Raw genomic sequence first — 57,671 nt, 5'->3', positions numbered from 1 at the left:
CGATGAGTCAACACGGGGCGTAGTGCCGATCGTGGTCTCGCACTAGACTGCCGACCGGGGTGCAGTCGGGGGATCGCCCCCTCCGGGGGCATTCGCGTGGTAGTTGTCACGCTGGGGGGCTCGAGTGGCAAAGATTCTGATTACCGAGGACGACCCACTTGTCGGCTCGTTCATCGAAAAGGGTCTCAGAGCTGGTGGCTACTCCACCACGCTCGTCGGCACTGGCGAGCAGGCTCAGTCACTCGGCCTCAGTGGTGCGTTCGACCTGCTGATCCTCGACATCCACTTGCCCGACCGGGAAGGGTACCAAGTTCTGCAGGAGCTCCGGGCCAGAGGGAGCAGACTGCCGGTGCTTGTCGTCACTGGGCGAAGTGAGCGTGATGTGGTGGCGTGCCTCGACGCGGGTGCGGACGACTACATGACGAAACCGTTCCGATTCGATGAGTTGCTCGCCCGGGTTCGGGCCCGGCTCCGGCACGCCGGAAGCGAGCAGCCGCATGTCCTGGGCGCCGGCGGGCTGCGTCTCGACCTGCAGACGCATCGCGTGACGTCGCACGAGAAGACCGTCGAGCTGACCGCCCGCGAATTCTGTCTGCTCGAGACCTTCCTACGCCACGCCGACCAGGTGCTCACCCGCCAGCAATTGCTGTCTCAGGTCTGGGGCTATGCGTTCGATCCGGGAACCAACGTCGTCAATGTCTACATCAACACGCTTCGCAAGAAGCTCGGCACCGAGGTCATCGAGACGGTGAGGGGTGTCGGCTACCGGCTGCGCCGCTGACGCCATGGTGTCAGCCGCCGGCGGCCCGGATGAGAACGTCGATAAGGATCTCTTCACCGGACTCTTACAGCTCCCTTATGCGCCAGGTCTTGACTGACCGCATTGGTACAACCAATTCGAGGCAGCAGTCAGGCTCGGCTGCCTCCGCCCGGGGGGAGCATCTCGTGGCGACATCCGAAGGTCGTTTGCACGATGTGCGCCGGCGGCGCCGGCACCTGATCATCGCGGTCCTGGCTACCGCTCTGGTGCTCGCCGGGATGCTGCCCGTCTTGCCGGCGCTGGCCGCCGCCAGCGCCCCCACCGGCACGACGCTCCTGGTCGACGACACGAACGACCAGGTCGACGCCAACGTCGGCGACCGTGTGTGCAGGGCATCCGGAGGGGGCTGTACGCTGCGCGCGGCGGTCCAGGAGGCCAACGCGATCGCCGGTCCTGACACCATCCACATCCTTCCCGGCACGTACGCGATCGGGATCGCTCCGATCAACGAGAACGGCGCCAACGTCGGGGACTTCGAGATCCTCGATCCGGTGACGATCGAGAAGGCGCCCGACTACCTCGGCACCGTCGTCATCGACGGCGGCACGCCCCTTCCGAGTGCACCCGTCATCGCCCGTGGGCTCGACCGTCTGTTCGAGATCCACCCCGGTGCCGGCGACGTCACCATCAGGAACGTCACCCTCCAGAACGGGTTCACCCCGGAGGAGGGCGGCGCCATCCAGAACTGGTCGATGGGCAAGCTGACGCTCGACGGGGTGACGGTCAAGGACAGTTATGCGGAGAAGGCCGGCGGCGGTCTCAACTACGCGGACCTGCACGACTATCCATGGACGACCGAGCCGCCGAACCTCGAGCTGCTCCCGTACGGCCGCGTGGAGATCCTGCGCTCGACGTTCACGGGCAACGGTTCGGCCGGCGGGAGCGGCGCGGCGATCAACAACGTCTCCGGAGGCACGATCACGATCTCCCAGGAGAGCCTCGTCACGCTCAACCCCGGGGCGATCAAGCCGGATCCGCTCGACCCGGAGCGGTTCGTCCTCGTCGACCCGTCGGACTACCCGATCGCTGCGAGTGCCGTCGCGAACCAGGCGCGCTGGGAGAAGGCCGGCACGCTCAAGATCTCCGACTCGACCATTTCGCTGAACGCGACGGAGGGCAACGGCGCCGGGATCCTCAACGAGGGCGACAGCATCGTCGAGATCACGAATTCGACGCTCACCCAGAACCGCGCGGCGGCCGGTGGCGGCCTCTATACCGAGGGCGGCAAGGTCACCGTCTCGGGCAGCACGGTCTCCAAGAACCAGGCCGCCAACGGCGGCGGCCTCTACAGCGGCGGCCAGGTCTCGCAACACGGCCTGCGCGGCTCGTTCACGGTCAAGGACTCGCAGGTCTTCGAGAACATCGCCGAGAACGGCGGCGGCATTCTCAACGGCGGCGACGCCCAGCTCTCCGTGACCGACACGACGTTCAGGAAGAACCACTCGTCCGACCACGGCGCCGCGATCGCGAGCGAGGGGCGGTCGAACATGACGCTCACCCGCGTGACCGTGACCGAGAACGCGTCGAACGGCGAGGGCGGCGGCGTCTGGACCCACAGCGAGCGCCAGCACACGATCATCGACTCGACCTTCACGAAGAACAAGGCGGGCGTGCCCGTCGTCGAGGACGACGGCACTCTGGGCGACAACATCGCGGGCGGCGGCGCCCTGCACACGGACGGTGGCCCGCTCACCGTCCGGGACTCGACCTTCGACGGCAACGTGGCGACCGACGAGGGAGGCGCCCTCAGCCTCCACAACGCGGCCGACGTCGAGATCGTGGACAGCACCATCAGCAACAACCGCGCGCTCGACGGCGGCGGCCTGGAGAACAGCGCCACCGAGGTCACGTTCCAGCGAGTGACGGTCTCGGGAAACCGGGCACAGGGCGCGGGCGGCGGCATCTTCAACACCTCGAGCGGGGAGTTCCATCTCCTCGACTCGACGATCAGGGGAAACAGCGGACAGATGGGCGGCGGTCTCGCGAACGCCCCGGACCAGGCCATCATCGTCCGTGGCTCCCTGTTCCTGAACAACACCGCGCACATGGGTACAACCGGCGAGGACGGTGAGCTCCCGGAGGAGGCCGGCCAGGGCGGCGGCATCATGAGCTTCGCCGACGGCGACTCGCTCTACGAGAACACGACCATCTCCGGGAACAAGGCCGCGAGCGCCGGCGGCGGCGTCTTCCACGACGCCGACGGCGAGCTCAGGCTCACGCAGGTGACGATCTGGCGCAACTCGGCGCCGTCCGGCGGCGGCATCGGCGTCCGTGAATCAGACTTCGTACCGCCCGTCCCGCCGGCCGCGAACTCGGCGGTGATCCTCAAGAACTCCATCGTCGGCGGCAGCCTCAACGGCGGTAGCTGCGACTGGTACGTGAGGTCGGAGGGTGGGAACCTCGAGACCGGAGCGACGAACACCTGCTTCCTGGCCGTGACCCACGAGACCGCGGAGAGCCCGATCGAGCTCGGCGTCCGCGACCGGCGCGGTGACCCGCGGCTGCTGGCCATCGCCGACAACGGCGGGCCGACGCTGACGCACGCCCTTCAGCACGGAAGCCTGGCGATCGACTCGAGCGCCCCGCCGTGCTCGACCGTCGACCAGCGTGGGATCGAGCGACCGCAGAACGGACGCTGCGACGCGGGCGCCTTCGAGTTCGAAGGAGAGCCGCCACCCTCGGACGTCGAGCCACCGGAGACCGTCTTCGACTACCCCGAGGACGGGCCGTTCCAGGACGGGATCGAGACGATGGCGTTCCGGTTCCGGGGAACCGACAACGTGACCGCGCCGGAGGACCTCAACTTCGAGTGCCGCTTCCTGGAGATCGACCTGGCCGAGGAACCCGACCCGGTCGCGCCGTGGGACCCGGTCCCGCCCGAGCTTCGATGGAACGGCTGCTCCAGCCCGTGGTCGGTACCGCTTCCCGAGGAAGGCCAGTTCAGGTTCGAGGTCCGTGCCATCGACCGCGCGGACAACGTCGACCCGACACCCGTGAGCCAGCTCATCAGCGGCGTCGGGATGACCCCGCCTGACACGGTGATCGTCGAGGCGCCAGGACTGACGCCCGGCCGGACCGTTCCCCCCGCTCCGGCCACCACCCCCTCGACGAACAGCCGTTCGGCGCTCTTCAGCTTCATGGCCGTGAGCGACTTCACGCCGTCGCAGTTCGCCGAGTACGAGTGTCGCCTGGACAGCCGCGATCCGGAGATGTGGGTGGAGTGCTTCAACCCGACGATGTTCTCCGACCTGACGACCGGCCTCCACACCTTCGAGGTGCGGGCGCTCGCGGGCGAGGCCGCGGGGCCGGATCCGACGCCCGCGCGCTACACCTGGCGCGTCGGGCCGGATCCCGACGATCCGGGCGCGACGCCGATCAGCTGCGACGAGGCCAACATCACCCTGACCCCGAACGCGGACGGCTGGGCCGACCAGGTCACCCCGCTCGAGAACTACTGGTCGATGACGGAGCTCGAGGTCCGCTCGGGGGCGACCGACCCGGGGAACGGCCAGCCCGTGGTCCCCGAGAACGCGCGCGCCTTCTTCCGCTTCCCACTGCAGTCGGACGCGCCCGACTGTGAGCTGGTCTCCGCCACGCTGCGTCTCTACTCCGGCTCCAACACCGAGGGCCGGACGCTGGCGGCCGTGCCGCTCGCAGAGACGTGGAAGGAGAGCACGCTCACCTGGACCAACCAGCCCGACCCGGTCGCCGGCGCCGCGATCGCCCAGACCTCAGCTGGAGAGGGCTACCGCGAGTTCGACGTCAAGGCGCACGTCGAGGCCATCTTCGCGGGCACGCTCCCCAGCCAGGGCTGGGTGATCCGCGACGGGAACGAGAGCGATCTCGAAGGCGGCGACCAGTCGTTCCTCTCCCGGGAGACGCCGCAGGATCCGCCGGAGGTCACGCTGCCCGAGCTCGAGCTGCGCTTCGAGGCGGCCGACACGCCGCCTCCGCCGGATCGTGAGGAGCCGGGGGCTCCGGAGGTCGTGACCTGCGGGCAGATCATCACCGAGAGCACGAAGCTGGCGGCGGACGTCACCGGCTGCCTCGGGCAGGGCATCGCCATCGGGGCACCGAACATCGTCCTCGACCTGAACGGGCACACGGTGTCGAGTGGCCTCGTGCTCGAGCCGGGCGAAGAGGACAACCTGACGCCGGGCATCCGCAGCGGCTACCCGAACGTCGAGATCCGCAACGGCACCGTCACGAACTTCGGCTACGGCGTCCTGCTCGGCCCTGGCTCAGTCCACAGTGAAGTCCATGGGATGACGCTGGTCCGCAACGCCCTCACCGGCGTCCAGCTCTTCGACGCCGACAACGGGCGGCTGGGGAGTACGGTCCATGACAACGTCTTCGACTCCAACGGCGAGACCGGTCTCCAGCTCATGAGCGGTACCGAGGGCGCCCTGATCGAGAACAACCACTTCGTCTCCAACGGCATGTCGATCCACGTGTTCGACAGTCATCGGAACGTCATCCGCGGCAACACGATCAGCGGCATCATCCTGGACCCGGCCCTGGACTCCGACGCCGGCATCGTGCTGGAGAACGGCTCGCGGCAGAACGTCCTCGAGAACAACGACGTCAGCGACACCGGCGACGCCGGCATCAAGATCCACCAGGGCTCGCACGGGAACATCGTGCGCGGCGGCGTCCTCGTCCGGAACGGCGACGCCGGTGTGATCGTGCAGGACGCGGACCGGATCGAGATCGACGGCGTCCTCGCACATCAGCAGTCCGACGGCGGCGTCGTGCTGTCGAACTCGAGCAACAGCGTGGTCAAGAACAGCGAGCTCGGCTACAACCCGTCGGGCGTCGATGCCGCTCGCACGAACTACCTGGTGGTGGAGAACAACGACGTCTCGCACTCGCTCCAGGCGGGGATCGCGCTCGGTGACGGCGTCGGCATGGTGATCCGCGGCAACATCGCGAACAACAACGGCGGGCCCGGCATCTCCGTGGACGGCGCCGCGTTCGACGCCAGCGGCGTCGCCGTCGGCGGCGCGCTGATCGAGGGCAACACCGCGCACGAGAACGCCGCGAGCGGCATCTCGGTCGCGGTCGGCAAGCACACGATCCGCAACAACACCGCGAACCTGAACGCCAACTACGGCATCGAGGCCGGCGAGGACACCGCCTCCGGCGAGCCGCCCGACCCGAACCGGAACATCGACGGCGGCGGCAACAAGGCCGCCGGCAACCACTCGGACGGCGTCACGCCGGGCCTCCCCGACGCCGTGCAATGTGTCGGCGTCGTCTGCGAGACCGGTGACCTGGGCGAGATCACCCCGCCCGACCTCCAGGCGCCCCAGACGATCCTCACGTCGACGCCTCCCGCACTGACCGGGAACGAGACGGCGCGCTTCGAGTTCACCGCCGACGACGGCGCCGACGGCGACCCGCTGACCGCACTGACCTTCGAGTGCCGCCTCGACGCGCCGCCGGACCCGTCGGTGCCTCCGGAGGAGCCCGACCTCGAGCCGCCCGACCCGAACGAGCCGCCCGAGCTGCCCGAGCCGCCAGAAGGTGAGCGCTGGGGAGAGTGCTCGAGCCCGCAGACGTACCTGAGCCTCGAGCCGGCCATGGACCACCACTTCGAGGTGCGCGCGATCGACCAGGCCGGCAACTTCGATCCCACTCCCGCCGAGTTCACGTGGCGGATCGAGGCGGGCGTCGAGGAGGACGGCACCGAGGAGTGCGGCCCCGGCGAGACCCTCGGCGTGGACTGCACCGTCGCGGGTGCCACGCCGGACACCCGCATCACCGCCGCGCCCGGTGAGCTGATCACCGACGCCGCCGGAACGCGCTACGACACGACGAACAGAGCGGCGAGCTTCACGTTCACCGGCAACGACAACCGGACCGCGGGCTACAACCTGACGTACGAGTGCCGGACGTACTACGACCAGTTCAACGACCACCTCACACCCGCGGACATTCCCGCGACGGCCGAGTGGGGCTCGTGCGAGTCACCGAAGCAGTACTCGAACCTGGCCCACGGAGGCCACATCTTCCAGGTGCGGGCCGTCGACCTCGTCGGCAACAAGGACCTGAGCCCGGCCTCGCACACGTGGTGGATCCACCCGCCGCCCCCGGACACGACGCCACCTGACACGCAGTTCCGGTCCGGGCCGGATCCGACGACCGTGCAGACGAGCGCGACGTTCACCTTCACGGGCAGCGACAACCAGACGCCGGCCGAGGAGCTGGAGTTCCAGTGCCGGCTCGACGGCGCCATGGACGCCGGCCAGCCTGCCTGGACGACGTGCACCTCGCCGCACACCGTCAACGGGCTCACCCCGGCCGAGCACGTGCTGCAGGTCCGAGCCGTCGACCTGGCCGGGAACGTCGACGACGTGAACGGGAACGTGGACGACCCGAGCGCGCCCGACGTCAACGACCCGGGTGACGGGGTTCCGGCGGCCTACGTCTGGAGCGTGGGCGACGCCCCGGTGCCGAAGACTGTCTTCTGCGGCCAGAAGATCACGCACAGCATCAAGGTCAACAACAACCTCGGCGACTGCCTGGGCCACGGCCTCATCGTCGGCGCCGACGGCATCACCATCGACCTGAACGGCAGGACGATCGACGGCAAGTCTCTCGGCGCGGCGATCCTCAACAACGGCTATGACTCGGTGACGATCAAGAACGGCCGGCTGACCGACTTCGACTACGGCGTCATGCTCAACAACGGCGCCAGGCTGAACATCGTCGAGGGCGTCACGGCGGACGTGAACCAGGAGGCGGCCATCGGCCTCGGCCACGGGACGTTCCCTGAGGATCCGACCCTGGCGCCGAGCGAGCCGGTGCCCGGCTTCCAGTCGGGTGTCGACGGCAACATCCTCCGGTCGAACACACTGGTGTCCAACACGCGCGGCGTCTGGCTGCTGAACGGGGCGAAGGACAACGTCGTTCGCGGCAACCTCATCGGCTCGACGAGCGGCGAGGCGGTCTGGATCGAGCGCGCCGGGTCCAACCTGATCGAGGGCAACGACATCCAGGTCGCCAGCAAGGCCGGCATCCTCCTCGAGGGCGCGACCGACAACACGATCAAGGAGAACTCGATCGTCGAGGCCGGCACCGGCGTCATCGTGCGCGCCACCACGAGCGGCGCGACCGGCATCGAGTCGACCGGCAATCTCGTCCAGGGCAACCTCGTCACCGAGAGCAGCGGCCCCGCACTCGAGATCGACACGTCGAGCTCGAACCAGTTGATCGACAACGTCGGCCAGCTGACCGACTCGTACGCGATCGAGCTGTACCGCGCCAACGACAACCTCGTCCGCGGCAACGACGTCAGCGGCAACAAGGGCGGCATCTCGCTCAAGGAGTCGACCGGCAACCTGATCAAGGACAACGACGCCAGCGACTCGGACTCGACGGGCATCACGCTCGAGTCGCACTCGTACTCGAACACGCTGCTCAACAACGTCTCCAGCGGCAACAACGCCGGCGGGATCTACATCGGCGACGAGGCGCCGTCCGGCCAGGGCACCCTCGTCCAGGGCAACACGGCCAACTCCAACAAGGGCACGGGGATCCAGGCGACGAAGCCGAGCCACATCTTCAAGGACAACGTCGCCATGGACAACGACAGCTGGGGCATCTGGGTCGGCGACCCGTCCAACGGCAAGGCGAACATCGACGGCGGCGGCAACGTCGCGCAGAGCAACGACGGTCCGCTCGGCGTCGACCTCAAGCCGCAGCAGTGCTACAACATCACCTGCCTCGGCGGGCCCGGCGGCGGCGACCAGATCGCTCCGAACACCAGCATCCTGGAGACGCCGCTCGACCCGAGCACGGAGAGCGTCGCCGTCTTCCGCTTCACAGGGGCCGACAACGCGAGCCCGGTCACGTTCGAGTGCCGGTTCGAGAGCACGCTCGAGTCCGCCTGGCAGCCGTGCTCCAGTCCCAAGACGTACGACAACCTCGTCAACGACACGTACACGTTCGAGGTTCGAGCGGTCGACTTCTCCGGCAACGTCGATCCGACCCCGGCGAGCTACACATGGGCGGTCCAGCTCGGAACCTTCACGGTCTCGATCGACTCGACGCCGGACAAGGTCACCGTCGACACGACCGCGACGTTCGAGTTCTCCGCCAACCGGCAGAGCGGCGTCACGTTCCAGTGCCTGCGCGTGCCCGCGGGCACGGACCTCAGCGACCTCTGGGACACGGCGCCCCGGTGCTCGTCACCGACGACGTACACCGACCTCGAGCCCGGCCAGTACGAGTTCTGGGTCCGCGCCACCGACGCGGCGAGCACCTACAACACGAAGATGTACGCCTGGACGGTCGGGCCGTCGCCGGTCGCCTCACGCCTCACGTGCGGCGAGATCCTGACCCAGAGCACCCGGCTGCTCAACGACCTCGTCGACTGCGGCGGCCACGGCCTCATCGTCGGCGCGCCCGGCATCACCATCGACCTCGACGGCCACGTCGTCGACGGCCTGGGGCTCGATGCCGGCATCCTCAACAACGGCCACGACGACGTCACGATCACGAACGGTCTCGTCACCCAGTTCCTCAACGGCGTGCAGCTCAACCCCGGGACCGCTCGCAACGTGGTGCACGCTCTTCGGGTCGAGGGGAACGAGGAGGCCGGGATAGCGCTCTCCGACGCCGACCAGGGCGCCGACGGAAACACGATCCGCGACAACTCGATCGTCGCGAACGAGATCGGCATCGCGCTCTACACGGGCACGCGGCACGCCGTGATCCGTGGCAACACGCTCGCCGCCAACCGGGGCGAGGGCGCGATCCTCCTCGAGTTCGCGAGCGAGAACCTGATCGAGGGCAACCAGATCGGTCAGAGCGCCGCAAGCGGTGTGTCCATGCTCGGCGGCGGCAGCAACACCGTCACCGAGAACGTCCTCAAGGACAATGGCGGCATCGGGATCATGGCCGGCGACGATCTGCTGGCCTCCGACGACAACCGCGTCCAGCGGAACACGATCCGGGGCGGCCAGGGCGGCGTCATGGTCGCGGGCGACGGCAACACGGTCCTCAACAACGACGTGATCGGCACGACGGGTCCGGGCGTCATGGTGGAGCTCGCCACCAACACACTCGTCAAGGGGAACGACCTCAGCGGGAGCGCGGGCGGCATCGTCGTCGGCGAGGCCACGGGAACCATCGTCGAGGCCAACAACGCCAGCGGCACCCTCGGCTCCGGCATCGAGATCGGCGAGCTGTCCCTCGACTCCGTCGTCCGGGACAACACCACGAGCGGGAACGGCGGCGACGGGATCGAGATCACGGAGTCGTCCGTCATCGACCGCGGGACGCTGGTCGAGAGCAACACCGCGGACGCGAACGGCGGCGACGGCATCCTCGTCGAGGGCGCCGGGCACACGATCAGGACCAACGTCGCGCAGCTCAACGGCGGCTGGGGCATCTACTCCGTCGGCGCGGCCGACGGCGGTGGCAACCTCGCCGCCGGCAACGCGGAGCCCGACCAGTGCTTCGGCGTCGTCTGCGAGCTCGGCGTCGTGCCAGGCGCGCCGGACACCTGGATCGTCTCGGGTCCCGCGGACTGGGACACCAGCACGCCCGGAATCCAGAGCGCGAGCCGCAACGCGAGCTTCACCTACATGGGCGCCGACGAGTCCAGCCCGATCACCGAGCTCGTGTTCGAGTGCCGCATGGACTCGACCAATGCGCTCGCCTGGGAGGACTGCGAGTATCCGGCCGAGTACCTCAACCTGAGCCCCGGCGAGCACACCCTCGACATCCGCGCCGTCGACATGATGGGCCAGGGCCTGGCGGACCCGACTCCTGCGAGCTTCACCTGGACGTACGTGCCGCTGCCGACCGGCGTCGCGCCCGAGGTGGCGGTGGACGTCGGGCCGGAGGACACCGAGCCGGCGGTGGCCGGCGTTCAGACGTGGCTGCTCGACGCGGTCTTCACCTTCCACGCGAACGAGCCGGACGTCACGTTCCAGTGCAAGGTCGACACCAACGCGTACGAGCCATGCGGCTTCGAGAGCGCCACTCTCATGAGCCAGGGCGCCTTCGAGTGGGCGCTCGCCGAGAACGAGGTCGGCCCGCACACCTTCTCCGTGCGCGCGATCGACTTCGAGGGGAACGTCGGAGCACCGACCACCTTCACCTGGGAGCTCCTGGGCGTCAACGTCGTCTTCACCGACGGACCCGGCTTCACGCCGGCGACCGGCGGCCCGGAGGGCACGCCGGCGACGGGCGGTCCGACGGCGAGCACCTCGGCGGAGATCACCTTCGAGGCCAACGTCGCCGATGCCCAGTTCTGGTGCCGCTTCGACAGCGTCGATCCGGGCGACTACTTCCCGTGCGATTCGCCGTTCCGGGCCGGCCCAGCGTTCGCCGCTGACACGACCTTCCCGGAGCCGCTCCTTCCGGGCGACCACATCCTCGAGGTCTACGCCGAGTCCGAGACGATGGCATCCGCGGCCGAGCTCGAGCCCGCGGTCTACGAGTGGGAGGTCGTCGACGCTGTCGACACCTTGCCGCCGCAGACGAGCATCGAGCGCGCTCCCGGTGCCGCCGATCTCAGTTCGACGATCTTCGAGTTCAGTGGCACGGACGACCTGACGCCGGAGTTCCTGCTCACGTTCGAGTGCCAGGTCACGAACGGCACGGCTGCGCCGAACGACAACGAGTGGGTGCAGTGCACCAGCCCGTTCAACCTGCTCGACGTCTACTCGTACACCGATCCCGAGCTGCTGCTCACGGAGCACACGTTCTACGTGCGTGCGGTGGACATGTTCGAGCCCGAGTTCCCCGATCCGACGCAGCCCGAATTCGAGGGCAACCCCGATCCGACGCCGGCCTCCTACACCTGGACTCCGGTCGCCGACACCCGGAAACCCGTGGTCACCGTCACCGGTGGCCCGGCCGACGGCGCGACCGTGGGCCAGGAGCCCGAGCTGTACACGTTCGCCGGCAACGACAACGCGACGCCCCAGCTCCGACTCGAGTTCGAGTGCGCGGCCTACCTCACCACGGCCGGCATCGGCTCCGCCGAATGGCAGTCGTGCGAATCGCCGGCCGGCGGCGGCTACGACATCAGCGGTCTGGAGCCCGGCGCCTACACCGTCGCCGTGCGGGCGACCGACCTCGCCGGGAACGTCGGGCCGGCCGCCACGCGCACGGTGACGGTCTCGGCAGCCCCGGTCGTGACCTTCCTCAGCGGGCCGGACGGCCGCCTCGACCCCACCTCGGGCCAGCCCGACGGAGCGAGCGGCACCGAGAACGCCGTCTTCACCTTCGAGTCCGACCAGTCCGGGTCCACGTTCGAGTGCTCGGTCGACGGCTCCGACTTCCTGCCGTGCGGCGGGACGACCGTGCCGGCGAGCGGCGCGGCCTGGGTCGTCGACAACGGCGAGCACGCGTTCGTGGTCCGGGCGACCAACCCGCAGGGGATCGTGGGCGAGGAAGCGGTCTACGAGTGGCTCGTCCAGCTCGGTCCGGACGCCACCGAGCCGAACTCGCAGTTCGCCACCGGGCCGCAGAACGGCACGCTGAACACGGTCGCCACATTCACCTTCACCGGAACGGACAACCGCACGCCCACGCGTGACCTGAACTTCGAGTGCGCGCTCGACTCGACGACGTCGTGGAACTCGTGCACCTCTCCCGAGCAGTTCTCCGACCTCACCCGCGGCGCGCACACGCTGCGCCTACGCGCCATCGACGCCGCCGGTAACATCGAGTCGACGCCGGCCGTGTACACCTGGACGGTCGCGCCTCCGCCGGTCGTCACGATCCTCTCCGGCCCGGGCGTCGAGCAGGAGGAGTCGACGGACCGGACGGCGACGTTCACCTTCTCGTCCGACGTCTCGCCGGTGACGTTCCACTGCTGGCTCGACGGCGCGTTCGACCCGCACGCGCCGGGTGACCCGTCGCAGCCTGCCCCGTGCGACCCCGCCGGCCAGACCTACGCAGACCTCGGCATCGGCGAGCACCTCTTCGCGGTGCGCGCGGTCGACCAGTTCGGGAACATCGGCCAGTGGGAGGACTCGGAGTTCCGGGTCACCCCGTCCGAGGCTCGGATGCTGTCGGCCCCGGCAAGCGGAACGAGCACGACGGCGACATTCGAGTTCACCAGCGAGCCGTCCGATCCGGACGCGGTCTTCTACTGCTCGCTCGACGACCGCCCGTTCTCCCTGTGCACCGGCACGCCTGTGGAGGGCTCGCCGGGCACGTACAGCAAGACGTACACGAACCTCTGGGCCGGCGAGCACACGTTCCAGGTGCAGACGCTCTACACCGGCACCGACTGGCGGGGCCTGCCGTTCGAGCACCACCCTGTCCCGGCCGTGCACACATGGACGGTTCAGGACCTCACGGCGCCCGACACCACGATCGACTTCGGGCCGCCCGCGACCACGATGAGCACCAGTGCGTACCTCCAGGTCAGCTCGGACGACCCGTCGGCGACGATCGAGTGCACGCTGACCGGGCCGGCCGGCACCCAGCAGGCCGACTGCGAACCGGGAGTCGTGACCGAGCTCACCGACCTGGCTCCGGGCGCGTACACCTTCACGGCGGTGGCCACCGACCTGTCCGGCAACGCCGACACGAGCCCGGCCACGCACGAGTGGACGATCGGAACGCCCGACGGCCCGCCGAACACGCCCGCCGGGGAGAACGTCGAGGTCACCCTCGGCGACGTCACGGTGACGTATTTCTCGGTCGGCACAGCCGGCACGACCACCGCCGAACGACTCGGCGGCGGCCCGTCCCTGCCCGAGGGCTACGGCGGCGCGCGGTACTACGACATCTCGACGACCGCGGAATACTCCGAGCCCGTCACCATCTGCATCGACTACGACCCCGCGGACTTCGGCGGGACGAAGTCCCTCCGCCTGCTCCACTTCGACGGCAGCGAGTGGATGGACATCACCACGCTGCACAACCCGTTCTCCACGCCGGCCCGCCTGTGCAGCTCCGAAGCGGGGGGATTCTCGGTCTTCGCGATCGCCACCGCCTCGTCGGGCATGGCGCCCGAGACGTTCATCCTGTCCGGCCCTGACGGTCCGCCCGGCCCCGAGGGCCGCCCGTCCACGACGAGCGGCTCCGCGACGTTCGAGTTCTGGACCGACCAGGAGAACGCGATCACCCAGTGCTCGCTCGACGGCGACCCTTACTTCTTCTGCGAGTCTCCCCTCACCGTCGGCCCGCTCGAGGAGGGCGGCCACGAGCTCCTCGTCCAGGCGGTCAACGAGTTCGGCTGGGTGGACCTGACGCCAGCGATCTACGAGTTCGAGGTCATCGGGCCCGACGTGACGCCCCCGACGACCGTCATCACGAACGGCCCCCGCGAGGGCTCGTCGACGCCGAACTTCATCAGCTTCTTCGAGTTCGGCGGCACCGACGACATGACGCCCGCGCTCGACCTCGAATTCGAGTGCACGCTCGACGGCGAGGCCATCGGGGGTTGCGAGACGCCCCAGGAGATCGAGGTCTTCACGCCTGGTGAGCACACCCTCGTCGTCCAGGCGATCGACGCCGCCGGCAACGTCGACCCGGTGGGCGCTACGCGAACCTGGACGGTCGTCGACATGTCCGGCCCGGACACGGCGATCCTCACCGGGCCGGAAGAGGAGACGACCGAGACCAGCGCGACGTTCACGTTCGAGGGCTTCGAGCTGATCGACGGTCCGAACGGGCCGATCCCTGTCACGGAGTTCGAGTGTGCGCTCGACCAGGGGGAGTTCGCTCCCTGCACGTCACCGCACGAGATCGCCGGCCCGCTGGGCGGCGGGGTGCATGTCTTGCACGTCCGCGCCGTCGATCCCGACGGCAACCGCGACATCTCGCCCGCCTTCTACGAGTGGCTGATCCTCGGGTCCGACGACACGACGCCGCCCGACACGTTCATCACCACCTACCCGGATCCGGCCAACTCCGGCCCCGACGTCACCTTCGGCTTCGCCAGCAACGAGCCGGTCGAGACGTTCGAGTGCTCGTGGGGGAGCGGTGCGCCGCCGGCCGAGCCGACGACGTGGGAGCAGTGCGAGGCGGTGTGGCTCCTCGAGGCCCTCGGCTCCGGCCAGCACTGGCTTTGGGTGCGCGCGCTCGACAGCGCTCCGACCCCGAACGTGGATCCGACGCCGGCGGGCCGGGACCGCGGCTTCGGGCCGAACGACACGGCGCCGTTCGTGTGGACGACGACGGGCGAGCCGGACACCATCGTCGACTCCGGGCCCGCCGATCCGACCGGCTCGTCCACCGCGATCTTCGAGTTCCACTCCGACCAGCCCGGCGCCACCTTCCAGTGCTCCGTCAACGGGTCGTCGTGGGTCGGCTGCTCCTCCGGGTTCCAGGCCGGCCCGTTCCTGCCCGGCCCGGGTGGAGCGCCGATGGAGCACGAGTTCCAGGTGCGCGCGGTGAACCAGTACCGCAACGCCAACGGCGAGCAGGTCATGGACCTGTCGCCCGCGACCCACACCTGGACGGTGCAGGACGTCACGCCGCCCGAGACCCAGTTCCTGGGCGCCCAGGAGATCGGACCCGAGCAGTTCCTCGAGCCCGGCCTGCGGTTCACCTTCCGCGGCGACGACGACCAGGGCTCCTCCTACGAGCTCACGTTCGAGTGCGCGATCACGAACACGACCGCGGGTGATCCTGTGGTGTGGGAGTCGTGTGGCGAGCCGGCGGCGAACGACTCGTTCTTCCACGACATCGTGTACGCCGACCTGACGGGTGGCGCGTACACCTTCCAGGTCCGCGCCCTCGACCTCGCCGCGAACGCCGACGAGACGCCGGCTCCGCTGGCTCCGTACGAGTTCACGGTCGAGGGCGAGCCGGAGACGACGATCGGCACCGTCACTCCGGACATGGGCGTCGACCTCGAGACGACGAGCACCTCGGTCACCTTCACGTTCTCCGGAACCGGTGCCTCGTTCAGGTGCGCCCTCGACTCGACGGTCTTCGAGCCGTGCACGTCGCCGAAGGAGTACACAGACGTGCCGTACGGCGAGCACGAGTTCCGGGTCTTCGCCGTCGGCGAGTTCGGCACTCCCGACCTGTCACCCGCGGTCTTCGAGTGGGTGAGCGGCACCGACGTCGCGCCTGATGTGACGATCACGAGCGGCCCGCCGGCGACCGGCAGCACCGCGACCTCGGGCACGATCGAGTTCAGCTCGGCCGACCCGCAGGCGTCCTTCCTCTGCGTCCTCGATGGTGGACCCGAGCGCCCGTGCTCGTCGCCGTTCGAATACGCCGACCTCCTGGCCGGCGAGCAGAACCCGCACACCTTCGAGGTGACCGCGACGAGGACGGACCTCCTGCCGAGCGTCACCCTCAACACGGCCACCCACGAATGGGTGATCAACGACGAGGCCGCTCCCGAGACGGTCCTGCTCGCCACGCCCTCGAGCCCGAGCGGCAACGAGGTCGAGTTCCGGTTCACCGGCTCCGACAACGGCACGGTCCCCGCGAACCTGGAGTTCGAGTGCCGGCTGGACGGGGTCGACCCGTGGGCCGGCTGCTCCTCGCCGCACACGATTGCCGATCTCACCGGCGGAGAGCACACGTTCGAGGTGCGCGCCGTCGACGAGACGCTCCAAGCCGATCCCGAGCCGGCGAGCTACAGCTGGGACGTCATCGCGCCGCCGCTGACCACCATCACGAACGAGGCGCCGGCCGGCGTCGACGTGCCCGACGGTGACATCAGCATCAGCGCGACCGGCGAGCTGTCCTTCGCTGACCAGCCGGGCTCGACGTACGAGTGCCGCCTCGACGCGGTCGATACGGACGTCGATCTGTTCACCCCGTGCGAGTCGCCGTACTCGTACGACCTGTCGAACGGCGAGCACGTGTTCGAGGTCAGGGCGACGACGCTGCCGCTGAACGGGCAGCGCATGACCGAGAGCCCGGCCGCGAGGTACACGTGGACGGTCGACGCCGCCGACACGACGGCGCCGGACACGACCATCCAGCTCGGTCCGGCGAACCCGGCCACGAGCACCTCGGCCACGTTCCTCTTCAGCGGTACGGACAACCTGACCGCGGCCGGCAACCTGACGTTCGAGTGCTCGCTGGACGGGTCCGACTTCGCCGGCTGCCAGAGCGGCGACGCCTACACCGGCCTCACGGGCGGCCCGCACACCTTCGCGGTGCGCGCGTCCGACACGGCCGTGCCCCCGAACGTCGACGACTCGCCGGCCACCTTCGAGTGGACGATCGAGGCTCCAGGCGCCGACAACACGCCGGTGGGCACGGAGGTCGAGGTGACCGCTGACGGCGCGCGGATCACCTTCGCCGAGGTCACGGGCGCCGGCTTCACCGCGGTCTCCGCCCTCACCGCGGGGTCGGCGCCCGGCCTGCCGGCCGGCTACGACGCGGCCGGCGCGCGGTACTACGACGTCTCCACGACGGCCACCTTCGTCGGCGCCGTCACGGTGTGCCTGCCGTACGACACGCTCGTGGACGCGCACGTCCTCCACTTCGACGGCGTGTGGGTCGACGTCACCCTCGAAGAGCAGGGCGACCTGGTGTGTGGCGTCGTGAGCAGCCTGTCGCCGTTCGCCGTCGCCGAGGCCTCGGCGGAGGTCGCTCCCGACACCACGATCGTCCAGGCCCCAGCGGATCCGACCGTCCAGTCGACGGGCGATGGCGCCGACGTGCGGTTCCAGTTCTCCTCGACCATCGACACGATCGAGCGCCCGGCCCAGTTCGAGTGCCGGCTGGACGCCGAGCCGTGGAGCTCCTGTGACACGCCGTTCCAGTTCAACGCGCTGTTCGGCGAGCACACGCTCCGCGTCCGGGCATGGACCGACACGGGCGTCCGCGATGCGACGCCTGCCGTGTACACGTGGACGGTCCTCGCTCGGCCGGTCGCGACGATCCAGTCCGGGCCCGCGGACCAGAATCCGTCGACTCCGGACGTCGAGAACGAGAGCCGCTCGGCGGAGTTCGTCTTCAGCTCCGACCAGTCGTCCAGCACCTTCGAGTGCCGCCTGACCGGTGAGGCGACCGGTACGACGTGGGAGACCTGCTCGTCACCGAAGAGCTACGAGAACCTCGGGCTCGGGGAGTACACCTTCGAGGTGCAGGCGATCAAGGACGGCAACGCGAGCTTCGTGCCCGCCCAGTACGAGTGGGAGGTCGCCGACCTCAGCGCTCCGACCGTCACGATCGACAGTGGCCCGGAGGGCACGGTCGACTCGACCAGCGCGAACTTCACGTTCTCGGCCAGTGAGCCATCCACGTTCGAGTGCTCGCTCGACGGCGCGCCCTTCGGCATGTGCCAGTCCGGTGTCACATACACGGGCCTGGGCCTCGGCGAGCACACGTTCGACGTCCGCGCCGACGATCTCTCCGAGGGAGAGAACCCGAGTGAGCCGGTGCGCCGGAGCTGGACAGTGGCCGACCTCACGGCGCCGAACATCACGATCGGCGAGCAGCCGGCGGCGACGACGTCCGATACGACCGCCCAGTTCAGCTTCACCACCAGCGACAACTGGGGCGGCGCGGTCACGACCGAGTGCCGCCTCGACGGAGCGGCGTTCGCAGCCTGCGCCTCGCCGACGTCGTACTCCGGTCTGTCGGCGGCCCAGCACACGTTCGACGTGCGGGCGACCGACTCCGCGGGCAACGCCCGGACGGAGAGCTACAGCTGGACGGTGCAGGACGTCGTGGACCCGGAGGCTCAGATCACGAGCGTCACGACGGGTTCGCTGGTCATCGAGTTCACGGGGACGGACGACCACACGGCTCCAGCCGACCTGCGGTTCGAGTGCCGGGTCGACAGCGAGGCGTACAGCGTCTGCACCAGCCCGAGGACCTACTCCGACGTCGACCTGGCGGCGATGACACCTGGCGACCACACCTTCCAGGTGCGTGCCATGGACGAGGCGGGCAACGTCGGCCAGCCCGACAGCCGCACGTTCACGGTACCCGACACGAAGGCCCCGGACACGTCGATCACGGGCCGGCCGGCGGCCACGACGACCAACACCACGGCGACGTTCACCTTCACCGGTAGCGACGACGGCACGGCGCCGGCGAGCCTCACGTTCGAGTGCTCGCTCGACGACGCCGCGTTCGCCGCGTGCACCTCGGGGAAGGAATACACGGGCCTGGCGGTCGGCGGGCACACCTTCCAGGTGCGCGCGAAGGACGCCGCCGGCAACACCGACCAGTCGCCCGCGAGCTACTCGTGGGAGATCCAGGAGACCGCTCCGACGCCCGACACCACGGCGCCGGAGACGACGATCAGTGCGAACCCGCCGGCCACCACGACGGAGACGAACGCCTCGTTCTCCTTCGCGGGCACCGACAACGAGACGCCGGCGGGCGACCTGACCTTCGAATGCAAGCTCGACACTGGCACGTACGCGGCCTGCACCACGCCGAAGGCGTACACGGGACTGGCGATCGGGACGCACACCTTCTCCGTCCGCGCCAAGGACGCCGCCGGCAACGTCGACCAGACGCCCACGACCTACTCGTGGACGATCCAGAACTCCACGGTGAACTGCGGCTCGCAGCAGACCCTGACGGCCACCGCCGACGCCTGGATCGACGAAGGCAGCGCGACGAGCAACAAGGGCCCGGACGCGATCCTCAAGGTCATGTCCAAGAGCGGCGCGAACCTCCGCGCCCTCCTCCGCTTCGACCTGCCGACCATGCCGCAGGGCTGCTCGGTCGAGAGCGCGACGCTGCGCATCTACGCCAAGTCGGCCGCCGGCGGTCGCACGCTGCAGGTGTTCCAGCTCGGTGCCTCCTGGACGGAGGGCGGGGTCACCTGGGCGAACCAGCCGTCGACGACGGGCTCGGCCGCGACGACCAGCTCCGGCACCGGCTACCGCGAGTGGAACGTGGCCGGGATGGTGCAGGCCATGTACACGAGCGCGAACCACGGCTTCCTCGTTCGCGACGCGAACGAGAGCCAGGACGCGGAACAGCAGTTCCACAGCCGCGAGGAGAGCACCAACCGGCCGCAGCTCGTGCTGACGTTCGGAACCACCGCGCCGCCGAACGGCGTGCCCGACACGCAGATCACCGGCAGCCCGCTGGCGGCGACGTCGAGCAGCTCGGCGACCTTCACCTTCACGGGCACCGACGACGCGACGCCGGCAAGCGGCCTGACGTTCGAGTGCCAGCTCGACGGCGCCGGCACCTGGACGGCCTGCGCGAGCCCGCAGAGCTACTCGAACCTCGCGGCAGGCTCGCACACCTTCCGCGTCCGCGCCACTGACGGCAGCGGTGCCGTCGACCCGCAGCCGGCCGCGTACACCTGGACGATCGACCAGACAGCGCCTGAGACCGTCCTCAGCTCCGGCCCGGACTCGTCCACGACGAGCACGAGCGCCACGTTCAGGTTCCTCTCGCCCGAGAGCGGCGCGACCTTCGAGTGCTCGCTCGACTCGGCGCCGTACGCCGCGTGCAGCTCACCGAGGGACTACACGGGCCTGACGGCCGGTCAGCACACGTTCCGGGTGCGCGCGGCCGACGCGGCCGGCAACGTCGACCAGACGCCTGTCAGCTACTCGTGGACCATCCAGCCTGGCGGGACGCCTCCCGCCTGCGGCTCCGCGCAGACCATGACGTCCGTCGCCGACGCGTGGATCGATCAGAGCAGTGCGTCGTCGAACAAGGGCGGTGACTCGATCCTCAAACTCATGTCCAAGAGCGGGAATGCGAACCTGCGAGCACTCGTCCGGTTCGATCTCCCGGCGATCCCGGCGGGCTGCGTCCTCGACACGGCGAAGCTGCGTCTGTACGCGGCCTCCACCTCCGGGACCCAGCGCACCCTCCAGGTCTTCCGGCTCGGCGGATCTTGGACAGAGAACGGCGTCACTTGGGCGAACGCACCGCAGACGTCCGGCTCGGCGGCCACGACGACGTCGGGCAGCGGCTACCGCGAGTGGAACGTCGCGACGCTCGTCCAAGCGATGTACTCCAGCGGATCGAACCACGGCTTCCTGATCAAGGACGCCACCGAGGGTCAGGACGCCGAGCAGCAGTTCCACGCACGCGAGAAGGGCGACAACGTCCCCCAGCTCGTTCTCACCTTCAAGCCGGCCTCGTGAGCGACCACTCAAGACCTCATGGAGGGATGGACGGATGGCCAAGCGGACACGGATGCGGGTGGAGGTCATAGCGGTCGTGCTCCTGCTCATGTCTCTCGGCGCCTGCAGCGGCGATGACAGCCCCGATGGCGACAAGACCGGCGCGGCGGCGGAGGCTGACGACGCGGTCGCCGGCACGTTCGTCGGCGAGGTTTCGGGGACGGAGGCCTTCGTGGCCGTCGTCGCCGCACCCGTCGAGGGCGAGAAGGGCTCTGGTGCCGTGCAGATCTACCTTTCCGACGGCGGAGGCCTGAGCGAGTGGTTCTCCGGCCCGATCTCGGACGGCGGCTTCGTCGCGGAATCCGATGACGGCGACGCGGCGACGGAGGGCACGCTGACCGCCGGCTCGGTGACCGGCACCGTCCAGCTACCCGATGGCACGACGGTCGGATACGAGGCCACCCCACCATCTGGTGCGGCGGGCCTCTACGAGCTGACGATCTCGTCCGTCGGAGAGCTCAGCGGCGCGTCCGCAGCCGGACTGGGCGTGACAGGCCAGATCACGCTCGAAGAGGCAGGAACCGGAATGCTCAGGCTGGTCGACGGCAAACGCCTCGAGTTCTCCGTCACCCAGACGCCGGCAGGTGACCTGGCTCATCTCCGCGCGGGGCAGGTCCGCCTGATCGTCCTGCCGGATGGCGAGCTGCGTGGCGTGGCAAAGGGTCAGCCTTCGGATGGCGGCAGTTTTGATTTCCTCATCCAGTCCGCCTGAAGATCCGCTCCCGTCGTCCGGGACCGGGGAGACGTGCGCAGCACAAGATGCGCGCGAGTCCCACTGGTCTACTGTGACGGCTCGGGGAGGTCGCACTCCTCGACCTTGGGGTTCACACCAACATAGTTGAGCGGTCCTGCGATGACGGTTATCGCGATTGTGGTGGCCCGCGCACAGTCGGGATCCTCACTGCCAGTGAAATAGCCCCGTTGCCAGGTGGCCAGCACACCGATGATCAACCAGATTGCGATGAGCGCGCTTCCGATCCGCATGGCGGCCTCCCTGCCACGCGTTACCCGTCGGAGCACGCCGCAAACCGACGCGCATAGCTGGCTGCCGTTGCTGTCACCAACACCTGGACGCAGCAGTGATGACGGTGGCGCGTGGCATGGTTCGTGGCACGGACTGGCGGCGACCAGTGTGGTGCCAGCACTCCCGCGAGGCCTCGGACGGCCGGGGTTGCTCCCCGACGCTTCGCCACCCACTTGCTCCAGGGGGGATAACGGTTATATAGTCCTAGCTAACCGTTACGTAGGAGCGTCATGCAGCAGGAAGTCGTATTGGCGATGCTGGCCAAGGAGCCCGCATACGGGTATGCGCTGCGCGCCCGGCTGAGTGCGGCGCTGGGCCCGCTCGGGGACGCGATGAACGCCGGGCAGATCTACGTCACGCTGACCCGGCTGGAGAAGGCTGGCTTGGTGGCCTCTGAGGAGGCGACGAGCACGGAGGGGCCGGCTCGCAAGGTGTACGGGCTGACATCCGCGGGCCAGGAGCGAGTCGGTGCGTGGCTGGCGGAGGTGAGCTGGCCGAGGCCCGATCTTGCCGAATTTCATCTCAAGCTGGTCGCCGCTGCGGCAGCCGGGCTGGCTGACCCGCTCGCCATCGTGGACCAGCAGCGTCGCGAGTTGCTGCGTCGACTGCGCGATGCTCAGCGCGCCGCGATGGCCGAGCCGGATCGCTCAGACGCCGCGCTGCTGCTGGAAGGGATCGTGCTCCGGCTGCAGGCGGACCTTCGCTGGCTGGAGGCCTGCGAGCGGAACTGGACCGAGCGAAGGGGCAACTTGTGAGCGATACAGCCGACACACCCGTGCTGCGCACCCGCGGGTTGCGCAAGCAGTACGGCAAGGGCGAAGTTCTGGTGCGCGCCGTCGCTGGCGTCGATCTCGATGTCGCCTCTGGCGAGACGGTTGCGGTGATGGGGCCCAGCGGCTGCGGCAAGTCCACGCTTCTGCACGTGTTGGGTGGCCTCGATCGCCCTTCGGAGGGAGAGGTATGGCTCGACGGGCGCCGCATCGACCGGCTCGGAGAGAAGGCCCTGGCCCGGATGCGCCGCGAGGCCGTCGGGTTCGTGTTCCAGGGTTTCCACCTCATGGACGAGCTCACCGCGGTGGAGAACGTCGAGCTGTCGGCGCTGCTCGCCGGGAACTCGCCGCGCGCGGCACGACGGCGGGCCACCGAGCTGCTGGAGCGGGTCGGGCTGGCCGATCGGGCGGGTTTCCTGCCGGCCGCGCTGTCGGGTGGTCAGCGTCAGCGGGTCGCGATCGCCCGCGCGCTGTGCAACGAACCGCGCGTCGTCCTGGCCGACGAACCCACCGGCAACCTCGACAGCGCTGCCACTCTCGATGTGCTGCGGCTCTTCGAGAGCCTGCACGAAGCAGGTCATACGCTGGTCATCGTCACCCACGACGACCGGATCGCAGCAACTGCAGATCGGCTGATCTCCATGCGCGACGGTGCCTTCGTCGACGAGACCAGGCTGGCCGGCGGCACGAGCGGAAAGCTCGGCGCCCTGGCCGGACTGGAGGGCTGAGCCGATGGGCCGCGTCCTGCTCGTAGGCCGCCTCGCCGCCCGCAGCGTGCGGAGACGCGCGGTCGAATCCGCGCTCCTGTTGCTTGCCATCATGGCCGCCACAACAACGCTCACTCTCGGACTCGCCTTGCACGGCGTGACCGACAGCCCCTACCAGCGCACCAAGGAGGCGACAGCCGGTCCCGACGTCGTCGCCAGCGCCGGGCCCGACTTCGTCCCGACCTCGGACGGGACGGTGGTCGACGACGAGGGCTTCCGGCAGCCCGCCGAGGCCGCCGTCGTTCCCGCCGACATCGCCGCCCTGGAGGAGTTGGCCGAGGAGTCCGGCGTCATCGCCCACAGCGGTCCGTACCCGGCGATCGTCGCCGATCTCGAGGTGGACGCCGTCACCACCGAGGTGTGGGCGCAGGGGCACGACCCCGACGGGGCCGCCGTCGACCGGCCCGAGCTGACTGCCGGACGGTGGCTCGAAGCCGGTGGTGTCGTCGTCGAGGCCGCCTTCGCCGACGTCCTCGATGTCGGCGTCGGGGATCGGCTGGCGCTCAACGGCGACCGCTTCGAGGTCGTCGGCGTCGCCGTCACGGCGGCTGCGTTGCCGTACACCGATGTCTGCTTCGGCTGGGTGTGCACCATATTCACGGCGGAAGAGGTCATCAACCCTTCTTCGCCGCCGGTCCCGTCGACCGCCCGACGGGTCGACTTCGAATCGTTCCCGATCCCGCCCGACGACGCCGGCTTGGTCTGGCTGACCGAGGAGGACCTCCGTGGCCTCGCCTCCGAGCAGGATCTCCTGTCCTACGTCGTGAATCTGGAGCTGGCCGAGCCGGCCGCAGCTCCGGCGTTCGTCAGTGGGCATGCCGCGTCGGGCATCACGACGGAACCCGTGCTGCTGTCGTGGCAGGACCTCCGCGACGCGTATCGCGAGCTGGTGGAGGTGCGAGGAGAAGTGCTGGTCACGTTCAGCTGGCTGCTCGCCGTGCTCGGCCTGGCCAGCGTCGCCGTACTGGTCGGCGGCCGGCTCGCCGACCAGACCCGTCGGGTCGGACTGCTCAAGGCGGTCGGCGGCACACCGCGCCTGGTCGCCGTTGTCCTCCTCGCCGAATACGTCGTCCTGGCGCTTGTCGCCGCGGTGGGCGGGCTCGCTGTCGGATGGCTGACCGCGCGCTTGTTCACCGACCCCGGTGCCGGCCTCCTCGGCAGTGCCGGCGCGCCCTCGCTGACCCTGGCCACCGCTGGCGTGGTCACGGCAGTGGCGCTCGGGGTAGCAATGGTGGCGTCCCTCGTTCCCGCGCTCCGTGCCGCCTCGACCAGCACCGTCGAGGCTCTCGCCGACAAGGCTCGGCCACCCCGGCGCACGCCCTGGCTGATCGCCCTCGCGGCCCGACTGCCGGCCCCGCTGTTGCTCGGGTTGCGGACGGCCGCCCGGCGGCCGCGCCGCATGGTGCTGAGCACACTCAGTATCGTCGTCACAGTCAGCGGGATCGTCACGTTGCTGGCCGCGCGCAACGAGATCGCGCGGGAATGGGAAGGTCCTTCCCAGTTGGATCCCGACGCTGCCCAGGTCGACCGGCTGCTGCTCGTGATCGCGGTGATGTTGATCGCGCTGGCCGCCCTCAACGCGGTCTTCGTCACCTGGACGACCGCCCTCGACGCCAGGCACTCCACGGCGCTGGCGCGGGCGCTCGGCGCGACGCCGCGCGCCGTCAGCACCGCGCTCTCGGCCGCCCAGGTGCTCCCCGCGCTCGCCGGTGCCGTGCTGGCCATCCCCGGAGGTCTCGCCCTGTGGTCCGCTCTGAGCGACGAGGCAGCGAACCCGCCGCTGTGGCAGCTGCTCGCCGTCCCGCCCGCGACAGTCCTGGTGGTGGCTGTGCTCACGCTCATTCCGGCTCGCCTCGGAGGTCGCCGCCCGACAGCGGAAATCCTTCAAGCGGAACTGGCTCGATGAGCACGGCGCCCTGAGCGGTTTTCGATCGGAAATAGTCCGAGGATCAATTCACCCCGCGAGTTCTCGCTGAACTCCAGGACCGTCCGGATTCTCGTTCGGCTTCAGAAATCGCATTGTCGTGGCGCTGTTCGTCCGCTGAACGGTGACGAACAGCGCCACGACTGTGCGGGGAGTCACCACGCAGCGCGAACGACCCGGGCGCTCAAAGCTGACGCAGGACCTTGCCGACCACGACACCGGCCTGGGCCTCGGCTTCGGCAGCAGCGCCAGCGTCAGCGCTGGCGCCGGCCTCCGCTTCGGCCGCGACCCCGGCGTCCGCATCGGCGCCGGCCTCGGCATCGGCGACTTCGGCATCCGCCTGCGCGCCGGCAGCGAGTTCGGCAACGACCGCGATCTCGGCATCGGCCCCTGCCTCGAGCCTGACATCGACGTCGACATCGACCTCAGGCTCCACGCCGGTGCCGACGACGCCCTCGATGCCGGCCGCGACCGCAGCCTGGAGTTCGGCCTCGATCGCGGCCTCGAGGTCTGCCTCGATGGCGCTCTCGACCTCGGCGTCGACATCGGCTTGGACCTCGCCGTCGAGGTGAACGTCGACAGCGACGGTGCCGGCGAGGGAGACGTGCACGTCAGCCTCGATGTCCACGTCGACGTCGGCCTCGATGCGGGCCTCGATCGCCGCCTCGAGGTCTGCCTCCAGCTGCGCCTTCACGTCAGTATTCAACGAGGTGAGTGCGTCGTCGTCGACTGCAAATGCAGGCGTTGCGATGGCGAGTGCAACGACAGCCAGTGGCGCGGCCATCGCAGCCCTATGAATTGCTTGCATGAGTAAATACCTCTCTATTTCCGTCGCGACCGGTCGCCTAGCCTTCCCTGACAAGCCCATGTCCGTCAAGTCCACCCAAAGGTATTTGCCTGTTCAAAGAAGAGCGTCCATGTTGTCGTACAGGTCGCCGGACTGCGCGTCGCGATCATTGTGTCGATCTTGCCCAGCTGCGGGCCCGAGCAGCACGGCGCAGGCCGGGCGATAGGTTGGCCGACATGCCCGATCAGCTGGAGCTGGACCCGTCGGCCACCGCACTCGTCCTCGTCGACCTCATGGACCGCATCGTGGGGCAGCCGCTCGCGCCACGCAGCGGCACGGACGTCGTCGCGACGGCGCGCGAGCTGGCCGCCGGGTTCCGTGCCGCCGGTGCGGCCGTCGTCCTCATCCGGGTCGAGCGGCCCGGCGTCGCCGAGCAGCCGCCCGGCAGCGACCTGGTCGCCGGCCTGGTGTCCGACGGCGACATCGTCGTGGTCAAGCGGACGATCGGCGGCTTCTACGGCACCGAACTGCACGAACAGCTGCAGGCGCGGGGTGTGAGCACGCTCGTCTTCGGCGGCATCGCCACCAACCTCGGCGTCGAGTCCACCGCCCGGGCCGCGTCCGACCTCGGCTACGACCTCGTCTTCGTGGCCGAGGCCATGACCGCACTCACCGCACCCGAGCACGACGCCGCCGTCGGGCTGAACCTTCCTCGCTTCGGCACGGTCGTCACCGCGGACGCCGTCCGCCTGACGGCGTCGCGGTGACGCATGCCTCGGCTGCCGCTAGACGCCGATGCGGCTCCGCGTCCGGCGGCGCCAGTCGCGGGCGAGCGGGCCGAGCGTGTCCTCACGGTGCAGGTCGGCGACGGCGACCGCCGGCTGGCCGTCCGGCGGGCACTCGGCGGCCCAGGCGCCACGCGGACCGATCACCCCCGCGTGCGGACCGGACGGGTCGGCCGGCACGGCCAGGCTGATCCAGTAGCTGTTCGCCGCGGCGTACCCGCGGACCTCTGTCGCCACCGTCTCCCGGCCGGGAAGTCCGCCCGTCTCGTACGACATCAGCACGCCGTCGACGTCGAGCCGTTCGTACTCCGTGAACACCTCGGGGAAATGCGCGTCCATCCCCAGAGCGAGGCCGAACCGGTACCCGTCGACGGCGAATGTCACCGGCCTCGAACCAGGGGAGTACATGTAGCTGATCTTCGTGTTGGACAACGTGCGCTCGTCGTACCGCGCCGCGGCCCTTCCCTCGTCGGAGAGGACGTACAGGCTGTTGTGCGGACGTGCCGGAGCGGGCCGCCGGTGCACCGAGGCGATCACCGTCCAGATCCCGAGCTCGCCCGACAGCGCGGCGATCCGGTCGAGCTCCTCGTCCAGCACCGCCCAGGCGGCCCGGCTCCAGTCGGACGGCCCGACCTGGTCCGGCCCGAGCTCGGACAACACGAACTTGCTCGGGAAGCAGATCGCGCCCTCGGTGAAATGCACCAGTCGGGCCCCGGCCTCGGCCGCCTCCTTCATCAACCGGCGGACCTCCGCCGCGCTGCCGCGCAAGCCGTCGGCGTCGGTGGGATCGTCGCGCACCGTCGACTGAGCGACGGCGATCCGCAGGGTGGTGTGAGTGTGGTCCGGCATGTCATCTCCTGTCGGAGTCGGACGGAAGTGCCGGAGAGCAGCCACGTAAGACTCGCCCGTCTTGGCGGCGCGAGCACGTACCCGGCGTTTGAGGTTCCTGTGCGCTGTCATCCGGCCTCCCAAGCACTCGCGCGCGATCCCCCAGCGATCTCGCCCGAGGCAGGTGACCAGGACGAGCGGCTCGAGACAGGAAGTCCCTTTGCCTTCTGAGCAGGACCAGGCTGGGGCCGGTCGGCGAAGGTGAGGCGGGAGCCACGCCAGGTTCATAGCCTGGCGCACCGTCACCGACCGCGTCAAACCCCAGGAGACCTCAGGCCGGGGTGTCGGCGAGGTAGGCGTAGGCGCGCTCCCAGTCGGCGAAGAGGGCGGCCAGGCGCGGGTCGACAGCGGCCAGCGGGACGAGGTCGCGGCAGGTCTCTGCGTAGTAGCTGCGCTGCTTCTCCGGCCGCGGGTGGGTGTGGAGGCGCTGCACGTTGCTGTACCGGTCGGCCAGCTTGAGGCGCAGCCCGTCGGCGGGCAGATCGCGCAGGCCGATGAGATAACGCCGTCTGACGGCGGCGGGGTCCTCGCCCGGCCCCGGCGGCGGCTTGGTGACGCCGTCGACGAGCGCGGCGACTCGCGGCCCGAAGCGCTGCGCGACCTCAGCGGACGTGGTCGGAGTGTCCTCGACGACGTCGTGCAGCAGAGCGGCGGCGAGCAGCTCGGCGTCGGTGACGGCGAGCTCGGTGGCGAGGATCTCGGCCGCCTCCAGCAGGTGCCGGGTGTACGGCTCGCCGGCCGGCCGCGTCTGCCCGGCGTGCCGTTCGGCGGCGAACGCGTAGGCGGCGGCCAGCAGGTCGAGGTCCGTGGCGGGCAGCCGCCCCGTCAGTGCGGCCCGGGCGTCGTCCCAGGTCAGCCAGGTACCGAAGGTCTTCACGCGTCGCCGTCGGGCAGTGTGGCACGGTACTCGGCCCAGGTGGGCAGCGGCTCCGCCGGCGCGTCGATGCGGACCCGCACGTGTTCCAGCTCGTGCGGGATGCGGCGCCGGCGCAGCTCCGCGGCGGCCGCGTTGAGGGCCGCCTGGGCGGCGTCGGCGTCGGGGTACTGGCGCTCGTCGATGACGAAGGCCGCGGCGGTCTCGCCGTCGCCGGTCGTCACATGCCCGATCCACACCCACGCATGGTTCGTGTCGGTCACCGCGCGTCGCTCCTGGTGTCGTCCTGATCGAGTGCGGCCGCCTCGGCCTGCATGCGGCGAACGCGGTCGCGCTCCGGGTCGCTGACGGGCACGTACGGCTTGTAGACGGTGTTGTGCTCGAGGTCCGCGGCGACCGAGGCCCGTCGCGTGGTCAACTGTAGTTCGAACGGGTACGGGAGTCCGCCGACGCGCACACCGAGGATGAACGGCACCACCCGGTAGGCCGGATTGTGCGGCTTCGGGTCGGTGTACCGGTTCTCCCAGTCCAGCACCCGGCCGCCGTCGCCGACGCCGTAGCGCTCCACCACGGTGGCGGTGAGCGCGGCCAGCTCGGCGGTGCCGGCGACGGTGATCCGCGTGCCCACGGCGTCGAGGACGTCGCCGACCCGGTAGCCCTCGCGGGCCGGACGGTTCGTGCCGCCGGCCGACATCCGCCGGACCTTGTCGACCAGGCCGTTCGGGTCCTTGACGCGCGTGCTCACGGTGGTGCCCGGATAGGCGGCGGCCAGCTCGCCCAACTCGACCCGCACGTGCGGCTCGACCTGCTCGACCAGCCGCCGGACGTAGTCGTCGAGGAGGGCCCGCTGCTCCGGGGTGGGATCGGCGCCGACGGCCCGGCCGGGATCGAGCCGGACGGCCGCGGCGACGAACAGCTCCTTGCGGGACCGGCCGTCGGCCGTGGTCAGCGCCTCGCCGGGCACCGGCGCGAACAACGGGCCGCGACCGGGACGCGCGGCGAGGTACTCGTCCAGGCTCCGGCCGGCCAGCGCGCGGCCGTCGGCCAGCTCCGCGAGGATCGCCAGCGTGCCGGCGCGAAGGTCCGGGTCGCGCAGCGCGCGGGTCAGGTCCAGCGGATGCGCGACGTCGGCCAGCAGCCGCGCCACCAGGGCCGCGACGTCGGCGTGCGGACCCGCCAGGGCGGAGGTCACGGCCGCGTCGGCGTCGACCAGCCGAGGCACGGCAGTCGTCGACGCTCCGGTGTCGGGTCGTCGCAGCGCGTCAAGCTCGCCGGTGACCGACGAGAGCACGGCGGACACGTCCGCGCCGAACGCGTGGACGCCGTCCGGCATCCGCCGGGCCGCGTCGGCCAGGGCCGTCAGCACGCGCGGGTCGACGTGCCGGCGGGCCCGTTCGGCCAGGCGCCGCACCTCGGCAAGCTCGTCGCGGACGTGCTCGGCGACCTCGCCGACGGCCGCCGGCAGCTCGCGGTCGTGCAACTCCCGCAGCCCGTCGACGCCGTCCGCGATGGGTCGCTGGCTGTCGCCCTCGCCGCCCGGCATGCGCTCCAGCGTCTCACGGCGTGCTCCGGTCAGGCGTCGAGTAACTGGATGTCGAACTCGCGGATCCGGTCGGGATCCATGACGGTCTCGATCTCGACCACCCGGCCGCGGGCGACGGTGAACGGACCACCCATGCATGCCTGGTGGAGCGGAACGACGCCTGGTGAAGTGACGCGAGAACCATGATCAGCAGGGGGACGGCGAACGCCACGCATCCCGACGACCGTCCGCCGGGCGAAACCGCGAGTCGACGCTCACCCCGTCCGTCCCGAGCCGGCGAGTGTCACGTCGGCAGCCGGTGTCCGGTCTGATCTAGCGAGTCGTCCATCGCACAGACAGGACAGAGCAATGACCAGCGCCCGTAACGCATCCGTCCAAGCCAGAAGACGACCCCGCGCGGCGGCGATGCTCCTCGCCGCAGCCGCCCTCGTCCTGGTGAGCCCCCATTCGGCGCAGAGCGTCGTCGCCCAGGAGGGCCGGCCGGGGACCCCGAAACCCACCGTCGTGCTCGTGCACGGAGCCTGGGCCGACGCCTCCAGCTGGAACGGAGTGATCGAGCGGCTCCAGGACGACGGGTACACCGTCGCGGCGGTCGCCGATCCGCTCCGATCGCTCTCGGGTGACGCCGCGTACGTGCGGACGTTCCTCGAGACGATTCCAGGACCGGTCGTCCTCGTCGGCCACTCCTACGGCGGGGCGGTGATCACCAACGCGGCCACCGGGCTCCCGAACGTCGAGGCGCTGGTCTACGTCAACGCCTTCGCGCCCGACGCCGGCGAGTCCGCGACACAACTCGCGGGGCCGGACTCCGCGCTCTCGGTGCCCGACCCGACGACCATCTTCGACTTCGTTCCCGCCACCCTCCCACCCACCGCGGACACCGACCTGTACCTCAAGAGGTCGACCGTGTTCGACTCGTTCGCCACCGGGCTGAAGGCCGATGACAAGGCGCTCGTGGCGGCCACCCAGCGGCCGGCCACCGTCGGGGCGCTCAACGAGCCGTCCGGGTCGCCTGCGTGGCGGACGATCCCGTCGTGGTACCTCGTCGGCACCAAGGACACGATCATCCCGGGCGACGTCCAGCGGGCCATGGCCGAACGAGCCGGCTCCACCATCCTCGAGTACAACGAGGGGCACGTCGGCCTGATGTCGGACCCCAAGACCGTGACCAGGGTGATCGAGCGGGCCGCGATGGCGAGTGTCCGCTAGCAGGCCGGTCGTCCACGTCACCGAGAGCCCGGCCGGGCTCGTCAACCGAAGGAGACCAGTCGTGCGACCCGAACTCGCCCCGGGCGGGACGTTCCCGGACTACGAACTGCCCGACCACACCAACACCCCGCGCCGGCTCAGCGACATCCAGGGTGAGGACCCGATGATCCTCACCCTGGCCCGTGGCGGCTACTGCCCCAAGGAGCACCAGCAGCACCTCGAGCTCGCCGCGTTCTACCCGAAGATCGTCGTGGGCTACACCAAGATCGCCACGATCACGCCCGACACGCCCCGTGGAGCCCAGGAGTTCCACGACGCGGTGGGCGCGCAGTGGCCGTTCCTCTCCGACCCGGAGCGGACCGTGCAGCGCGATCTCGACATCCAGGAGTACACCGACCCCGCAGACGACCCGATGATCCCGCACACGCTGGTTCTCAAGCCGGGGCTCGTCGTGCACTCGGTCTACAACGGCTATTGGTTCTGGGGCCGCCCCTCGACCGTGGACCTGTGGCACGACCTGCGCGAGGTGACCCGCGAGATCCGGCCCGACTGGGACCTGACCACGCCGGGCCTGCGGGAACGCTGGGAGGCCGGCGACCGCGCGCCGTTCTACGGCTGGAACAAGCGGGCCTCGTAGTCGTCGGCGGCCGAGCGGAAGGAGACGACGGTGCGGTCGGCGACGTCGAAGCCGAAGGTGAGGAACGTGCCGTCGTCGAGCTGGACGCTCGTGGGGTTGGCCTGGTCCTCCCAGCCTGAGTTGTACAGCGGCACCGGCCGGTGCTGCGTCCACGGCCCGGCCGGATCCGCGATCAGCACGCCGTACGTCGGCCGGCCCGGCTGCGCGTAGTTGCCGTACGTCATCAGCACCGAGCCGTCGGCGGTGAGCAGCAGGTGTGCCGACGACGCCGGGAGGCCGGTGGGCTCGGGGTCGGTCCAGGTGCGGCCGTCGTCATAGGAGCGGACGAGGGTCGACTCGCTCTCGATGCCCAGCAGGTTGTCGTGACGGCGGATCTGCATGACCAGCTCGCCGCTGGGCAGCCGGACGATGTTCGGCTCGCCGTTGGAGAACCGCGCGTCGTCCTCGACGACGGTGAGCTCGTTCGCCGCAGGGAAGGTGCGGCCGCCGTCGGTGCTGCGGGCGACCCGGGCGCCGTACCCATACAGCGGCTGCAGGATGTCGCCGCTCGGCAGCTCGACGGCGGGGCCGTGCTGCCAGGCGCCGGGTTGTGCGCTCTCGACCCGCGTGACCTCCGGGAACGTCAGCCCGCCGTCGACCGACCGGTAGACGAACGTGCCGAGGTTGCTCTCCGGCCGGGTCGACCAGTCGGTGCGGAACACCGTCAGCAGCACGGTCCCGTCGCGCAGCACGTTGAGCTTGGGGTCGCGGTTGTCGGCGCCGGCGGTCGCCGCGACGGTGACGGGGTCCGTCCACGTCTTGCCGCCGTCCGCGGAACGCACCATGCGGACCACGCCGTTCGCGTTGGTGTGCGCGTCGGCGAAGTGGTAGGCCAGCACTATCGTGCCGTCGGCCAGCCGGACCGCGTCGGGGAAGCGCGGCTCGGCCGCACCCGCCGGCTCCTGGGACACGACCCGCGCGGGTATCGGCGCGTACGCCTGGATCCGCATCTGGGTGGAGCGGGTGACGCCGGTCCGCAGGTCGGTGACGGTGACGGTCACCGGGTGCAGCCCGATGTCTTCGCTGTCGATCGGGGCGCTGACGAGCAGCCGCCCGGTCTCGCCGTGCACGCGTCCCGCGAACGGCTCGTCGACGCCGTCGACGACGACCTCTGCTCGCACCTGCGCCGCCCGCACGTCCGGCGCGTCGATGGTCGCGACGACGGTGGACGCCGGGTGCTTCTCGGCGACGTAGGACGGCAGGACGCCGGTGACGGGTAGCCCTTCGGCCAGCGCCGGGCCGGCCGGGTCGAGGTCGCTCAGCGCGACGTCGTCCAGGTAGGCGTCGGAGCCGACTCCGGACGCGCCGCTCGAGGCCAACTCGAGGCCGGTGATCGCGCTACCGCCGGACGCCCGGACAGTGGTACGGAACGACATTCCGTTCACCGTCAGCACGGCCGCCTCGATGCTCGCGTCGATGCGGACGCGGCTCGGGTGGTCGCGCGCGGTGAGCATCGGGACGGTCGCCAGGCGCAGGTACCGCTGCCCGTCATACACCGACACCTGGGCGGTGGTGCTACCGCCGTACGGGTACACCGGGTTGATCATGAACCGGTACGTCCCGAGCGCCGGGTTGTCGCCGGCGGCGTGCACGGCGACGAACACCGCCTGCCGGGTCGTGTGCATGGCGAAGTCGAACTCGAACCGCCTGGCAGCGGCCGCTGGTGCGGGAATCTGCAGGCGGGACTGGAGTGTCGACGTGTAGTCGGCCAGGTGCACCGCGCGGTTACCAGGCGCGCCGAACGGCGCCTCGGCGACGGTGACGTCGCCCTGCGTGGTGTAGCCGGCCGGCGGCGCGCCGAGTGGCTCGGCGTCGAACGTGCGGACGTCGCCGGCGGCGGCTCGTGCGGCCGGCGCGGAGGCCGTCGTACTCACCCCCAGCCCGGCAATGAGTCCCAGTGCGGCGATGGCGGCGACGACGGCGGTGCGTGGCATGCGTCCACTCCTGTACACATCCGGCGGATCGACATGAAACGTCGTGCCACGATAGCGGTGCGGCGCTCGGGCGGCAAGAGTGCGCGGCGACTTTCGTCCCGATCACTGCGCGGCAAGAAGTACCGAGATCTCTACAAGGAGGAGGGCCCAGCCGCTCGTGGTCGGCCTCGGTGACTGCGCTCACTCGGGGTCCGGCGGCAGGACGGTGAGCGTCGCCGGACCGAGCCGCAGTACGCCGTCGTCGAGAGGTGTGCAGCGCACGCCGCCGCGGCCGCGCAGTCCGCGGAACGCGCCCGGCGCGAGCACGACGTCCATCCAGGCGCACGGATGGGCCGGGCGGTTGGCCTGGAACCGGACCGCCCCCGGGCCGGAGTCGAGCGCGAACACCGCGCCCGGGTGCGGCCGGCGCGCCGCGAGGTCGTCGACCGGGAAGCCGCGGACCACGATGTTGCGCCTCGTCAGCAGCGGGTCCAGCGGACGGTCCAGGTCCAGCGATGCGGCGAGGTCGTCCAGCGCCTCCGCGTCGATCACGGTCACGGCGGCGTTGCGATGCGCGGGCCGGCCGAAGTAGCGGTCCCCGACGAGCCCGAGGCCGGCGCGCACCGTCACCTCCGTCCGGGCGGCCGGCTCCGGATCGGGCGTCGGCCCGTCCTGCGGCCGGCCCTCGTAGGCGTGCACCGGCGAGACTAGTAGCCCCACGATGTGGACCGGCGCGATGATCGGGCTGACGCCGGTCACCCGGCCACTGCCCCGTCGATCATGACCTTCATCCACCCTCCGATCGGCCGATAGACGTCCAGCCTACGGGGGCTGTGCTGCCCTGAAGCTTGTAAGTAAGTACTTACTTCTGCCATTCTGCGGTGCATGGCACCCGTCCGCAGTACCGCGACCCAGCGGCGGGCCGACGCCGTCGCCGCCGGGATGCGGGTGATCGCCGACGACGGCCTGACGACGGCCGCGATGCAGCGCGTCGCCGACGAGATCGGGGTGTCGCAGCCGTACGTCTTCCGGCTCTTCGGCAGCAAGCAGGGACTGCTGCTGGCCTGCATCGACGAGGTGGGGTCGCGGGTACGGACGACGTTCCGCTCCGCCGCGGCGGAGCGGCCCGGCGACCCGATGACGGCGATGGGAGCGGGTTTCCGCGAGCTGCTCGCGGGCGGCGTCACCGGTGGGCTGTGGCTGCAGGCGTCCGCGATCGCGCGGCACGACGAGGTCGTGGCGGCACGCTGCCGCGAGGTGATCGCCGTCCTCCTCGCAGAGACGGCCCGCCTGACCGGCGCCGGGGCCGACGACCTCGCCCGGTTCCTGGCCGACGGCGCGCTGGTGGTGCTGCTGCAGGCCATCGGCGTGGACCTGAGCGACGGCAGCCGGGCCGCCGTCGACACCCTGATCCCCGGAAGGGCGACCCCATGAATCGGCTGCTGTTCCCCATCGTCGCGCTGCAAGGGTTGTGGGTGCGCTCGACGTTCACGCTGGCCGGCCCGGTCGACGGACCGCTCACCGGCACCACCGGCGAAGGCGCCGGCCCGCCGCTGCGGGTGGCGATCCTCGGCGAGTCGACGGCGGCCGGGTCCGGCGTCGACTCGCACGACGACGGGTTCGCCGGCGGGCTGGCGGCCGCGCTCGCCGCTCGTACCGGCCGCCCCGTCGACTGGGAGGTGGCCGCGCAGTTCGGCGCGACCGCGCGGCGGATCCGGTACCGCCTGCTGCCCCGGCTGACCGGCGACTACGACGTCGCCGTGCTGCTGGCCGGCGCGAACGACGTGCTCACCCGGCGTCCGGCGGCCGACTGGGGCGCCGACCTCGCCGTGATCGTCGACGGGCTCGGCGAGCGCGCGGAGCGGGTCGTCGTCGCCGGGATCCCGCCGTTCGGCCTGTTCCCAGGGCTGCCCCGGACGCTGCGGCGCTATCTCGGCGAGCGGGCGGCCGCCCTCGACGCGGTGGCCCGCGAGGTATGCGCGGCGCGGCCGCGGGTGACATGGACGACCGTCGGCACCGACGTGCCGCCGTCGCTGGACTTCTTTTCGGCCGACCGCTTTCACCCGTCGGCGACCGGCTACGGGCTGTGGTCGTCGGCCGTCGCCGACGCGATCTCGCCGGCATGACCACGCTGCCCTTCGTCGACGAGCACCGCCTGCTGGTGGCCGCCCCGCCGGCGGCGGTGTGGTCGGTGCTCGCGGCGCACGTGCGCGACATGACGGGGGCCGGTCCGCTCGCGTGGGTGCTCGGGACCGACCCGCGCCGGGCGTCCGGCGTGCCGCTCGAGCCGGGCGCGACGGTGCCGGGCTTCGCCGTCGCAGCGGCGGAGCCGGAGCGGCTCGTGCGGCTCACCGGCCGGCACCGGTTCTCCCGCTACGCGCTCACGTTCACTCTGGCCGCGGCGCCGGGCGGGACGATGCTGAGCGCGCGCACCGAGGCGGCCTTCCCCGGGCCGCACGGACGGGCGTATCGGCTGCTGGTCATCGGCTCGGGCGCGCACCGCCGCATCGTCGGCCGCATGCTCCGCGACGTCCGCCGCCGCGCCGTCACCCGCTGACGACGCGCGCGATCGCCTCGGCGCACTCCGTCGGCACGTGATCATTTCCAGGGTACGGCCGTTGATCGGCACCGAAACCTCCGGGTGACACGGGCGCCATACGCTCGGGGCGGAACGAGAGGAGCATCATGAAGATCGCCGTCGACGACCTGTCGGGACCGGAGATCGCCGTCTTCCTGGACGAGCACGTCCAGGAGATGCGGTCCATCACGCCGCCGGAGAGCAAGCACGCCCTCGACCTCGATGGGCTACGCCGGCCCGAGGTGACGTTCTGGGTGGTCCGCGACGACGACGGCGACATCGTCGGGTGCGGGGCGATCAAGGCGCTGGACGAGCGGCACGCCGAGGTGAAGTCGATGCGGACGGCGGCCGCGCGCAAGCGCAGCGGCATCGCGTCGCTGGTGCTCGGGCACATCGTCGACGAGGCACGCCGCATGGGGTACCGCCGGCTGAGCCTCGAGACCGGCTCGGACGAGTTCTTCCTGCCGGCCCGGCGCCTCTACGAGAAGTTCGGGTTCGAGTACTGCGAGCCGTTCGCCGACTACGTGCCCGACCCGCTCAGCGTCTTCATGACCCGCACCCTTTAGGGCCTCTGCCGCGGCGCTGCCGTCCGCCACGATCCGACCAGTACGTCCAACATTCGCGATGCGCTCGCTGAGGTGCGCGACGGTGAAATCGCGCCCCCGTCAGCTCGCCGCCAGGTACGCCGTCCGCAGCGCGCGCCTGGCCCGGTGGGCAAGGCTGGCCACCGCGCTCGGCGTCATCGACATCGGCGCGGCCAGCTCGGCCGGCGAATAGCGCTCGACCTCGACCAACCACAGGATGGTCCGCCACCGCTGCGGCAGCGTCGCCAGAGCGTCCGAGGCGCCCTTGGGTTCGGTGTCGTACGGGTCGTCGCCGGCTCGCAGCGCGGCCGGGTCGTCGTGGCCGGCCAGCGCGGCGCGGGCCCGGCAGTGCTGGAAGGCCAGCCGCTTCGTCGTCGTGAAGACGTAGCCGGCGAACTGCTCCCGCGGGCCGCCGCCGGACCGCATCGACCGGAGCACCAGGTAGAACGCCTCCTGGACGAGGTCGTCGGCGGCGTCGGCGTCACGGACGATGCGATAGGCCACCCGCCGGGCACGCGGCGCCACCTCGCGGTACAGCGTCTCGAAGGCACGGTCGTCGCCCTGTCCTGCCAACGCCAAGACATCGGAACACTCGGTCATGTCACCCCCTGCTGCGATGACCCTCCGGGTAGCGGGCGACATAACACATCGGGGTAATCCACAGCGTGTGAGGTGTGGTGTACGGGAACCCGGACGAATCGGGCGTGTGTCGCAGATCACATCGGCCGTCGCGTGCTGATCCTTACGGCGGGGGTCTCCTACTCGACGAGGGAAAGCAGCCTCCTCCGGGCCGCGCCGGCGGGTGGGACGCCGACGACGTCCCGGAGGAGGTGCCCTCGGGGGGAGAATGGGAGGTCGCGACATGGCGCCGCGACGGGGGAGGTTCCGGTTGCGCCGGCGGCGGTTCGCCGACGTCGTGACGCCGGCGTTCGCGCGTGACCTGCGGGGGACGCTGCTGCTGGTCCAGTGGACTGCGTCGGCGTTGATCGTGCTCGTGCTGGTGGGTGCGGTGCTCGTAGCCGGACTGCGGACGGGTCTGTAGCCCCGACGAGCTCAGCCGCCGGCCGGGCGGTCCGCCTCGAGCACGGCGACCAGCATGCGCATCGTGGCCAGCGCGTGCGTGAGGTCGTCGAGGTCGACCTGCGAGCCGATGTGCTCGGCCCACGGATGCTGCACGAGCGAGATTCGGCGGATGGCCCAGTAGCCGGCCTCGGTGCAGGCCAGCAGTTTGGCGCGGCGGTGCGCGGGGTTGTCGCGGTACTCCGCCAGCCCCTTTTCGACGAGCAGGTCGGCGACCCGGCGCACGCCCTGCCGCGACATCCCCATGAGCCGGCCGATGTCGGCGTGCGTGCGCGGCTGGTCGAGGACGCCGCCCAGCACCTGCCACCACGCGGCGGTGATGCCGCCGGCCGCGGCCATGTCCTGCGCGGCCTCCATGAGCCGGGCGCTGAGCCGGAGCGTCGTCAGAGCGACGTCGGTCAGCGCCTGGCCGGCCGGAGTCGCCGGTGGCGGCTCCGGCCAGTCCTCCCGGGGCGGGACGACGGTGTCGGGGGCGGGCTCCGCTGCGGTCATGCGGATCAGTGTGCCTGCATGAGCACCGGGAAGGCGCTCGCGTCGGCGCGGTGGAACACGTCCTCGTACGCCTGCAGGGTCTGCTCCGGCGCCAGCCCGAGCCGGCTCAGCGTCGCGCGGGCGAACTGCACCGGCGAGTCCGGCCCAGCGGTGATCAGGTCACCGCCGACGACGGCTCGCGCGTCGACGTAGCGGTCCTCGCCGTGGTAGCCGTCGGCGGTCATCAGGTACTCGAGCGCGGCACTGGTGTGGTCGCGGTCGTCCAGCAGGCCGGCCCGGGCCAGTCCCGCGGTCGCTCCGCAGATCGCCGCCACCGGCACCTGCGCGTCGAGGAACCGGCGTGCGGCCGCGGCCCACACCTCGCCGCCGCCGGTGTCCCACATCTCCGCGCCCGCCAGCACCAGCAGGTCACTGTGCCGCGGGTCGAGGTCGGCGAGTGCCAGGTCCGGGGCGATGCGCAGCCCGCCCATGGTGGTGATCGGCTCGGCCGACTCGGCGACGGTCACGACGTTCCACGGCGTGCCGGTGAACCGGCCGGTGCGCAGTTCGACGAGCAGGTGCCCGATCTCCGAGTCAGCGAGCGTGTCGTACAGGGCGATGTGTGCGGTAGGAGCAGCCATAGACAACATGTTGTCATATCGGGAACAGGTTGTCAACCACTGATCTGCGAGGCGTCAGTCGTAGCGGCGCACCAGCCGGACGTTGAGGAACAGCATCAGCGCGCCGAACGCCGCCACCACGCCGAACCCGCGCGCCAGCACGTCCCATTGCAGGTCCTGGAGGATGAGCGAGCGCAGCGCCTCCATCACGTACGTGACGGGGTTGAACGTCGCCGCGATCTCCATGGGCCGGGTCAGCAGGTCGCGCGGCACGAAGTTGGGCGTGAGGAACAGCAACGGGAAGAACACCAGCCCGCCCGAGTTCGTCGCCGCGGCGCTGCGCGTCTTCAATGCGATGAGCTGCATGAACCCGGCGAAGACCATGCCCCACAGCGACGTGAGCACCAGCAGCAGCACCAGGCCGGCGGTGCCGCTGGCGATCGTCACGCCGAACGGCAGCGCGATGACGATCAGCGCGGCGGTGAGCACGGCGGTCTTCGCGCCCTCGGCGATCAGCCGGCCGAGCACCAGGGCACTGCGCGAGACCGGGGCCGCACGCAGCTTGTCGAAGTAGCCGCCCTCGATGTCCTCGACGAGGTAGAGCGCGGCCGAGCCGAACGAGGCCGCCAGCAGCAGCGAGCTGGGCAGCTGGAACGCCGCGTAGGTCTGACCGTGCAGGAACGGGGTGGAGTCGGACGGGAAGATCCGGCCGGCCTGGCCGAAGTTGACCACCAGGAAGAACACCGGGATGAACAGGGTCGGCGCGAGCGCCTCGGGCGTGCGCAGCGATTCGCGGATGGCGCGCCGGCCGAGCAGCTCGGTCTGGACGAGGACGCTCATTGTTCTCCCCCTGACGCCTCGCGGCGGGCCGCAGTCATGCCCCCACCTCCTGGACCTCGCCGGCCACGCGTTCGCGGGTCCGGCCGGTGGCGTCGAGGAACACCTCGTCGAGCGTCGGGTCGGACGACAGCGCGAGGCGGGCGCGCAGCTCCGCCTTGAGCGACGCCGGTGTGCCGGAGCGGACGATCCTGCCGTCGTCGATGATCGCCAGCCGGTGGCAGAGCTGGTCGGCCTCCTCCAGGTACTGCGTGGTGAGGAACACCGTGGTGCCGCGCTGGTTGATCCGCCGCACCTCGTCCCAGACGCCCAGCCGGCTGGCGGGGTCGAGGCCGGTCGTCGGCTCGTCGAGGAACAGCACCTCCGGCTGGTGCACCAGGGCCGACGCGAGGTCGAGCCGCCGTTTCATGCCGCCGGAGTAGCCCTTGATGCGCCGGTCAGCGGCGTCGGTGAGCTCCACCAGCTCGAGCAGCTCCTCCGCTCGTCCGGCCGCCTCGGCGGGGCTGCTGCCGAACAGCCGGGCCTGCAGCTCGATCAGCTCGCGCCCGGTCTGGCGCGGGTCCAGCCCGGCCTCCTGCAGCGCCACGCCGATCCGCCGGCGGACGGCGTCAGGGTCGGCCGTGACGTCGATGCCGGCGACGCGGGCGGTGCCCGACGTGATCGACAGCAGGGTGGTGAGCATTCGCACGGTCGTCGACTTTCCGGCGCCGTTCGGCCCCAGGAATCCGAAGACCTCGCCCGCCGCGACGCTGAGATCCACGCCGCGGACCGCGTCGACCGTGCCGGTTCGCCCGCGATACTGCTTCACCAGGCCTTCGGCCTCGATCGCGAGTGCGTTCATCGTCCCTCCTCGTGGTCTGTGCCACAGGGGGCGCACGCTGCGTCCCCACCGAGACGTCGAACCGTAGCGGCGGATTCCGACAAAGTCGGGCGGCGGAATTTTCTCAGCGGACGACGACGGTGACCCGCTGCGCGTGGTTGTTGGCCATGCCCTGCCGGTTCCAGGCCTGGTTGACTGGCTGTCCGTGGCCGGCGGCGTCGCGGGCGCGGGCCCGCAGCTCGTAGCGGCCGGACTGGGCCGCCGTCCACTCGTACCGCCAGGACCGCCACGCGTACGGGGCCGGCTGCGGGCCCAGCTCGGCCGGCCGCCAGCTGGCGCCGTCGTCGGTGCTCACCTCGACGGACTCCACCGGCGCCCAGCCCGACCACGCCCGTCCGGTCAGCTCCACCACCCCGCGGTCCACGACCCGGACGCGGCTCTGGAAGTCCGGCACACCCGGCGGCTGGATGAGCGCCTTCGGCAGGATGCGGGTGACCGGCTCGCCGGGATCGTCGGCCGCCTGCTTGAGCCGGTACGCCGTCGCGTTCTGGAAGCCGTCGAACTCCGACTCCAGCACGGCGACGTCGACCAGCCACTTCACGTGCGCCATGCCGTACCACCCGGGCACGATCAGCCGCACCGGCGCACCGTGCTGCGGCGGCAGCGGCTGGCCGTTCATCTCGTAGACCAGCAGGACGTCGTCGCGCAGGGCTTCGATGAGCGGCAGGCCGCGCCGGTAGGTCTGCTCGACGCCGCGCTCGAAACCGTGGTCGGCGCCGGTGAACGCGACGTCGACGGCGCTGGTGGCCACGCCCGCCTCGGCGAGCAGGCCGGCGAGCGGGGCGCCGGTCCATTCCGCGGTGCCGACCGCCTCGTCCAGCCACGGCTGGCTGACCGGCCGCGGGCTCAGCCGGGCCCGGCCGTTGCCGGCGCACTCCAGCGTGACGCGGTGGGTGACCCGCGGCCGGGCGCGCAGGTCGTCCAGGCGCAGCGAGAGCGGCCGCTCCACCGCGCCGGAGACCGTCACCCGCCAGGTGTCCGGATCGAGCGCCGGGATGTCGTAGTGCGTCAGCAGGTAGTGCAGGCCGGCCGGCGTGACGTCGTAGCGCAACGCCTCGAGCGGCAGGCCGTGGTTGCGGGCCGCGAGCCGCAGCTCGTCGACCGAGATGTCCTCGCCTGGACCGGCGATGCGCGCCGGTTCGCTGACCCACTCCTCGACCGTGTTCATCGTCCAGTCGTACTCCCCGGCCGCGCGGCTGGCAACAGTCCCAGCAGGTCACACGCGGCGTCACACGCCGGGGTGGGAGACCTGTGGGGTCGGCTGACATCCGAGGGGGAAACCATGTCCGAATTCACGCTCGACCAACTGCGCGAGCAAGTGCGCGGCGCGGTGATCGCCGCCGGCGACGACGGCTACGACCAGGCGCGGCGCGTGTACAACGCGATGATCGACCGCCGGCCGCGCGTCGTGGTGCGGGTCGCCAACGCGGGCGACGCCGCGACCGCCGTCCGGTTCGCTCGCGCGAACGACCTGGAGATCGCCGTCCGCGGCGGCTCGCACAGCGTGCCCGGCTTCGGCACCGTCGACGACGGCGTCGTCATCGATCTGGGCGGCATGCGCGGGGTCCGGGTCGACCCGGGCGCCCGGACGGCGCGCGCGGAAGGCGGCGCGACCTGGGGCGACTTCAACGCCGCGACGTATCCGTACGGCCTGGCCACGACCGGCGGCATCATCTCGACGACGGGGGTCGGCGGGCTGACGCTGGGCGGCGGCATCGGCTACCTGGCCCGCGGCCTCGGGCTGTCCTGCGACAACCTGATCTCCGCCGACGTCGTCACCGCCGACGGCCGCATCCTGGTGGCGAGCGAGCAGGAGAACGCTGACCTGTTCTGGGCGCTGCGCGGGGGCGGCGGCAACTTCGGCGTCGTCACGTCGCTGGAGTTCCGGCTGCACCCGGTGAAGGACATCTACGGCGGGCCGATGTTCTTCTCGCTCGACGATGCCGGCGACGTGCTGCGGTTCTACCGCGAGTTCATCCAGGACGCGCCGGAGCAGTTCGGCGGCTTCCCGGCGTACCAGATCGCGCCGCCGCTGCCGTTCATCCCGGCGGACCGGCACGGCGAGCCGTTCCTGGCGTTCGTCACCTGCTGGGCCGGGCCGCTGGGGGACGGCGAGCGGGTGCTCAAGCCGCTGCACGACGTCGCGCCGGTGGTCGCCGAGCACGTGGGGCCGATGCCGTACCCGGCGCTGAACAGTGCGTTCGACGGCTTGGTGCCGCCCGGCCTGCAGCACTACTGGAAGGCGAACTTCGTCCGGGAGTTGACGGACGACGCGATCGCGGCGCATCTGGAGCACGGGCCGAAGGTGCCCGTCGTCAACTCGACGGTGCACATCTACCCGATCAACGGCGCGGTGCAGCGGGTCGCGCCGGACGCGACCGCGTTCGGCCACCGCGACGCGACGTTCGCGGCGGTGATCGCGGGGATGTGGCCGGACCCGGCCCAGAACGACGCGAACATCCAGTGGGTGCGCGACTATTACGGCGCGACGGCACCGCACTCGGAGGAGGGCGGCTACGTCAACTTCATGGCCGGCGACGACCAGGGCCGGGTCGCGGCGAACTACGGCGGCAACTATGACCGGCTGCGGGCGGTGAAGCGCGCCTACGACCCGGACAACGTGTTCCACCTGAACCAGAACATCGCGCCGTAGTTCGCTGGCGGCCCTGGAGCGTCCTCACCACGTTGATCATGGAGAAACGCCCCTTTCCCGCGCCTCTGAAGGGGGAATTCTCCATGATCAACAGGGATTCAGGGTACGAGGGCACCCGCGTTGCCCGCCGTCACAGCGCGAGGTCGGCGACGACGGCGAAGTGGTCGGAGGGGTAGAGGCCCTCGACCGGCTCGTCCAGCACGGCGGCGCTCTTCACCGCCGGCGCGGGTCCGCCGGTGGATGGGCGGAACATGACGTAGTCGATGCGGCGGTTCAGTTGCTTCACCGCGCCCAGCGGGGCGTCCGGCAGCGCGGCGCTCAGCGTGACGCCCTCGCCGACGGCGCCGCTCGCTGTCCACGCGTCCGTGAGCGTGTCGCCGTCGGTGAGCGCGGTGATCTCCGGCGTGTCCGGGCCGGCGTTGAGGTCGCCGACCAGCAGTACCGGCAGCGTGCCGCCGAGGCTGCTCAGGTCGGTGACCAGCCGGGCCAGCGCCCGCGTCTGTGCGAGGTGGTCGTCGGCGAGGTGGGCGTGGTGCTCGGCACAGGTGCAGACGACGTACAGCGGGCCGTCGGGGTGCTCGACAACGGCGATCAGCGCCACCGGCGGCTGCTCTCGGCTAGACGGCAGGCGGTGCGTCCACGAATGCCGGATCGGCCAGCGGCTGAGGATCGCCAGGCCGAGGTCGACGCCGTCGTGGCCAGGTTCCTCGATGGGATGGGGCAGGGACGGGCCGGCGAACACCGAGTGCAGGCCCAACGGTGCCGCCAGCACCACGGCCTGCGACGCCTCACGGGCGGCCCACGACTCCTGCAGGCCGACGATGTCCGGCCGGAGCGCGACCAGGGTCGCGGCGATGCCGATCTGCCGCTCCCGCCAGCGCTCGCCGAATCGCCACCAGACGTTCCAGGTCATCACGCGCATGGCGGGTTCATACCCCGCTGCTGGTCAGTCAGACAGCGCCCGCACCGACGGCGGAACGGGGATGCCGGCGCGCAGGTCCGGTGCCGGAACGGGGTCGCCGTAGCCGCGGCGCAGCGGGACGATGCCCGCCCACGTCGGCCCGTCGACGTCCTCGGGGAGGTCGTCCGGCCAGCGCTCCGACACCTTGAGCGACCACTCGGTGATGGGCAGCGCGAGGATCAGCGTCGCGGCCAGTTCGCGCTTCGTCGGCCGGCGCAGCTCGGCGGAGCGGCCGGGCAGGATGCGGTCGACCAGCACGTCGAGGGCGCGCTCCTTCTCGTCGCCGTCGAGCGCGGTGAACCGGCCGAACAGCACCGCGCTGCGGTAGTGGAACGACGACTCGAACGACGCCCGCGCCACCACGACGGCGTCCATCGCGGTGACGGTGACCGACGCGGGCGCGCCGGCGCTCAGTGCCCGCAGCCAGGACGAGCCGGTCGACCCGTGCACCAGCAGCCGGTCACCGTCGCGGGCCACGGCGGTCGGGAACGCGACCGGATGCCCGTCGACCAGCACCGCCACGTGCCCCAGCAGGACGTCGTCGAGCAGGGCGTGCAGCGCGGCGAGGTCGGTGACGGCCTTGTCGGCCATGCGGGTCAGGCGGGTCGGCGAGGAGGGCGGGTTCGTCACCATCGTGGCATTGTGCCCTGCCGCGAGCGCTCAGCTCGTCGCCGCGGGCACGGCGAACGAGATCCAGACGTCCGGCGGCAGCTCAGGCCGGCCGGGCACGGCCCGCCGTTCCTCCGTCCACCGCTGCCCGGCCAGCGCCGTCGCGACACGTCGCCAGAACCGGACCGCGCCGGTGTTGGCGTCCTGGAAGGCGACCTCCCACGTGCCCGGGTGCCGTTCGACGACCTCGCGGACGGCGGCCAGCCCGCCGCCGCGGCGGCGCAGCCCGCGGACGACGAAGAAGCTGTTCAGCACACGGGTCGGTGCGGCCAGTCCGCGGACGATCGCGAGGCCGGCGGGGTGGTCGTCGTCGGTCACGATGTAGGCCAGCCGGTCGGGGTCGGTGAACGCGGCGGTCAGACGGTCGCTGCGGAACGTGCCGTCGGGATTCGGCAGCCCGCCCTGGAACTCGGACATGTCGTGCCGGAACATCAGCCACAGCCGCTCGAGGACGGCGTGGTCGGCGGCGCCTGCGGGACGGACGACGGGCATGGACATAGTGCTCCCTCGGGATGGGGTGTGGTGAGGACGGCGGGCCGCGAACCGGGCCTAGAAACGCCGAAAGCCTCCCGGGTCGGTGGAGCCGAGCCGGAAGGCGTGCCGTACACGATCATCATAGCGGTCCCGCGTGTGCGTCGGTAGACCCGGTCGCGCGCCGAGCGGAGACCCGATGCCGTCACTCGTCTCGGGAGCACCTCGCTCGCCGCGAGACCGCATGAGGCCGGGATCAGCCGGCCATCCGGCATTCCGGCGAGTGAGGTGCCGGCCGGGCGAGTGAGGCGTAGCGCCGCGGCGGCTCTCAGGCGGCCGAGCCGAGCGCGGCGGGCGGAAGCGCGCCCCAGTCGCCGGGTGGCCAGGCGAGCGGATCGTCGGGGAGCGCCGCCAGCTCGGCCACCTGCCAGGCGCACCACGGCGACACCTCACGTCGGCCGGCCAGGACGTCGTCGCGGAACATGGACCAGGGGACCCACTCCAGCCCGCCGACCTCGGACGCGTGCGGCTCGGGCGGGTCGGCCGTCGTGGCGGCGAAGACCGGGCAGACCTCGTTCTCGACGACGCCGTTGGGCATCACGGCGCGGTAGCGGAACCGGGGCAGGACGGGGCGCAGGTCGCTCAGGCGGATGGTCAGCTCGTCGACCGCCCGCCGCGCCAGCGCCGCGACCACGTCCTCATCCGGACCCGGGTGGCCGCAGAACGAGTTCGTCCACACGTCCGGCCACGTCGGCTTGCTGGCAGCGCGCTTGGTGACCAGCAGCGAGCCGGCGGCGTCGAACACGTAGCAGGAGAACGCCAGGTGCAGCGGCGTCGCCGCGTGGTGGACCTCGCTCTTGAGCGCCGTGCCGACGGCGGCCCCGGCCGGGTCCAACAGCACGACTCGCTCGCCGACCAGTGTCTCTGCCATCGCGCCGTCCCCCTTTCGCGCAACGCCGTCGAAAGTGCGTCCGTGCAGGATGCCCCACGCGGCCGCTCCAGGGCAATCGCCATCACACGCGTCTTCACACGGGGCCGCCGGATCGTGCGCGATGGAGTGGCAGCACATCCGAGCACAGGGGGACACCTTGGGAACGCTGCAGGCATACGCGGAACGGACGGCGCCGGCCGCCGGGCGGGCCCACGGCGAGGCGGACGTACGAATCCGCAAAAGACGAGCGGCGAATCGTTCCCTGGCGCGGGTTCCGGGGCCACAATCGACCCAGCGGGGGGTACGCATGGGGACGATCCGGCTCCTGGGGCCACCGGCCATCGAGCACGAGGGCCGGCCCGCACGTGCGCCCCGCGGCCGGAAGGCATGGGTACTGCTGGCGTACGTGCTGCTCGCCGACCGCCCGCCAAGCAGGCAGCGGCTGGCCGAGCTGTTCTTCGCCGACGCCGACGACCCGCTCGGCGCTTTGCGCTGGACGCTGGCGGAACTGCGCCGCACGCTCGGCCGGTCCGACGTGCTGACCGGTGACCCGGTCTCGCGCGGCGGCCTGCCCGACGACGCCGTCGACGCGCGGGCGCTCATGGACGAGCTGGCCGACCCCGCCCCACTGCTCGAGGCCCGCGGTGAGCTGCTCGAGGGCGTCTACGTGGCGTCCTGCCCCGAGGTGGAGTCATGGCTGGCGGTCGAACGGCACCGGGTATCGGCGCTGATCGAGACCCGCCTGCGGCAGACGGCGGTGACGCTGCTGGCCGCCGGCCGGGCCGCCGACGCCGTCCCGTACGCCGCCCGGGCAGTCGAGCTGAACCCGCTCGAGGAGGGCAACCACGAGCTGCTGGTCCGCAGCCTGGCGATGGCCGGAGACCGGACGGCGGCGCTGCGGCAGGTGGCGGCCGGCCGCGACGTGCTCCGCCGCGAGCTGGGCGTCGAGGCGTCGGAGGCGCTGACGGAGGCCGCGTCGGCCGGGTCGGACTCGCCCCGGACGCCGGCACTGAGCGGCCGGGCAGCGGCCCTGAGCCAGCTCGACGCGGGCCTGGCGGCGATCGACGCGGGCGCGATCGATCCCGGCATCCAGTGCCTGCGCCGGGCGGTCGCCGAGGCGGCCCGCTGCCGGGACCCGCAGCTGCAGGCCCGGACGCTGGCGGCGCTCGGCGGGGCACTGGTGCACGCCGTCCGCGGCCGAGACGAGGAAGGTGCGCTGGTCCTGCAGGAGGCGCTGCGGTTCGCGGCGGTGGCGGGGGACCGCGCCACCGCGGTCATCGCCCACCGCGAGCTGGGCTACGTCGAGGTGCTGGCCGGCCGCCGGTCCGCCGCCGACCGGTGGCTGTCCAAGGCCCAGGCGCTCGCCGAGACCGACGCCGAGCTGGCCTCGATCCTGGGCGTGCGCGGGCAGAACGCCTCCGACGAGGGCGACTACCCAGCGGCGTTCATCCACCTCGGCGAGTCGATCGAGCGCGCCCGCGCCGCCGGCGATGACCGGCAGGAGGCGTGGTCGCTGTCGATCCTGGCCCGGGCGCACCTGCTGCGCGACGAGCGGCACCAGGCCGCGGCGGCCGCGGACCTGTCGATGCGCATCGTCCAGCAGCAACGGTGGATGGCCTTCCTGCCCTGGCCGAAGGCACTGCGTGCCGAGGTGGACCTGCGCAACGGCGAGCTCGCCGCGGCCGCCGACGCGTTCGAGCAGTCCTGGGTGCTGGGCTGCCAGGTCGGCGACCCGTGCTGGGAGGCCATGGCGGCTCGAGGGCTCGGCCTGCTGAGCGCCGGACGCGGGGACCACCGCGCGGCCGCCGAATGGCTGGGCGAGGCGACCGTCCGCTGCAACCGGGTGACCGATCGCTACCACTGGATGCAGGGCCACATCCTGGACACCGCCATCGACTCGGCGCTGGACCGTGGCGACGAGGGCCGGGCCCGGCCGCTCGTCGCCACGCTCGGCGCGCTGGCCGCGCGCGGCGACATGCGCGAGCTGGTGGTGCGCGCGCAGGTGCACCGGCACCGGCTCGGCGACGGTGGCGCGCTCGCGACCGCGCGAGTGCTCGCCGCCGACGTCGACAACCCCGCCCTGCTCGCCCTGATCGACGATCCCGACCGACCGAAGGTGGCACGATGACCGGTCGGCATTTCCTCGGCGACGCACCGGACTAGCCCGGCGCGCAGCGCCTCTACGACGACGACCTGGCCGAGGACGGCTACGTCATGAACGTCTCGCGGCTGTGGACGTACGGCCCCGACGAACACGAGAAGCTGTTCGACCTGATCACGCACGTGTGGGAGAGCAACGGGATGACGTTCCGGCAGCGCGGCATCCTGGTCGGCGCCACCGCGTCGGCGCTCGGCGACTCCGTCTGCTCACTGGTGTGGGGCACCCGGCTGGCCGGCGAGGCCGACCCGGAGACCGCGGCCGCGGTCCTCACCGGCCGCGACGACGGGCTCACCGCGAAGGAGCGGGCGATGGCGGCGTGGGCGCGCAAGGTGGTCCATGACCCGAACGGCACCGCTCAGCGCGACGTGCAGGAACTGCGCGACGCCGGCTGGGCCGACGGCGAGATCTTCGCCATCACGGTGTTCTGCGCGCTGCGGGTGGCGTTCTCGACGGTGAACGACGCGCTCGGCACCCGGCCGGACCCGCAGATCCTGGACCACGCGCCGCAGGCCGTCCTCGACGCCGTCGATTTCGGCCGCCCGATCGAGGAGGTGGCCCCGATCCCGTGATCGTCTTCGGCTCTCCGACCCGTCGGCTCGGCGTCGGTGCGGGTTGTTGCCCGTGTGCCGACGTTCCGTGCGCCGGGTCTGCCGCGTCGCCGTCCCCCCCGGCTGCCCCATTCTCTTGCCGCGAACCCGCGCCGTTTCGCCCCGATTCGCCGGATTGTGGACGGCGGAGATCATCAACGATCGGCTACATCACCAGGATTACCCGAGCATCACCACGCCTACAACCGTGTCGACGCACGGGTAATCCTCGTGATGCCCCCCGAACCGCCGTGAAATCTCACCAAGTGGACACCGATGGCGGCCAGAACAGCCAGAACCCCGCCCGACACGCCGTGACCGTCGCCCGGACCGACGCCGTCGCTCGACACCCGGGCACCGTCGCCCGACGCCCCGTCGCCACACTCCCCCGTCCCCCTGATAGCTGCCCGTTCTTCGGCCGCTTGCGTGCGGGTCAAGCGGTCATCGCCGGCGCGAAGCGCCCAACAGTCCGCTTGAGGCGCGCGTGCGCGGCCAAGAGAATGGGCAGCAGGGGGACGGCCAATGCCGCCAACTCCCAGCCAACGCGGCGAACGCCCGGCGTGTCCGATTCACGGAACGGGTCGAGGAACCTCACGTTCGCTCACGGCGACCGCAAGGGAACCTGATCACGGCAGTGACGCGCCGAGGGGACGGCCGGCGTCGAATCCGGGCAGGATCAGGAACGTCGCGCTGCCGGTGGGCGTCACGTACTCGCCCAGGTCGTCGACCTCGTCGAGGCGGAACTGGGTCTGCACGAACGTGCGCAGGTCGCGCTGGAAGCAGACGAACAGCAGGCCGGCGTCGGATCCGCCGTCGTCGAAGGCGTAGCCGCGGCGCAGCATCAGCGCGCTGCCGGTGACCGACGGGTGCGCGGCCCGCACGTGGGACCGGGCCGGGGTGACGTACTGGCCGTCCGGCGTCTTGGCCAAGAGGTCGACCTCGCCGGTCGGACCGCCGCCGGACAGCGGCGAGCCGTCGTTGCGGTGCCGGCCGACGATCGCCTCCTGACGCTCGACCGGCTCCGCGGTGAACCGGGGGACGTCGAGCCGGAGCCGGCGCACGACGCAGATGCTGCCACCGGCGAGCGGGCCGGCGGAGATCCACACGTGCTCGTCCTGCTCCGCGGCGGTCTGCGGGACGATGACGCCGTCGTGGAAGCCGAACGGGTTGCGCGCGATGGTGCCGGTGCCGGGCGCCCGGAAACCGCGCTGCGACCAGCGCGGGACGGCGTCCGGCGCGGCGCGCTCGACCAGCCAGGACGCGGCCCGGTGTACGTCGTTCGGGTCGTTCGCGTAGACGGCGATCAGCAGGTCGCCGCCGGTTCGCTCGGGCGGGACGGCGGTGTCCTTCGCGAACGCCGGCAGCGGCTGCGCGCCAGGGAGATCGGCGCCGAACGCCGCGACGACGCGCGGGCCGAGCCCGACCGTCGCCGTCAGGTCGCCCGGCCCATCCAGCAGCCCGGCCTCGGCCGCCCGCTCGCCGGTGAGGTCGAGGATCGCGGTGCCCAGCCGGGCGCACAGGGCGCGGACGGCGTCGCGGAACGGCGCCGTGGGGGACGGCGTCGCGACCAGGTCGAGGACGAGCAGCAGACCGTGCGGCTGCGGCGTGCCCGGCCGGGCGATGCCGGCCTGGTGGGTGCCCGTGGGGTCGACGGCGTCCGGCCGTCCGGCCGAGGCGGCCGGGCCGTCGTCGGACGCGGTGGCGGCTCGGCGCTCGCCGTCGTCGGCGGTCGCCCGTCCGGCGGCCAGTCCGGCGGCGCCCGCGAAGCCCGCGGCGGCACCGGCGGCGGCCAGCCCGCGCAGCAGGTCGCGGCGGCGGGTGCGGCGGGGCGGCTGCTGGTCGTCGGACAGCTGGTCCGTGGTGGGCTCGCTCATCAGCCGCTCGCCGTGGTCGCGAGGAACTGGCCGGCGAAGTCAACGCCCGGCGCGTCGGAGAAGTCGACCGCGGTCCAGTCGCCCGCGGCGCCCAGCCGCGCCTCCAGCCGCAGCAGCCGGCCCTGTTCGTCGACCCAGTACCGGACCGTCGCGTCACTGCCGTCCGGCGCGGTGGTGGCGGTCGCGGGGTCGTAGGCGCGGTCGGCGGTCGGCCCGGCCACGACGTCGACGGGCACCCCGTCGACCTCGTCGGAGCGCAGCCAGCGCGCGTCGGTCTGCTGCAGCAGCAGCGGGTTGTCCGGCCGGTCGCTGGCGGCCTGGAAGACCAGCGCGAGCATCGCGTGCAGCCGGGACTGCTCCGGCGCCAGCGTCGACGACGTCCACGCGGTGTCGTCGGGCGGGGGGAGCGGCGGGTCGTCGGTGGCGGGTCCGACCGGCGCGTGCGACGTGATCTGGGACAGCGTCCACGCCACCAGCTCAGGGTCGGCGCCGTCCTGGCTGACGTTGACGTAGCCGACGTGCCGGGTGAAGTCGGCCCAGCCGTCGACGGAGAACGTGCGGCCGTTGTCGATCACCTCGAACCTCAGCCCGCGGACGCCATCGGTGTAGTTCGTGTACCGCATCATCGACAGCCGCTGCGCCTCGTCTCCGGTCAGCGGCCGTGGCCCGTCACCGGACTCCGACGCGCTCGGCGCGGCCGCCGGATCGTCGTCGCCCGAGCATCCGGTGAGGGCGATGACGGCGATCGTGGCGAGCGCGGCAAGCGCGGCGACGCGTCCGAGCCGGCGTGCGGGCGGACCGCTCGGGCGGCGGCCGGGTGTGGTCATGGCGCCGAGTGTAAGCACCGTCGTGCCTTACTGACCTGGCAATTCGGACACTCAGACCGCGGAGTTCCGCTGAGAAACGTGATCTGTGTCACATTGCGTGCTGATCGAGATGCGAACCGCCTCTTCACGGTCAGCGCCGGTGCGTACCCCGACCCGGGAGCCAGCGGCGCCGGGATGTGCACCCGCAGTTGTACGACAGCAACGGAGGACCCCTGTGAGAGCGCTCCAGGAACGCGGCCACGGCCGACCGCCCCACTCCCGCCCGCGACGGGCCCGCGCAGCGATAGGGGGACTCGCCGCGTTGGGCCTCCTGGGGTCTGTGCTCGGGGCGGCCGGCATGTCCACGCTGCCGGCCGAGGCCGCCGTCGGTGACCCCATCACCGGCACGATCTGGCAGGACTACGACTCCGACGGTATGTACGACACGTTCGAGGAGTCGGGCCTGCTGGAGGGCATCGAGGTGTACGCCTACGACGCCGAGGGCAACGTCGCGGGTCCGGCGATCACGGACGCGAACGGCAACTACTCGCTGCCGGTGACCAGTGACGCGGGTCCGTGGCGGGTCGAGGCGAACGTGCCCGACACGCCGGAGTGGGCCGAGTGGCGCGACTCCGTCGTCGGCCGGGCGGCCGGGCGGAGCAACGGCACGACTGTGCAGTTCATCGACTCTGTGCCGGCGACGGAGGTGGACTTCTCCTTCCAGGTGCCCAGCACCTTCGTGGAGAACAATCCTCACGTGTTCCTGCCGGCCTTCCGGTTCGGAGCGAGCGACGGTGCCCAGGGCGGCAGCTTCGGCGGGGCAGCGCACGAGTACGAGGCGATGAGCCCGAACACCACCACCGCCGTTCCGACGACCATGCAGGTGCCGTTCGCGCAGGTCGGCGCGACCTACGGCACGGCCTGGCAGCGCGCCGAGGAGCCCGGCGGCATGGGGTCGGTGTTCGCCTCGGCCTACGTCCGGCGGCACTCGGGCCTCGGCCCGGGCGGCATCGATGCGATCTACAAGATCACGTCCGACGACGGCACCCCGTCGTCGCCGACGGCCAGCGCCGACGTCTTCGTGAACCTGTCCGACTACGGCATCGACGTGGGCAGCGACTCCGATGACGGCGCCGTCGCAGGCGATCCGAACGGCCTGCGTCCCTCCATGACCTTCGACAACCCGGCGTACAGCTGGCTGCGCGATGTGCAGGCGTGGGACCGGGTCGGGCGGGTCGGTCTCGGTGCGATGGAGATCTCCAACGACCAGGAGTCGCTGTTCGCGGTCAATCTGTACAACCGGTCGCTGGTGGAGATCGAGATCAGCCGGGACGGCACGCAGGTGCTCGGGGTGACCGAGCACGAGCTGGATGCGTACTTCCCGGACGCCAGTGACCTGCGCCCCCATGGCATCTCGGCGAACCCGCTGACCAACGAGATGTACCTGACGGTCACGAACACCGCCGAATCCACCGGGAACCGGGCCGACCTGCATGCCTTCGTGTACGCGTTCGACCCGGCCGACCCGACCGACCTGCGCCTGGTGCTCGACTTCCCGCTCGACTACGAGCGTGGCGTCCACGGCCCCTACAGCGCGAACTATCGCCCGTGGAGCACCAACCCGGCGGCCTGGCTGTCGCAGCGGTATCCGTTCAACGCGGCGGAGGACATCATGTACACCGCCGTGCCGATTGTCGCCGATGCGCGCTACCTGCACGGTGATCTGATCGTCGGCATCCGCGATCTGGGCGGTGATCTTTTCGGCGCGCAGACGGCCTACGCTCCGGGCGACGACCGTCTCGTCATCAGCCGCTCGCTCGGTGGTGAGCTGCTGAAGGCCGGCTCGAACGGGGACGGCACCTGGACGATCGAGCAGAACGGCGTCGTCGGCGGCGTCAAGGGAGCGGGATCTGCCGGTGCGTCGCAGCTGAGCGGCCCATCGGGGCCGGACAAGTTCTTCGTGGACCTCTGGCTGAACGGGTCGGAGCACCTCGGCGCGACGCTGGTGGTGCCCAGCCGCGAGGACGGCATCCTGGAGACCGGCATCCACGCCGCCGAGGGGGCGTTCCAGGTCGGTACCCGCCGATTCCTTCAGAACACCGGTGCGCCGGTGGAGCCGCGGGGTGCGGCGATCATCACCGGCACGAACGTCGGGCCCGGTGCGACCACGAAGGGTAATGGTCTGGGTGAGTTGACGGCGATGGCGTCGGCGGCGCCGATCGAGATCGGGAATTATGTCTGGTACGACGTGGACAACGATGGTGTGCAGGATCCGGATGAGGCGGTGGTCGCGGGTGCGACGGTGAATCTGTACGAGGTGGCCGCGGACGGCACCCGCACGCTCGTCTCGACCACCACGACCGACGCGAACGGGGAGTACTACTTCTCGTCGAACGACGCCGACTACCAGCTGCAGACGCACACCGACTACGTCGTCGGCGTGGACAACCCGGCCGACTACGAACCGGGCGGGCCGCTGGAGAACTGGTACCCGACGGTGCCCGACACCGGTGACCCGAATTCCGTCGACGCCGATCGGAACGACTCCGACGGCATCGTGGAGACCACCGAGGACGGCGACTTCCCGTATGCCGCCATCACCACCGGCGGGCCGGGCGAGAACGACCACACGATCGACTTCGGCTACTCCAACATCGACTACGAGTTCGACAAACGCATGGTGTCGGGTCCGACGGAGAACCCGGACGACGACGGCACCTGGACCATCACCTACGAGCTGGTCGCCGAGAACACCGGCATGATCCCCGGGGCGTACCTGCTCACCGACGACCTGACCGGCTACGGCGATGGCATCGTGGTGGTGGACACCCAGGTCGTCAGTGGTCCGCCGCAGGCTGAGGGGCTGCTGAACCCGGACTGGGACGGCACCGGTGACATGAACGTCGTCACCGGCGAGGTGCCGATAGCGCCGCAGTCGACGGTCGAGAACGGCACCGAGCACGTCTACACGCTGACGGTGACGGTCGCGCTGGAGACGGACCCGCAGACCGGTGAGGCGATCGCCACGCCGGACCAGCTGGCCTGCACTCCGGAGCAGGTTCCGGGTGAGGGGACGACGGGGCTGTTCAACACGGCCACGATGGACCCGACCAACCACGAGGACCTCACCGACAACGAGTGCAGCGAGCTGCCACTGGTGACCCTCGACAAGACGGTCGTCACCGAGCCGCACGTCGTCGACCGGGAGAACCAGCCCGGCGTGTGGGAGATCACCTACGGGCTCACCGTCACCAACGAGACCGACGTCCCCACCGACTACGACCTCGAAGACGCGCTGCGCTTCGGCACCGGCATCGAGATCGTCGACGGCTCGGTGACCACCACGAACACCGTCCCCGGTGACATCACCACGCGGCCGGAGTACGACGGCGTCACCGACCTGCTGATCGTCGAAGACCAGCCGATCGGCGAGCAGGAGTCGCACCAGTACACCGTCACCGTCCAGTTCACGGTGAATCTGCCGAACCCGCCGGCGCAGCCGGACCCGTCGGACTGCACGCTGGCCGGCGAGGGTGAGGACGGCACGGGCCTGTACAACGACGCGAACTCGTCGTTCAACGGGTACCCGGACGAAGACACGGAGTGCCGTGAGGTGGGGCAGCCGACGCACACCAAGTCGCTGATCTCGGCTGAGCCGATCGGGAACGGGCAGTGGCAGGTCGTGTACGGCATCGACGTGATCAACAAGGGCGTCGCCGCGACGTTCTACGACCTGGACGATGAGCTGCACTTCACCGACCAGGTCACGATCGTGTCCGCCGACGTCACCGCGTCGCCGGACGGGGTGACTCTGTTCGATCCGGCGTGGAACGGGCGGGACGAGCTGGTCATCGCCGAAGGTGTGCCGATCCTGGGCACCGACGACGAGGGGTACGCGCCGCACCACTACGAGCTGACGGTGATCGCCGACGCGCCGCTGCAGTTCGAGATCGGTGAGGGCGGCTCGGATCCGACGGCCTGCCCTGGTGAGGGGGAGGACCCGACGGCCGACACGGCGTTCAACAACACCTCGACGCTGACCGACGAGTCCGGCCTCGAGGAAGACGATCAGGCCTGTGCGGAACCGCCGTCGATCGACATCGACAAGACGATCAGCGCCGGTCCGACGTCGAACGGCGACGACACCTGGACCATCACCTACGACCTGGTGGCCACCAACACCGGCCAGGGTGACGGCGTCTACACCATCACCGACCAGCTGCGCTACGGCGAGGGCATCGTGGTCGAGGACGCTCAGGTGATCACCACACCGGAGGGTGTGACGGCGCTGGACACCTGGACCGGCCAGGGCCCGGCGGACGATCCGGCGAACGTCATCGCCGAGGACGTGCCGCTCGCCGCGGGCGGGGTGCACATCTACCAGGTGCAGGTGGTGTTCTCCCTCGACGAGGACACCCTCACCGAGGAGTCGATGGCCTGCCCGGAGCCGGACTCCGGCGAGAACGGCGGGCTGGCCAACAGCACCGGCATCGAGCACAACGACCTCACCGACGACGACGAGGCGTGCCTGAGCCTGGGTGAGCCGGACCTGGACAAGGAACTCGTGTCCGCCGAGCCGGTCGGTGACGGGCAGTGGCAGGTCGTCTACCAGTTGACGGTGAACAACCTGCTGCCCGGCGAGACCACCTACGACCTCGAGGACGAGCTGCTGTTCGGCGACACCGTCGAGGTCGACTACGCCGAGGTCACCGACTACCCCGACGGGGTCGAGGTGAACGAGGACTGGGACGGTCTCGAGGACACCCTCATCGCCGAGGATGTGCCGCTCGCGGGGATGGACGACGAGGCGTACGCGCCGCACGTCTACACCATCACCGTGGTGGCCGACGTGCCGCCGAGCTTCGAGGTGGACGATGACGGCAACACGCAGGCCGCCTGCCAGGACGAGCCAGGTTCGAACTTCGAGAACGGCGGGCTGAACAACGCCGCGACCCTCACCACCGAGGGCGGCGACGAGCTCACCGACACCGACTGCGCGGACCTGCCGTCGATCCACCTGGACAAGACGATCGCGTCCGGGCCCACCTCGACCGGTGAGAACGCCTACACCATCACCTACGAGCTGGAGGTCACCAACGACGGTGCCGCCGCCGGGGACTACGTCCTGTCCGACCAGCTCAACTACGGTGCCGGCATCGAGATCGTCGACGTCACCGCGGCCAACACCGAGCCGGGGGACGTCCCGGTGCTGGACACCTTCACCGGCCAGGGCGCCGAGCCCGACGCGGCGGAGAACGCCATCACCGGCGACGTCACCATCGACGTCGACACCACCCACACCTACCAGGTGACGGTGGCGGTCACCGTCGACCCGGCCACCGCGACCGCCGAGTCCGTCCAGTGCCCGGCAAACCCGGACCAGGGCGACACCGGTGGGCTGCTCAACCTCGGCCTGGTCGACCACAACGACCACGAGCTCGACGCCGACGCCTGCGCCCCGCTCGACC

The 57,671-nt window shown here is 70.8% G+C and carries 38 protein-coding genes; 18 read left to right on the top strand and 20 right to left on the bottom strand.

Annotation, left to right across the window (positions count from 1 at the left end; genetic code table 11):
* Positions 1 to 124 precede the first annotated feature (124 nt).
* From E1262_RS15350 to E1262_RS15340, 3 genes are all read left to right on the top strand, one after another.
* A complete protein-coding gene (locus E1262_RS15350) occupies positions 125 to 781 on the top strand; it encodes a response regulator transcription factor (RefSeq protein WP_132104015.1) in 657 nt (218 codons plus the stop codon).
* A 164-nt stretch (positions 782 to 945) separates the two neighbouring features.
* Positions 946 to 20,841 (top strand): right-handed parallel beta-helix repeat-containing protein, encoded by a 19,896-nt coding sequence (locus tag E1262_RS15345; protein ID WP_162605917.1) that lies wholly within the window; start codon positions 946 to 948, stop codon positions 20,839 to 20,841.
* Between the two features lie 34 nt (positions 20,842 to 20,875).
* A complete protein-coding gene (locus tag E1262_RS15340; protein WP_132104013.1) occupies positions 20,876 to 21,592 on the top strand; it encodes a hypothetical protein in 717 nt (238 codons plus the stop codon).
* Positions 21,593 to 21,660: 68 nt separating this feature from the next.
* Here the strand turns inward: E1262_RS15340 and E1262_RS15335 are convergent, their stop codons facing one another.
* Positions 21,661 to 21,864 carry a hypothetical protein gene (locus tag E1262_RS15335; RefSeq protein ID WP_132104012.1) on the bottom strand — a complete coding sequence of 68 codons (204 nt, stop codon included), beginning with the start codon at positions 21,862 to 21,864 and terminating at the stop codon, positions 21,661 to 21,663.
* Positions 21,865 to 22,134: 270 nt separating this feature from the next.
* Between E1262_RS15335 and E1262_RS15330 the strand changes: the two genes are divergently transcribed.
* Genes E1262_RS15330 through E1262_RS15320 form a run of 3 tightly spaced genes read left to right on the top strand, consistent with a single transcriptional unit; the run spans position 22,135 to position 25,347 of the window.
* Entirely contained in the window at positions 22,135 to 22,659 is a 525-nt protein-coding gene (locus E1262_RS15330; protein WP_132104011.1) for a PadR family transcriptional regulator, read from the top strand.
* Positions 22,656 to 23,402, top strand: coding sequence for an ABC transporter ATP-binding protein (locus E1262_RS15325; protein WP_203453900.1), 747 nt, complete (start codon positions 22,656 to 22,658; stop codon positions 23,400 to 23,402). Before E1262_RS15330 ends, E1262_RS15325 begins: the two co-directional genes overlap by 4 nt.
* Before the next feature lie 4 nt (positions 23,403 to 23,406).
* Positions 23,407 to 25,347 carry an ABC transporter permease gene (locus E1262_RS15320; RefSeq protein ID WP_132104009.1) on the top strand — a complete coding sequence of 647 codons (1,941 nt, stop codon included), beginning with the start codon at positions 23,407 to 23,409 and terminating at the stop codon, positions 25,345 to 25,347.
* A gap of 202 nt (positions 25,348 to 25,549) precedes the next feature.
* Here E1262_RS15320 and E1262_RS15315 read toward each other — a convergent pair whose 3' ends face one another.
* Entirely contained in the window at positions 25,550 to 26,149 is a 600-nt protein-coding gene (locus E1262_RS15315; RefSeq protein ID WP_132104008.1) for a hypothetical protein, read from the bottom strand.
* A 239-nt stretch (positions 26,150 to 26,388) separates the two neighbouring features.
* Between E1262_RS15315 and E1262_RS15310 the strand changes: the two genes are divergently transcribed.
* The gene (locus E1262_RS15310) at positions 26,389 to 26,919 is read left to right on the top strand and encodes an isochorismatase family protein (protein ID WP_132104007.1); all 531 of its coding nucleotides are present in this window, start codon (positions 26,389 to 26,391) and stop codon (positions 26,917 to 26,919) included.
* Positions 26,920 to 26,937: 18 nt separating this feature from the next.
* Here the strand turns inward: E1262_RS15310 and E1262_RS15305 are convergent, their stop codons facing one another.
* From E1262_RS15305 to E1262_RS15290, 4 genes are all read right to left on the bottom strand, one after another.
* Positions 26,938 to 27,786: a carbon-nitrogen hydrolase family protein gene (locus E1262_RS15305; RefSeq protein WP_203453898.1), complete on the bottom strand. Its 849-nt coding sequence runs from the start codon at positions 27,784 to 27,786 to the stop codon at positions 26,938 to 26,940.
* 310 nt (positions 27,787 to 28,096) lie between these two features.
* The gene (locus E1262_RS15300; RefSeq protein WP_132104005.1) at positions 28,097 to 28,702 is read right to left on the bottom strand and encodes an HD domain-containing protein; all 606 of its coding nucleotides are present in this window, start codon (positions 28,700 to 28,702) and stop codon (positions 28,097 to 28,099) included.
* On the bottom strand, positions 28,699 to 28,962 hold the full coding sequence (locus E1262_RS15295) for a hypothetical protein (RefSeq protein ID WP_132104004.1): 264 nt from the start codon (positions 28,960 to 28,962) through the stop codon (positions 28,699 to 28,701). Before E1262_RS15295 ends, E1262_RS15300 begins: the two co-directional genes overlap by 4 nt.
* Positions 28,959 to 30,242: a hypothetical protein gene (locus E1262_RS15290; protein ID WP_132104003.1), complete on the bottom strand. Its 1,284-nt coding sequence runs from the start codon at positions 30,240 to 30,242 to the stop codon at positions 28,959 to 28,961. The genes E1262_RS15295 and E1262_RS15290 overlap by 4 nt, the downstream gene beginning before the upstream one ends.
* 435 nt (positions 30,243 to 30,677) lie before the next feature.
* On the opposite strand from E1262_RS15290, the gene E1262_RS15285 reads away from it, so the two are divergent.
* Both E1262_RS15285 and E1262_RS15280 read left to right on the top strand, forming a co-directional pair.
* Positions 30,678 to 31,451, top strand: coding sequence for an alpha/beta fold hydrolase (locus E1262_RS15285; RefSeq protein WP_238992945.1), 774 nt, complete (start codon positions 30,678 to 30,680; stop codon positions 31,449 to 31,451).
* A 61-nt stretch (positions 31,452 to 31,512) separates the two neighbouring features.
* Positions 31,513 to 32,088, top strand: coding sequence for a redoxin domain-containing protein (locus E1262_RS15280; RefSeq protein WP_132104001.1), 576 nt, complete (start codon positions 31,513 to 31,515; stop codon positions 32,086 to 32,088).
* Here the strand turns inward: E1262_RS15280 and E1262_RS15275 are convergent.
* Positions 32,061 to 34,061, bottom strand: coding sequence for an exo-alpha-sialidase (locus E1262_RS15275; protein ID WP_132104000.1), 2,001 nt, complete (start codon positions 34,059 to 34,061; stop codon positions 32,061 to 32,063). The two genes, E1262_RS15280 and E1262_RS15275, sit on opposite strands and share 28 nt — an antisense overlap.
* 180 nt (positions 34,062 to 34,241) lie before the next feature.
* Positions 34,242 to 34,799 carry an MOSC domain-containing protein gene (locus E1262_RS15270; RefSeq protein WP_203453897.1) on the bottom strand — a complete coding sequence of 186 codons (558 nt, stop codon included), beginning with the start codon at positions 34,797 to 34,799 and terminating at the stop codon, positions 34,242 to 34,244.
* Between the two features lie 126 nt (positions 34,800 to 34,925).
* Here E1262_RS15270 and E1262_RS15265 point away from each other — a divergent pair, with 126 nt between their 5' ends.
* From E1262_RS15265 to E1262_RS15250, 4 genes are all read left to right on the top strand, one after another.
* Complete coding sequence (locus tag E1262_RS15265) at positions 34,926 to 35,474, top strand: TetR/AcrR family transcriptional regulator (RefSeq protein ID WP_132103999.1); 549 nt, start codon at positions 34,926 to 34,928, stop codon at positions 35,472 to 35,474.
* Positions 35,471 to 36,166, top strand: coding sequence for an SGNH/GDSL hydrolase family protein (locus E1262_RS15260; protein ID WP_132103998.1), 696 nt, complete (start codon positions 35,471 to 35,473; stop codon positions 36,164 to 36,166). The genes E1262_RS15265 and E1262_RS15260 overlap by 4 nt, the downstream gene beginning before the upstream one ends.
* Positions 36,163 to 36,597: a hypothetical protein gene (locus E1262_RS15255; protein ID WP_203453896.1), complete on the top strand. Its 435-nt coding sequence runs from the start codon at positions 36,163 to 36,165 to the stop codon at positions 36,595 to 36,597. Before E1262_RS15260 ends, E1262_RS15255 begins: the two co-directional genes overlap by 4 nt.
* A gap of 128 nt (positions 36,598 to 36,725) precedes the next feature.
* Positions 36,726 to 37,184, top strand: a complete 459-nt coding sequence (locus E1262_RS15250) for a GNAT family N-acetyltransferase (RefSeq protein WP_132103997.1) — start codon at positions 36,726 to 36,728, stop codon at positions 37,182 to 37,184.
* Between the two features lie 99 nt (positions 37,185 to 37,283).
* Here E1262_RS15250 and E1262_RS15245 read toward each other — a convergent pair whose 3' ends face one another.
* Positions 37,284 to 37,802: an RNA polymerase sigma factor gene (locus tag E1262_RS15245; RefSeq protein ID WP_162605916.1), complete on the bottom strand. Its 519-nt coding sequence runs from the start codon at positions 37,800 to 37,802 to the stop codon at positions 37,284 to 37,286.
* Positions 37,803 to 38,064: 262 nt separating this feature from the next.
* Here E1262_RS15245 and E1262_RS15240 point away from each other — a divergent pair, with 262 nt between their 5' ends.
* Complete coding sequence (locus tag E1262_RS15240; RefSeq protein ID WP_132103995.1) at positions 38,065 to 38,244, top strand: hypothetical protein; 180 nt, start codon at positions 38,065 to 38,067, stop codon at positions 38,242 to 38,244.
* A gap of 11 nt (positions 38,245 to 38,255) precedes the next feature.
* Here E1262_RS15240 and E1262_RS15235 read toward each other — a convergent pair whose 3' ends face one another.
* From E1262_RS15235 to E1262_RS15215, 5 genes are all read right to left on the bottom strand, one after another.
* Positions 38,256 to 38,774 carry a MarR family winged helix-turn-helix transcriptional regulator gene (locus tag E1262_RS15235; RefSeq protein WP_132103994.1) on the bottom strand — a complete coding sequence of 173 codons (519 nt, stop codon included), beginning with the start codon at positions 38,772 to 38,774 and terminating at the stop codon, positions 38,256 to 38,258.
* A gap of 5 nt (positions 38,775 to 38,779) precedes the next feature.
* Positions 38,780 to 39,394, bottom strand: coding sequence for a DJ-1/PfpI family protein (locus E1262_RS15230; RefSeq protein WP_132103993.1), 615 nt, complete (start codon positions 39,392 to 39,394; stop codon positions 38,780 to 38,782).
* A gap of 54 nt (positions 39,395 to 39,448) precedes the next feature.
* Positions 39,449 to 40,213 (bottom strand): ABC transporter permease, encoded by a 765-nt coding sequence (locus tag E1262_RS15225; RefSeq protein WP_132103992.1) that lies wholly within the window; start codon positions 40,211 to 40,213, stop codon positions 39,449 to 39,451.
* 34 nt (positions 40,214 to 40,247) lie between these two features.
* Positions 40,248 to 41,051, bottom strand: coding sequence for an ABC transporter ATP-binding protein (locus E1262_RS15220; RefSeq protein WP_132103991.1), 804 nt, complete (start codon positions 41,049 to 41,051; stop codon positions 40,248 to 40,250).
* Positions 41,052 to 41,154: 103 nt separating this feature from the next.
* Positions 41,155 to 42,258, bottom strand: coding sequence for a sulfite oxidase (locus E1262_RS15215; protein WP_132103990.1), 1,104 nt, complete (start codon positions 42,256 to 42,258; stop codon positions 41,155 to 41,157).
* Between the two features lie 114 nt (positions 42,259 to 42,372).
* On the opposite strand from E1262_RS15215, the gene E1262_RS15210 reads away from it, so the two are divergent.
* Positions 42,373 to 43,743 (top strand): FAD-binding oxidoreductase, encoded by a 1,371-nt coding sequence (locus E1262_RS15210; protein ID WP_132103989.1) that lies wholly within the window; start codon positions 42,373 to 42,375, stop codon positions 43,741 to 43,743.
* 130 nt (positions 43,744 to 43,873) lie between these two features.
* On the opposite strand, the gene E1262_RS15205 is transcribed toward E1262_RS15210, so the two are convergent.
* The 4 genes from E1262_RS15205 to idi all read right to left on the bottom strand — a co-directional run bounded on the left by E1262_RS15205 (position 43,874) and on the right by idi (position 46,775).
* Complete coding sequence (locus E1262_RS15205) at positions 43,874 to 44,665, bottom strand: endonuclease/exonuclease/phosphatase family protein (RefSeq protein ID WP_132103988.1); 792 nt, start codon at positions 44,663 to 44,665, stop codon at positions 43,874 to 43,876.
* A gap of 24 nt (positions 44,666 to 44,689) precedes the next feature.
* On the bottom strand, positions 44,690 to 45,337 hold the full coding sequence (locus E1262_RS15200; RefSeq protein ID WP_203453895.1) for a pyridoxamine 5'-phosphate oxidase family protein: 648 nt from the start codon (positions 45,335 to 45,337) through the stop codon (positions 44,690 to 44,692).
* A 27-nt stretch (positions 45,338 to 45,364) separates the two neighbouring features.
* Positions 45,365 to 45,871 carry a GNAT family N-acetyltransferase gene (locus E1262_RS15195; RefSeq protein WP_420810530.1) on the bottom strand — a complete coding sequence of 169 codons (507 nt, stop codon included), beginning with the start codon at positions 45,869 to 45,871 and terminating at the stop codon, positions 45,365 to 45,367.
* Positions 45,872 to 46,172: 301 nt separating this feature from the next.
* Positions 46,173 to 46,775, bottom strand: coding sequence for an isopentenyl-diphosphate Delta-isomerase (gene idi, locus E1262_RS15190; RefSeq protein ID WP_132103986.1), 603 nt, complete (start codon positions 46,773 to 46,775; stop codon positions 46,173 to 46,175).
* A 307-nt stretch (positions 46,776 to 47,082) separates the two neighbouring features.
* Between idi and E1262_RS15185 the strand changes: the two genes are divergently transcribed.
* Both E1262_RS15185 and E1262_RS15180 read left to right on the top strand, forming a co-directional pair.
* On the top strand, positions 47,083 to 48,903 hold the full coding sequence (locus E1262_RS15185) for an AfsR/SARP family transcriptional regulator (protein ID WP_162605915.1): 1,821 nt from the start codon (positions 47,083 to 47,085) through the stop codon (positions 48,901 to 48,903).
* A gap of 86 nt (positions 48,904 to 48,989) precedes the next feature.
* Positions 48,990 to 49,505 (top strand): carboxymuconolactone decarboxylase family protein, encoded by a 516-nt coding sequence (locus tag E1262_RS15180; RefSeq protein ID WP_203453894.1) that lies wholly within the window; start codon positions 48,990 to 48,992, stop codon positions 49,503 to 49,505.
* A 644-nt stretch (positions 49,506 to 50,149) separates the two neighbouring features.
* Here E1262_RS15180 and E1262_RS15175 read toward each other — a convergent pair.
* Together E1262_RS15175 and E1262_RS15170 are read right to left on the bottom strand one after the other, a co-directional pair.
* The gene (locus E1262_RS15175) at positions 50,150 to 51,397 is read right to left on the bottom strand and encodes a Dyp-type peroxidase (protein ID WP_132103984.1); all 1,248 of its coding nucleotides are present in this window, start codon (positions 51,395 to 51,397) and stop codon (positions 50,150 to 50,152) included.
* Complete coding sequence (locus tag E1262_RS15170; protein ID WP_132103983.1) at positions 51,397 to 52,224, bottom strand: hypothetical protein; 828 nt, start codon at positions 52,222 to 52,224, stop codon at positions 51,397 to 51,399. Before E1262_RS15170 ends, E1262_RS15175 begins: the two co-directional genes overlap by 1 nt.
* Positions 52,225 to 52,561: 337 nt before the next feature.
* Between E1262_RS15170 and E1262_RS15165 the strand changes: the two genes are divergently transcribed.
* On the top strand, positions 52,562 to 57,671 hold a 5,110-nt coding region (locus tag E1262_RS15165), incomplete at its 3' end, for an SdrD B-like domain-containing protein (RefSeq protein WP_203453893.1).

Source organism: Jiangella aurantiaca (assembly GCF_004349105.1).
Taxonomy (GTDB): domain Bacteria; phylum Actinomycetota; class Actinomycetes; order Jiangellales; family Jiangellaceae; genus Jiangella; species Jiangella aurantiaca.
This window is presented reverse-complemented; position numbering and strand designations above follow the sequence as displayed.

Coding starts and splice junctions, on each gene's coding strand:
- E1262_RS15305 (WP_203453898.1), bottom strand. CDS start 27,786: ATGCCGGACCACACTCACACCACCCTGCGGATCGCCGTCGCTCAGTCG.
- E1262_RS15215 (WP_132103990.1), bottom strand. CDS start 42,258: ATGAACACGGTCGAGGAGTGGGTCAGCGAACCGGCGCGCATCGCCGGT.
- E1262_RS15250 (WP_132103997.1), top strand. CDS start 36,726: ATGAAGATCGCCGTCGACGACCTGTCGGGACCGGAGATCGCCGTCTTC.
- E1262_RS15185 (WP_162605915.1), top strand. CDS start 47,083: ATGGGGACGATCCGGCTCCTGGGGCCACCGGCCATCGAGCACGAGGGC.
- E1262_RS15320 (WP_132104009.1), top strand. CDS start 23,407: ATGGGCCGCGTCCTGCTCGTAGGCCGCCTCGCCGCCCGCAGCGTGCGG.
- E1262_RS15265 (WP_132103999.1), top strand. CDS start 34,926: ATGGCACCCGTCCGCAGTACCGCGACCCAGCGGCGGGCCGACGCCGTC.
- E1262_RS15315 (WP_132104008.1), bottom strand. CDS start 26,149: ATGGCCGCGCCACTGGCTGTCGTTGCACTCGCCATCGCAACGCCTGCA.
- idi (WP_132103986.1), bottom strand. CDS start 46,775: ATGGCAGAGACACTGGTCGGCGAGCGAGTCGTGCTGTTGGACCCGGCC.
- E1262_RS15240 (WP_132103995.1), top strand. CDS start 38,065: ATGGCGCCGCGACGGGGGAGGTTCCGGTTGCGCCGGCGGCGGTTCGCC.
- E1262_RS15235 (WP_132103994.1), bottom strand. CDS start 38,774: ATGACCGCAGCGGAGCCCGCCCCCGACACCGTCGTCCCGCCCCGGGAG.
- E1262_RS15330 (WP_132104011.1), top strand. CDS start 22,135: ATGCAGCAGGAAGTCGTATTGGCGATGCTGGCCAAGGAGCCCGCATAC.
- E1262_RS15340 (WP_132104013.1), top strand. CDS start 20,876: ATGGCCAAGCGGACACGGATGCGGGTGGAGGTCATAGCGGTCGTGCTC.
- E1262_RS15180 (WP_203453894.1), top strand. CDS start 48,990: ATGAACGTCTCGCGGCTGTGGACGTACGGCCCCGACGAACACGAGAAG.
- E1262_RS15220 (WP_132103991.1), bottom strand. CDS start 41,051: ATGAACGCACTCGCGATCGAGGCCGAAGGCCTGGTGAAGCAGTATCGC.
- E1262_RS15195 (WP_420810530.1), bottom strand. CDS start 45,871: ATGTCCATGCCCGTCGTCCGTCCCGCAGGCGCCGCCGACCACGCCGTC.
- E1262_RS15230 (WP_132103993.1), bottom strand. CDS start 39,394: ATGGCTGCTCCTACCGCACACATCGCCCTGTACGACACGCTCGCTGAC.
- E1262_RS15260 (WP_132103998.1), top strand. CDS start 35,471: ATGAATCGGCTGCTGTTCCCCATCGTCGCGCTGCAAGGGTTGTGGGTG.
- E1262_RS15175 (WP_132103984.1), bottom strand. CDS start 51,397: ATGAGCGAGCCCACCACGGACCAGCTGTCCGACGACCAGCAGCCGCCC.
- E1262_RS15245 (WP_162605916.1), bottom strand. CDS start 37,802: ATGACCGAGTGTTCCGATGTCTTGGCGTTGGCAGGACAGGGCGACGAC.
- E1262_RS15335 (WP_132104012.1), bottom strand. CDS start 21,864: ATGCGGATCGGAAGCGCGCTCATCGCAATCTGGTTGATCATCGGTGTG.
- E1262_RS15170 (WP_132103983.1), bottom strand. CDS start 52,224: ATGACCACACCCGGCCGCCGCCCGAGCGGTCCGCCCGCACGCCGGCTC.
- E1262_RS15275 (WP_132104000.1), bottom strand. CDS start 34,061: ATGCCACGCACCGCCGTCGTCGCCGCCATCGCCGCACTGGGACTCATT.
- E1262_RS15200 (WP_203453895.1), bottom strand. CDS start 45,337: ATGGTGACGAACCCGCCCTCCTCGCCGACCCGCCTGACCCGCATGGCC.
- E1262_RS15210 (WP_132103989.1), top strand. CDS start 42,373: ATGTCCGAATTCACGCTCGACCAACTGCGCGAGCAAGTGCGCGGCGCG.
- E1262_RS15290 (WP_132104003.1), bottom strand. CDS start 30,242: ATGCCGGGCGGCGAGGGCGACAGCCAGCGACCCATCGCGGACGGCGTC.
- E1262_RS15205 (WP_132103988.1), bottom strand. CDS start 44,665: ATGCGCGTGATGACCTGGAACGTCTGGTGGCGATTCGGCGAGCGCTGG.
- E1262_RS15255 (WP_203453896.1), top strand. CDS start 36,163: ATGACCACGCTGCCCTTCGTCGACGAGCACCGCCTGCTGGTGGCCGCC.
- E1262_RS15310 (WP_132104007.1), top strand. CDS start 26,389: ATGCCCGATCAGCTGGAGCTGGACCCGTCGGCCACCGCACTCGTCCTC.
- E1262_RS15225 (WP_132103992.1), bottom strand. CDS start 40,213: ATGAGCGTCCTCGTCCAGACCGAGCTGCTCGGCCGGCGCGCCATCCGC.